Origin of the sequence: Kosakonia oryziphila (assembly GCF_900094795.1) — a bacterium.
Classification (GTDB): Bacteria; Pseudomonadota; Gammaproteobacteria; order Enterobacterales; family Enterobacteriaceae; genus Kosakonia; species Kosakonia oryziphila.
The window spans coordinates 57302-104287 of record NZ_FMBC01000011.1; the positions used below are offsets into that span (position 1 = coordinate 57302).

The 46986-nt window shown below is 52.1% G+C and carries 47 protein-coding genes, 1 other RNA gene and 5 pseudogenes (1 of these 53 running past the window's edge); 24 read left to right on the forward strand and 29 right to left on the reverse strand.

Annotated features, from left to right (window positions below; all coding sequences use genetic code 11):
• The 5 genes from GA0061070_RS07320 to rnpB form a co-directional block, all read left to right on the forward strand.
• Nucleotides 1-1077, forward strand: the 3' portion of a protein-coding gene (locus GA0061070_RS07320) for an MFS transporter (protein WP_090134910.1). Its footprint begins 261 nt before the window's first position; only the last 1077 of its 1338 coding nucleotides appear in the window; the start codon falls outside the window, past its left edge; the stop codon is at nucleotides 1075-1077.
• 26 nt (nucleotides 1078-1103) lie between these two features.
• Nucleotides 1104-1874 (forward strand): 2-dehydro-3-deoxyglucarate aldolase, encoded by a 771-nt coding sequence (gene garL, locus GA0061070_RS07325; RefSeq protein WP_090134912.1) that lies wholly within the window; start codon nucleotides 1104-1106, stop codon nucleotides 1872-1874.
• Between the two features lie 31 nt (nucleotides 1875-1905).
• On the forward strand, nucleotides 1906-2796 hold the full coding sequence (gene garR / locus GA0061070_RS07330) for a 2-hydroxy-3-oxopropionate reductase (RefSeq protein WP_064563447.1): 891 nt from the start codon (nucleotides 1906-1908) through the stop codon (nucleotides 2794-2796).
• Between the two features lie 103 nt (nucleotides 2797-2899).
• Nucleotides 2900-4045, forward strand: a complete 1146-nt coding sequence (gene garK, locus GA0061070_RS07335; protein WP_090134914.1) for a glycerate 2-kinase — start codon at nucleotides 2900-2902, stop codon at nucleotides 4043-4045.
• A gap of 32 nt (nucleotides 4046-4077) precedes the next feature.
• Nucleotides 4078-4454: RNase P RNA component class A (gene rnpB, locus GA0061070_RS07340), an RNA gene on the forward strand.
• Between the two features lie 358 nt (nucleotides 4455-4812).
• Here the strand turns inward: rnpB and GA0061070_RS07350 are convergent.
• A pseudogene (locus GA0061070_RS07350) lies at nucleotides 4813-5112 on the reverse strand (hypothetical protein); the annotation flags it as partial.
• A gap of 136 nt (nucleotides 5113-5248) precedes the next feature.
• Between GA0061070_RS07350 and GA0061070_RS07355 the strand changes: the two are divergent.
• Nucleotides 5249-5731, forward strand: a pseudogene (locus GA0061070_RS07355) (glutamine amidotransferase-related protein); the annotation flags it as partial.
• Between the two features lie 142 nt (nucleotides 5732-5873).
• Here the strand turns inward: GA0061070_RS07355 and GA0061070_RS25130 are convergent.
• On the reverse strand, nucleotides 5874-6029 hold the full coding sequence (locus tag GA0061070_RS25130) for a hypothetical protein (RefSeq protein ID WP_167353548.1): 156 nt from the start codon (nucleotides 6027-6029) through the stop codon (nucleotides 5874-5876).
• A gap of 25 nt (nucleotides 6030-6054) precedes the next feature.
• On the reverse strand, nucleotides 6055-6756 hold the full coding sequence (locus GA0061070_RS07360) for a pirin family protein (RefSeq protein ID WP_090134916.1): 702 nt from the start codon (nucleotides 6754-6756) through the stop codon (nucleotides 6055-6057).
• Nucleotides 6757-6862: 106 nt separating this feature from the next.
• Here GA0061070_RS07360 and GA0061070_RS07365 point away from each other — a divergent pair, with 106 nt between their 5' ends.
• Nucleotides 6863-7759: a LysR family transcriptional regulator gene (locus GA0061070_RS07365; protein WP_064563459.1), complete on the forward strand. Its 897-nt coding sequence runs from the start codon at nucleotides 6863-6865 to the stop codon at nucleotides 7757-7759.
• Nucleotides 7760-7765: 6 nt separating this feature from the next.
• On the opposite strand, the gene GA0061070_RS07370 is transcribed toward GA0061070_RS07365, so the two are convergent.
• The 11 genes from GA0061070_RS07370 to GA0061070_RS07420 form a co-directional block, all read right to left on the reverse strand.
• Nucleotides 7766-8131 (reverse strand): DUF805 domain-containing protein, encoded by a 366-nt coding sequence (locus GA0061070_RS07370; RefSeq protein ID WP_090134918.1) that lies wholly within the window; start codon nucleotides 8129-8131, stop codon nucleotides 7766-7768.
• A gap of 124 nt (nucleotides 8132-8255) precedes the next feature.
• The gene (locus tag GA0061070_RS07375; protein WP_090134919.1) at nucleotides 8256-9242 is read right to left on the reverse strand and encodes a glutathione S-transferase family protein; all 987 of its coding nucleotides are present in this window, start codon (nucleotides 9240-9242) and stop codon (nucleotides 8256-8258) included.
• Between the two features lie 77 nt (nucleotides 9243-9319).
• Entirely contained in the window at nucleotides 9320-9712 is a 393-nt protein-coding gene (locus GA0061070_RS07380; protein ID WP_090134921.1) for a DoxX family protein, read from the reverse strand.
• A 194-nt stretch (nucleotides 9713-9906) separates the two neighbouring features.
• Nucleotides 9907-10197, reverse strand: a complete 291-nt coding sequence (locus GA0061070_RS07385) for a YqjK-like family protein (protein WP_090134922.1) — start codon at nucleotides 10195-10197, stop codon at nucleotides 9907-9909.
• A complete protein-coding gene (locus GA0061070_RS07390; protein WP_090134924.1) occupies nucleotides 10194-10592 on the reverse strand; it encodes a phage holin family protein in 399 nt (132 codons plus the stop codon). Before GA0061070_RS07390 ends, GA0061070_RS07385 begins: the two co-directional genes overlap by 4 nt.
• Nucleotide 10593: 1 nt before the next feature.
• Nucleotides 10594-10896, reverse strand: coding sequence for an ElaB/YgaM/YqjD family protein (locus tag GA0061070_RS07395; RefSeq protein WP_090134926.1), 303 nt, complete (start codon nucleotides 10894-10896; stop codon nucleotides 10594-10596).
• A 39-nt stretch (nucleotides 10897-10935) separates the two neighbouring features.
• Nucleotides 10936-11304, reverse strand: coding sequence for a DUF1090 domain-containing protein (locus GA0061070_RS07400; RefSeq protein ID WP_090134994.1), 369 nt, complete (start codon nucleotides 11302-11304; stop codon nucleotides 10936-10938).
• Between the two features lie 147 nt (nucleotides 11305-11451).
• Nucleotides 11452-11838 carry an EnvZ/OmpR regulon moderator MzrA gene (mzrA, locus tag GA0061070_RS07405; protein ID WP_090134927.1) on the reverse strand — a complete coding sequence of 129 codons (387 nt, stop codon included), beginning with the start codon at nucleotides 11836-11838 and terminating at the stop codon, nucleotides 11452-11454.
• 4 nt (nucleotides 11839-11842) lie between these two features.
• Nucleotides 11843-12505, reverse strand: a complete 663-nt coding sequence (yqjA, locus tag GA0061070_RS07410; protein WP_090134928.1) for a DedA family general envelope maintenance protein YqjA — start codon at nucleotides 12503-12505, stop codon at nucleotides 11843-11845.
• A gap of 336 nt (nucleotides 12506-12841) precedes the next feature.
• Entirely contained in the window at nucleotides 12842-13618 is a 777-nt protein-coding gene (gene exuR, locus GA0061070_RS07415) for a transcriptional regulator ExuR (RefSeq protein ID WP_090134930.1), read from the reverse strand.
• Nucleotides 13619-13906: 288 nt separating this feature from the next.
• Nucleotides 13907-15205 carry an MFS transporter gene (locus tag GA0061070_RS07420; RefSeq protein ID WP_090134931.1) on the reverse strand — a complete coding sequence of 433 codons (1299 nt, stop codon included), beginning with the start codon at nucleotides 15203-15205 and terminating at the stop codon, nucleotides 13907-13909.
• Nucleotides 15206-15670: 465 nt separating this feature from the next.
• On the opposite strand from GA0061070_RS07420, the gene uxaC reads away from it, so the two are divergent.
• The 3 genes from uxaC (at nucleotide 15671) to GA0061070_RS07435 (ending at nucleotide 19263) form a co-directional block, all read left to right on the forward strand.
• The gene (uxaC, locus tag GA0061070_RS07425) at nucleotides 15671-17083 is read left to right on the forward strand and encodes a glucuronate isomerase (protein ID WP_090134933.1); all 1413 of its coding nucleotides are present in this window, start codon (nucleotides 15671-15673) and stop codon (nucleotides 17081-17083) included.
• A 17-nt stretch (nucleotides 17084-17100) separates the two neighbouring features.
• Nucleotides 17101-18588 (forward strand): UxaA family hydrolase, encoded by a 1488-nt coding sequence (locus tag GA0061070_RS07430; protein WP_090134935.1) that lies wholly within the window; start codon nucleotides 17101-17103, stop codon nucleotides 18586-18588.
• Between the two features lie 120 nt (nucleotides 18589-18708).
• The gene (locus GA0061070_RS07435) at nucleotides 18709-19263 is read left to right on the forward strand and encodes a YgjV family protein (protein ID WP_090134937.1); all 555 of its coding nucleotides are present in this window, start codon (nucleotides 18709-18711) and stop codon (nucleotides 19261-19263) included.
• 14 nt (nucleotides 19264-19277) lie between these two features.
• On the opposite strand, the gene GA0061070_RS07440 is transcribed toward GA0061070_RS07435, so the two are convergent.
• The 3 genes from GA0061070_RS07440 to GA0061070_RS07450 form a co-directional block, all read right to left on the reverse strand.
• Nucleotides 19278-20246 carry a TerC family protein gene (locus GA0061070_RS07440; RefSeq protein WP_090134939.1) on the reverse strand — a complete coding sequence of 323 codons (969 nt, stop codon included), beginning with the start codon at nucleotides 20244-20246 and terminating at the stop codon, nucleotides 19278-19280.
• A gap of 245 nt (nucleotides 20247-20491) precedes the next feature.
• Nucleotides 20492-21490 carry a Gfo/Idh/MocA family protein gene (locus tag GA0061070_RS07445; protein WP_090134940.1) on the reverse strand — a complete coding sequence of 333 codons (999 nt, stop codon included), beginning with the start codon at nucleotides 21488-21490 and terminating at the stop codon, nucleotides 20492-20494.
• Nucleotides 21491-21639: 149 nt separating this feature from the next.
• The gene (locus GA0061070_RS07450; protein WP_090134942.1) at nucleotides 21640-22140 is read right to left on the reverse strand and encodes a M48 metallopeptidase family protein; all 501 of its coding nucleotides are present in this window, start codon (nucleotides 22138-22140) and stop codon (nucleotides 21640-21642) included.
• 70 nt (nucleotides 22141-22210) lie between these two features.
• Between GA0061070_RS07450 and rlmG the strand changes: the two genes are divergently transcribed.
• Nucleotides 22211-23338: a 23S rRNA (guanine(1835)-N(2))-methyltransferase RlmG gene (gene rlmG / locus GA0061070_RS07455; RefSeq protein ID WP_090134944.1), complete on the forward strand. Its 1128-nt coding sequence runs from the start codon at nucleotides 22211-22213 to the stop codon at nucleotides 23336-23338.
• Nucleotides 23339-23442: 104 nt separating this feature from the next.
• Here rlmG and GA0061070_RS07460 read toward each other — a convergent pair whose 3' ends face one another.
• Both GA0061070_RS07460 and lsrK read right to left on the reverse strand, forming a co-directional pair.
• Complete coding sequence (locus tag GA0061070_RS07460; protein WP_090134945.1) at nucleotides 23443-25464, reverse strand: NADPH-dependent 2,4-dienoyl-CoA reductase; 2022 nt, start codon at nucleotides 25462-25464, stop codon at nucleotides 23443-23445.
• Nucleotides 25465-25620: 156 nt separating this feature from the next.
• Entirely contained in the window at nucleotides 25621-27195 is a 1575-nt protein-coding gene (gene lsrK / locus GA0061070_RS07465) for an autoinducer-2 kinase (protein ID WP_090134947.1), read from the reverse strand.
• 140 nt (nucleotides 27196-27335) lie between these two features.
• Here lsrK and lsrF point away from each other — a divergent pair, with 140 nt between their 5' ends.
• Together lsrF and lsrG are read left to right on the forward strand one after the other, a co-directional pair.
• Complete coding sequence (gene lsrF / locus GA0061070_RS07470) at nucleotides 27336-28223, forward strand: 3-hydroxy-5-phosphonooxypentane-2,4-dione thiolase (RefSeq protein WP_090134949.1); 888 nt, start codon at nucleotides 27336-27338, stop codon at nucleotides 28221-28223.
• Nucleotides 28220-28513: a (4S)-4-hydroxy-5-phosphonooxypentane-2,3-dione isomerase gene (lsrG, locus tag GA0061070_RS07475; RefSeq protein WP_090134952.1), complete on the forward strand. Its 294-nt coding sequence runs from the start codon at nucleotides 28220-28222 to the stop codon at nucleotides 28511-28513. Before lsrF ends, lsrG begins: the two co-directional genes overlap by 4 nt.
• A gap of 81 nt (nucleotides 28514-28594) precedes the next feature.
• Here lsrG and ygjG read toward each other — a convergent pair whose 3' ends face one another.
• Nucleotides 28595-29974 (reverse strand): putrescine aminotransferase, encoded by a 1380-nt coding sequence (gene ygjG, locus GA0061070_RS07480; RefSeq protein WP_167353549.1) that lies wholly within the window; start codon nucleotides 29972-29974, stop codon nucleotides 28595-28597.
• 431 nt (nucleotides 29975-30405) lie between these two features.
• Here ygjG and GA0061070_RS07485 point away from each other — a divergent pair, with 431 nt between their 5' ends.
• Nucleotides 30406-31926, forward strand: a complete 1521-nt coding sequence (locus GA0061070_RS07485; protein ID WP_090134953.1) for a methyl-accepting chemotaxis protein — start codon at nucleotides 30406-30408, stop codon at nucleotides 31924-31926.
• A gap of 445 nt (nucleotides 31927-32371) precedes the next feature.
• Nucleotides 32372-33934 (forward strand): methyl-accepting chemotaxis protein, encoded by a 1563-nt coding sequence (locus GA0061070_RS07490; RefSeq protein WP_090134955.1) that lies wholly within the window; start codon nucleotides 32372-32374, stop codon nucleotides 33932-33934.
• On the opposite strand, the pseudogene GA0061070_RS07495 reads toward GA0061070_RS07490, so the two are convergent.
• The 3 genes and pseudogenes from GA0061070_RS07495 to GA0061070_RS07505 all read right to left on the reverse strand — a co-directional run.
• A pseudogene (locus GA0061070_RS07495) lies at nucleotides 33931-34053 on the reverse strand (PadR family transcriptional regulator); the annotation flags it as partial. The gene GA0061070_RS07490 and the pseudogene GA0061070_RS07495 overlap by 4 nt on opposite strands.
• A 46-nt stretch (nucleotides 34054-34099) precedes the next feature.
• Nucleotides 34100-35269, reverse strand: coding sequence for a DNA repair protein (locus GA0061070_RS07500; RefSeq protein WP_090134956.1), 1170 nt, complete (start codon nucleotides 35267-35269; stop codon nucleotides 34100-34102).
• Between the two features lie 237 nt (nucleotides 35270-35506).
• A complete protein-coding gene (locus GA0061070_RS07505; RefSeq protein ID WP_090134958.1) occupies nucleotides 35507-36226 on the reverse strand; it encodes an SDR family NAD(P)-dependent oxidoreductase in 720 nt (239 codons plus the stop codon).
• Nucleotides 36227-36324: 98 nt separating this feature from the next.
• Here GA0061070_RS07505 and GA0061070_RS07510 point away from each other — a divergent pair, with 98 nt between their 5' ends.
• Nucleotides 36325-36717, forward strand: a complete 393-nt coding sequence (locus GA0061070_RS07510) for a winged helix-turn-helix transcriptional regulator (RefSeq protein WP_090134960.1) — start codon at nucleotides 36325-36327, stop codon at nucleotides 36715-36717.
• A 16-nt stretch (nucleotides 36718-36733) separates the two neighbouring features.
• Here the strand turns inward: GA0061070_RS07510 and GA0061070_RS25135 are convergent, their stop codons facing one another.
• Nucleotides 36734-36961 (reverse strand): hypothetical protein, encoded by a 228-nt coding sequence (locus tag GA0061070_RS25135; protein ID WP_090134962.1) that lies wholly within the window; start codon nucleotides 36959-36961, stop codon nucleotides 36734-36736.
• A gap of 112 nt (nucleotides 36962-37073) precedes the next feature.
• On the opposite strand from GA0061070_RS25135, the gene GA0061070_RS07520 reads away from it, so the two are divergent.
• Nucleotides 37074-39008: a methyl-accepting chemotaxis protein gene (locus GA0061070_RS07520; protein WP_244153056.1), complete on the forward strand. Its 1935-nt coding sequence runs from the start codon at nucleotides 37074-37076 to the stop codon at nucleotides 39006-39008.
• Nucleotides 39009-39535: 527 nt separating this feature from the next.
• On the opposite strand, the gene GA0061070_RS07525 is transcribed toward GA0061070_RS07520, so the two are convergent.
• Nucleotides 39536-40567, reverse strand: coding sequence for a LacI family DNA-binding transcriptional regulator (locus GA0061070_RS07525; RefSeq protein ID WP_425256041.1), 1032 nt, complete (start codon nucleotides 40565-40567; stop codon nucleotides 39536-39538).
• Between the two features lie 201 nt (nucleotides 40568-40768).
• On the opposite strand from GA0061070_RS07525, the gene GA0061070_RS07530 reads away from it, so the two are divergent.
• Complete coding sequence (locus tag GA0061070_RS07530) at nucleotides 40769-41839, forward strand: cellulase family glycosylhydrolase (protein WP_090134968.1); 1071 nt, start codon at nucleotides 40769-40771, stop codon at nucleotides 41837-41839.
• Nucleotides 41840-41909: 70 nt separating this feature from the next.
• Complete coding sequence (locus GA0061070_RS07535) at nucleotides 41910-43298, forward strand: MFS transporter (RefSeq protein ID WP_090134970.1); 1389 nt, start codon at nucleotides 41910-41912, stop codon at nucleotides 43296-43298.
• 24 nt (nucleotides 43299-43322) lie between these two features.
• Here GA0061070_RS07535 and GA0061070_RS25795 read toward each other — a convergent pair whose 3' ends face one another.
• The 4 genes and pseudogenes from GA0061070_RS25795 to GA0061070_RS25490 all read right to left on the reverse strand — a co-directional run bounded on the left by GA0061070_RS25795 (nucleotide 43323) and on the right by GA0061070_RS25490 (nucleotide 44657).
• Nucleotides 43323-43580, reverse strand: a complete 258-nt coding sequence (locus GA0061070_RS25795) for an integrase core domain-containing protein (RefSeq protein ID WP_279616066.1) — start codon at nucleotides 43578-43580, stop codon at nucleotides 43323-43325.
• A 5-nt stretch (nucleotides 43581-43585) separates the two neighbouring features.
• Nucleotides 43586-43846: pseudogene (locus tag GA0061070_RS25485) on the reverse strand (transposase); the annotation flags it as partial.
• A 107-nt stretch (nucleotides 43847-43953) separates the two neighbouring features.
• Nucleotides 43954-44355 (reverse strand): putative T6SS immunity periplasmic lipoprotein, encoded by a 402-nt coding sequence (locus GA0061070_RS07550; protein WP_090134976.1) that lies wholly within the window; start codon nucleotides 44353-44355, stop codon nucleotides 43954-43956.
• Complete coding sequence (locus GA0061070_RS25490; protein ID WP_244153057.1) at nucleotides 44352-44657, reverse strand: hypothetical protein; 306 nt, start codon at nucleotides 44655-44657, stop codon at nucleotides 44352-44354. Before GA0061070_RS25490 ends, GA0061070_RS07550 begins: the two co-directional genes overlap by 4 nt.
• 334 nt (nucleotides 44658-44991) lie before the next feature.
• On the opposite strand from GA0061070_RS25490, the pseudogene GA0061070_RS07560 reads away from it, so the two are divergent.
• The 5 genes and pseudogenes from GA0061070_RS07560 to GA0061070_RS07580 form a co-directional block, all read left to right on the forward strand.
• A pseudogene (locus GA0061070_RS07560) lies at nucleotides 44992-45264 on the forward strand (phage major capsid protein); the annotation flags it as partial.
• Nucleotides 45265-45483: 219 nt separating this feature from the next.
• Nucleotides 45484-45858: a DUF1441 family protein gene (locus GA0061070_RS07565; RefSeq protein ID WP_090134978.1), complete on the forward strand. Its 375-nt coding sequence runs from the start codon at nucleotides 45484-45486 to the stop codon at nucleotides 45856-45858.
• Entirely contained in the window at nucleotides 45855-46205 is a 351-nt protein-coding gene (locus GA0061070_RS07570; RefSeq protein WP_090134980.1) for a hypothetical protein, read from the forward strand. The genes GA0061070_RS07565 and GA0061070_RS07570 overlap by 4 nt, the downstream gene beginning before the upstream one ends.
• 94 nt (nucleotides 46206-46299) lie before the next feature.
• Nucleotides 46300-46599, forward strand: a complete 300-nt coding sequence (locus GA0061070_RS07575; RefSeq protein ID WP_090134982.1) for a DUF1889 family protein — start codon at nucleotides 46300-46302, stop codon at nucleotides 46597-46599.
• A gap of 91 nt (nucleotides 46600-46690) precedes the next feature.
• The coding region (locus GA0061070_RS07580; RefSeq protein ID WP_208598159.1) for a transposase at nucleotides 46691-46986 on the forward strand (296 nt) is incomplete at its 3' end.

Below are 46986 nucleotides of genomic sequence, written 5' to 3' on the forward strand. Positions count from 1 at the left end.
ACATGGAGCCTCTTTTTCTGGTCGCTCTTTACGTTCCTGCAAGGTTTTGTCGACATTTTTCCGATTGCCTGGGCCGGTATTTCCATGTTTTTCATGCGTTTTATGTTGGGCTTCTCTGAAGCGCCTTCATTCCCGGCGAATGCCCGCATCGTGGCGGCCTGGTTTCCGGCGAAAGAGCGCGGTACGGCATCAGCAATTTTTAACTCTGCACAGTATTTCTCGCTGGCGCTGTTCTCTCCGCTGCTGGGCTGGCTGACCTTTGCCTGGGGCTGGGAACATGTGTTCACTGTGATGGGCGTGATCGGTTTTGTGCTGACCTTCGCCTGGGTGAAATTTGTCCACAACCCGACCGATCACCCGCGTATGAGCCGCGAAGAGCTGGAGTATATCGAGAAAAACGGCGCGGTTGTCGATATGGACCACAAAAAAGCCGACGATGGCAAAAATGCGGGTCCAAAAATGGATTATATCAAGCAGTTACTGTGCAACCGCATGATGCTCGGCGTGTTCTTCGGGCAATACTTCCTCAACACTATTACCTGGTTCTTCCTGACATGGTTCCCGATTTACCTGGTGCAGGAAAAAGGTATGTCGATACTGAAAGTGGGGTTTGTCGCGTCCATTCCGGCACTGTGTGGTTTTGCTGGTGGTGTGCTGGGTGGGCTGTTCTCTGATTATCTGATCAAGCGCGGCTCCACCCTGACGATGGCGCGTAAGTTCCCTATTGTGGTCGGGATGTTACTGGCTTCCAGCATCATTCTGTGTAACTACACCGATAACACGGCGATGGTGGTCGCACTGATGGCGCTCGCCTTCTTTGGTAAAGGTTTTGGCGCGCTGGGTTGGCCGGTAATCTCCGACGTAGCGCCGAAAGAGATCGTTGGTCTGTGCGGTGGCGTATTCAACGTATTTGGTAACGTGGCTTCTATCGTGACGCCGCTGGTCATCGGATACATGGTTAAAGAGTTGCATTCTTTCAACGGTGCGTTGGTGTTCGTAGGTTGTTCAGCGCTGATGATGATGGTCTGCTATCTGTTCGTGGTCGGCGACATCAAACGTATGGAATTGAAGAAATAAGCAACGACACATTTAAGGTACAAAAGATGAATAACGATATCTTCCCAAATAAATTCAAGGCCGCGCTGGCGGCCCAACAGATTCAAATCGGTTGTTGGTCTGCGCTGGGTAGTCATATCAGCACTGAAGTTCTGGGCCTGGCAGGCTTTGACTGGCTGCTTCTGGACGGCGAACACGCCCCAAACGACGTGCTCACTTTTGTACCGCAATTAATGGCGTTGAAAGGCAGCGTTAGCGCGCCGGTAGTACGCGTACCGACTAACGATTCGGTGGTCATCAAACGCCTGCTGGATATCGGCTTCTACAACTTCCTGATCCCGTTCGTGGAAACCGAAGAAGAAGCGGCAAAGGCGGTAGCGGCAACCCGTTATCCGCCGGAAGGCATTCGCGGAGTGTCGGTTTCGCATCGCGCTAACATGTTCGGCACCGTGCCGGATTACTTCCGTCAGTCCAACGCTAACATCACCATCCTGGTACAAATCGAAAGCCAGGCCGGTGTGGATAATCTTGATGCAATCCTTGCCACCGACGGCGTGGATGGTGTGTTTGTCGGCCCAAGCGATTTGGCGGCGGTGCTGGGTTACATCGGTAATGCGGCGCACCCGGAAGTCCAGCGCACCATTCAGCACATTTTTACCCGCGCTAAAGCGCACAACAAACCGAGCGGTATTCTGGCACCAGTGGAAGCTGATGCTCGCCGTTACCTGGAATGGGGCGCGACCGTGGTTGCGGTTGGCAGCGATTTGGGCGTGTTCCGTTCGGCGACGCAGAAACTGGCCGACACCTTTAAAAAATAACCAAACCACCCTTTAAAAGAGAGACGCAATTATGACGATGAAAGTTGGTTTCATTGGCCTTGGCATCATGGGTAAACCAATGAGTAAAAACCTCATTAAAGCAGGTTACTCACTGGTGGTCGTAGACCGTAACCAGGAAGCGGTGGCTGAACTTATCGCTGCAGGCGCGGAAACGGCAGCGAACGGGAAAGCGGTTGCTGAGAAGTGCGATGTCATCATCACCATGCTGCCGAACTCCCCGCACGTGAAAGAAGTGGCACTGGGCGAAGGCGGCATTATTGAAGGCGCTAAAGCCGGTACCGTGCTGATAGACATGAGTTCCATCGCTCCGCTGGCCAGCCGTGAAATCAGTGATGCGCTGAAAGCGAAAGGCGTGCAAATGCTTGATGCGCCGGTAAGCGGCGGCGAACCGAAGGCGATCGACGGTACACTGTCTGTAATGGTTGGCGGCGACAAAGCCGTCTTTGACAAATACTACGACCTGCTGAAATCCATGGCCGGTTCTGTCGTGCACACCGGTGATATCGGTGCGGGCAACGTCACCAAACTGGCAAACCAGGTGATTGTGGCGCTGAACATCGCTGCGATGTCTGAAGCGCTGACGCTGGCAACCAAAGCTGGTGTTAACCCGGATCTGGTGTATCAGGCTATCCGTGGTGGTCTGGCGGGCAGCACCGTGCTGGACGCGAAAGCGCCAATGGTGATGGATCGTAACTTCAAACCGGGTTTCCGTATCGATCTGCATATCAAAGATCTTTCCAACGCGCTGGATACGTCGCATGGCGTGGGCGCTCAACTGCCGCTGACCGCCGCAGTGATGGAAATGATGCAGGCGCTGCGTGCTGATGGTCTGGGGAATGCCGACCACAGCGCCATTGCTTGCTACTATGAGAAACTGGCGAAAATCGAAGTTACTCGTTAATAAGAAGGGCGCAGTTCTGCGCTCTTGATTTCTTGTACATCCACATCTTCAGGCCGCAGTGGGCCTGAAGGGTGAAGTGCGCGGCACTATCAGGCTCACAATTATGAAAATCGTAATCGCCCCAGACTCTTATAAAGAAAGCCTTTCTGCGACTGAAGTAGCTCAGGCGATAGAAAAAGGATTTCGGGAAATTTTCCCTGATGCTCACTATGTGTCAGTTCCGGTTGCCGACGGCGGTGAGGGAACGGTTGAAGCCATGATTGCCGCCACTAAAGGTACAGTGCACACCGCGCACGTTACAGGCCCGCTGGGGAATGATGTTGATGCCCGCTGGGGGATGTCCTGCGACGGGAAAACCGCTTTTATTGAAATGGCGGCAGCCAGCGGTCTGGCGCTGGTGCCACCGGAATTACGTAACCCTTTGATTACCACTTCGCGCGGCACCGGGGAACTTATTTTGCATGCGCTGGAACATGGGGCGACCAACATAATTATCGGCATTGGCGGCAGCGCGACCAACGATGGCGGTGCGGGCATGGTGCAGGCGCTGGGCGCCAAACTGACTGATGCGAACGGTACCGAGATTGGTTACGGCGGCGGCAGCCTTATCAGCCTGAATGCGATTGATATTTCCGGGCTGGATCCGCGTCTGAGTAATTGTACGATTCACGTGGCCTGCGATGTAACTAACCCACTGACCGGCGAACAGGGTGCATCGCGTATTTTTGGGCCGCAAAAAGGGGCCACTGAAGCGCTGATCGTTGAGTTGGATCGAAATCTTGGTCACTTCGCCGACGTCATCAAAAAATCGCTGCGAGTGGATGTGAAAGAGGTTCCTGGTTCCGGTGCGGCAGGCGGTATGGGGGCGGCGCTGATGGCTTTTCTCGGCGCGGAACTGCGCAGCGGTATTGAGATTGTAACCCAGGCGTTGAATCTCGAAGAGCATATTCATGACTGTACGTTAGTGGTGACCGGCGAAGGGCGTATTGATAGTCAGAGCATTCACGGCAAAGTGCCGGTCGGCGTGGCGCACGTTGCTAAAAAATACCATAAACCCGTAATCGGTATTGCCGGCAGTCTGACCAGCGATGTCGGCGTGGTTCATCAGTACGGTATCGATGCGGTGTTCAGCGTGTTGACCGGCATTACCTCGCTGGAAGAGGCGTTCCGCGGTGCATTTGATAATATTTACCGCGCGTCACGCAATATTGCGGCCACATTACAGGTTGGAATGTTGACGGAAGGGTGACAGGTGCGTGCAAACCCACTATACTGCGCGCCGAAGCTGACCAGACAGTCGCCGCTGTGTCGTCGTCCTTTCGGGGAGACAGGCGCAGGGGAGGAAAGTCCGGGCTCCATAGGGCAGGGTGCCAGGTAACGCCTGGGGGGCGCAAGCCCACGACCAGTGCAACAGAGAGCAAACCGCCGATGGCCCGCGCAAGTGGGATCAGGTAAGGGTGAAAGGGTGCGGTAAGAGCGCACCGCGCGTCTGGCAACAGTACGCGGCACGGTAAACTCCACCCGGAGCAAGGCCAAATAGGGGTTCACAAGGTACGGCCCGTACTGAACCCGGGTAGGCTGCTTGAGCCAGTGAGCGATTGCTGGCCTAGATGAATGACTGTCCACGACAGAACCCGGCTTATCGGTCAGTTTCAATTTTTCAGGCAAAAACCCGCTTCGGCGGGTTTTTGCTTTTCAGCGGCTCAGCGGCGAAAGATGAATGACTGTCCACTCCGTTTTCTATGAAAGAACGCGGCTTATCGGTCAGTTTCAATTTTTCAGGCAAAAACCCGCTTCGGCGGGTTTTTGCTTTTCAGCAGCTCAGCGGCGAAAGATGAATGACTGTCCACTCCGTTTTCTATGAAAGAACGCGGCTTATCGGTCAGTTTCAATTTTTCAGGCAAAAAACCGCTTCGGCGGGTTTTTGCTTTTCAGCGGCTCAGCGGCGAAAGATGAATGACTGTCCACTCCGCTTTCTATGAAAGAACGCGGCTTACCGGTCAGTTTCAATTTATTTTTTCGGTAACGCCAGGATTTATAGGAAATTACCGGCGGCTGTGCGAAGGACATAATGGCAACCGCAAAGATCATCGCCAGCCCCCATGCAACTGCTCTATCAGGTGAGCTGAAGACGATAAGTAGCAGTAGGATAAAGGCACACACAGCCACCACTCCCGCCAGGGTAACAAATCGCCTGGCGAGGTCATTTATGGCCTCTCCAGGCGTTCCCCCATATTTTTCAATATTGCTTTTTATCTTCTGCAATTCGGGCTGCGTAAACCCTGAACGTAACAAAGCCTCATCAGTCACTTTCATATTGTCTCGTCCCTTATCTCCCAGAAGTGTTTTCTCAATCGCTGATTGTGCAAATAATCATACTGATGAACTTTACAGCGTTCCAGCCGAAACTGTTTCTCTAATTCTGGAAAACTACCGTTTCCCAAAAAAGTGCTTAGCGATCATCACGGGGTCGTGGGCAGTGGTTTCGGACAGACTGCCATGGAGTGAAAAGACAGCCGAATGGATCCGCGATGCAATGGCGATACAAATGCCGCTATTTGGCGTTTGTTATGGCCATCAGTTAATGGCATGGGCGCTGGGTGGTGACGTGGAATATCATCCGAAAGGCCGGGAAGCGGGAACGCAAACGGTCACCCGCTTGCCGGAAGGGGCATCGGTGCTGGCCTCGTCAGCACATGATAACCATCAAATCGTCCGCTATGGCCCGTTTGCCGTTTCCGTACAGTTCCACCCGGAAATTGCCACGGATCTGTTGCGCCTTAACCGCGCTAACATCGAAAAAGAGGGCATCGATGCCAATCGCTTAGTCGCTGGCGTGCTTCCGGCTCCGGATGCCGCGGAGATCCTGCGCCGCTTCGTGCAGGGAGTTGCCGGTTACAGCAGGGCACGGCTCTCAATTCACACTGCCCGGTGAACGATCTTCTGCTGAAGAGAATACGCGAAGTAAATCTCTTGCGCTTCTGGCTTACCCGTTTCCGGGAAAACGGCTTTATTGCCGTAGAGGCTTATCGCTGGGGAAAAGCAAAAAATGCCCCGGCATAAACCGGGGATGGAGATTAGGCGGCATTTTCTTCGGCCAGCCGGATTTCGGCTTCGGCGACGATAGCTTCCAGTTCGGTCAGCATTTCTTCAAACCCAAAGACCGGAAGCGGTTCAGGGAGCACAGGCTGTGTGTGGGCGCTCTCAAAAGATATTTTAGTTACACTATTCATATACTCACCTGCTAAAACATAACTGTCACACCGGTAAATCTATCAGCAAAGCGCGTAACAGCGTGTCGGCAACTAACGTTATGTTAGCCTCATCACGAATAAAAGCGCCGTCGCCGCAGGTCAGGGCTTCCTTCGCTTCGCAATGCGTGACCGCATGTACCGTACCGTGGATCGATTGCAGATAGGCGCGCGGGCCATGTAACTGAATTGTCAGCTCTTCGCCTTTTTTCAACTCGATATGATGCAACCACACTTGCTGACGTAGTTGCAAACTTCCCTGGCTGCCATCCGGCGAAGCCAGCAGTTGCTGCGATACATCGGCGATCGTCATTTTCTGCACCGGTGGGTTTTCGCGCTCCGGGCAGGCATCAAGCCACAACTGCATTCGCGTTAACGACCTGTCTTTGCTCAGGTTATGTTCGCTATAGCTGATGCCCGGCTGTGTAGCGATAAGCAGCGCTTCACCCGTTTTCGCCTGGACATGGTTCCCCTCGCTGTCGCGGTATTCCGCTTCACCTTCAAGGATCAGGTTCAGAATATCCACTTTTGGGTAGGTCCGTGGCTGGAAGGAGGCGCCTGGGGCAAGAACCTCCTGGTTTAGTACGCGCAGGGAGGCATAACCTAACAGTTTCGGGTCAAAGTAATGTCCAAAAGAAAAAGTGTAGCGGGCCTGAAGCCAGCCGAAGTCAGCTTGTCCGCATTGTTTTGCAGTACGGGTAGTAATCATAGTTATTGACCTCTCTTTACTTAAAACAATGTTAAAGGTATGGACGATGCATTGTTAGCCAGATATTCTGCCTGGTATGTTCAAATTTACTGAATGAGAACAATAAATGGCGAAAGAAAGGGCACTTACGCTGGAAGCGTTGCGCGTAATGGATGCGATTGATCGGCGCGGAAGCTTTGCGGCGGCGGCGGATGAGTTGGGGCGCGTTCCTTCCGCACTTAGCTACACCATGCAAAAACTGGAAGAAGAACTGGATGTGGTGCTGTTTGACCGCTCCGGCCACCGGACCAAATTCACTAACGTCGGGCGTATGCTGCTGGAGCGCGGGCGCGTACTGCTGGAAGCGGCAGATAAACTAACGACCGATGCCGAGGCGCTGGCGCGGGGTTGGGAAACGCACTTAACGCTGGTCACCGAAGCGCTGGTGCCAACGGTTGAACTCTTTCCGCTAGTAGAGAGGCTGGCGGCGAAAGCCAATACGCAATTATCGATTATTACCGAAGTGCTGGCCGGGGCATGGGAGCGTCTGGAGCAGGGGCGTGCGGATATCGTTGTCGCGCCAGATATGCACTTTCGTTCCTCCTCTGAAATTAACTCCCGCAAGCTCTACTCGGTAATGAATGTGTATGTTGCCGCGCCGGATCACCCGATTCATCAGGAGCCGGAACCGCTATCGGAAGTCACTCGCGTGAAATATCGCGGCGTGGCAGTGGCGGATACCGCCCGTGAACGTCCTGTGTTAACAGTACAACTGCTGGACAAACAGCCGCGTCTGACGGTCAGTACCATTGAAGATAAACGCCAGGCGTTGCTGGCAGGGCTCGGCGTGGCGACAATGCCTTACCCACTGGTGGAACAGGATATCGCCGAAGGCCGATTGCGGGTCGTGAGCCCGGAATATACCAGCCAGGTGGATATCATTATGGCGTGGCGTCGTGACAGCATGGGTGAAGGTAAAGCCTGGTGCCTGCGTGAAATCCCCAAGCTGTTTGCTGGTAAATAATCGCTTTCAGGGAAACACTTTTGGCTGCGGTCCAAAACGGTTCTCCCCCGGCGTGCTGCGCTGGCTGTAAAAGGCCAGCAACATTAACCAGCCCAGCACCGGAAGCAGGAGCAATAACAACCAGCGACCGCGGCGATTGGTATCGTGCAGACGTCGAACCTGCACCGCCAGCGAAGGCACCAGTACCAGTAACGTGTAAATCAGGCTCAGTGGGCCAAACCCGCCGTCAAAGTGCCAGCCAAGAATGTGGTCCACCACCATTAGTACGCCGGAAAGGATGATGTTGACCAGCACGAACATCCAAAACTCGCGCTTGTGCGCCCGTCCGTGGAAGGTGGCATAGTTACCCAGCACTTTAAAATACCAGTCCATTTTTAACCTCGATCAACGGTCAATCCGTTGTTTTCTAAACGATCAAAGTAAGAATAGACGGCAAAATACAAAGCGATAAATCCGGTGGGAAATAATTTGGGCGCGCGGTAACGCGCCCGAAAGATCAGGCGAAACGGATGTCTCGTCCGTGAGGTTCATCCAGATTCTGCCATGGTCCGGCAGAGATGATCCCGGTTGGGTTGATGGTCTTGTGGCTGCGGAAATAGTGATTGCGGATATGCGCAAAATCGACGGTTTCCGCAACGCCCGGCATTTGGTAAATATCGCGCATAAAACCGTGCAGATTTAGATAGTCGCTGATGCGGTGTTTATCACATTTAAAATGGGTGACATATACCGGATCGAAGCGGATAAGCGTAGTCCACAGGCGAATATCTGCTTCTGTCAGCCGATCGCCGGTCAAATAACGGTGCTGCCCCAGGATCTGCTCCAGCCGTTCCAGTGAAGTAAAGATATTCACCACAGCTTCGTCGTATGCCTGCTGGCTGGTGGCGAAACCTGCTTTATAGACGCCATTATTGACGTTGTCGTAGATCCAGCTATTGAGCTCATCGATTTGCGAACGCAGTTCTGGCGGGTAGTAATCCCCGGCTCTGGCGCCCAGCCCGTCAAAAGCGGTATTGAACATGCGGATGATTTCCGCTGATTCATTACTGACAATGGTGTGATTTTTTTTATCCCACAGCACCGGCACGGTAACGCGGCCGCTGTAGTGCGGATCGGCATGCAGATAAAGCTGATAGAGAAATTCGTGCTGATAGAGAGTGTCACCGGTCGCTGCCGGGAAATCGTCATCAAACGTCCAGCCATTTTCCAGCATCAACGGATGAACTACGGAAACAGAGATAAACGGCTCCAGGCCTTTCAATTTACGCAGGATCAGAGTGCGGTGTGCCCACGGGCAAGCCAGCGAAACATAGAGATGATAGCGATCTTTCTCTGCGGCGAAGCCCCCTTCGCCGGAAGGACCTGGTGCGCCGTCTGCGGTGAGCCAGTTGCGAAATGCGGAAACAGAGCGCTTAAACTTCCCACCGGTGGATTTTGTGTCATACCAGGTGTCGTGCCAGACGCCGTCAATCAGTTGTCCCATTTTGCTTCCTCCTTCTGATAGCAAAAAAAGCGAGGAGTTAACTCCTCGCTTTGATCTCTTTACTCAGTATAGAGCGCTTACCATTTTTTATTCAGTACGCGGTCGATGCTGATGGTGCCCGGACCGGTGATACCCAGCAGCAGATAGCCGCCAGCGATGGTCAGGTTTTTCATAAACATCAGCGAGTTCACGCCTTCCGCAAAGTTGCTGTGGAAGATGAATGCGGTCAGCAGGGTGAAACCCGCAGTGAACAGCGCGGTGGTACGGGTCAGGAAACCGAACAGAATTGCCAGACCGCCGCCGAACTCAAGCAGGATGGTCAGCGGCAGCAGGAACCCCGGCACGCCCATTGCTTCCATATACTGTTGTGTACCTGCATAACCGGTAATTTTCCCCCAACCAGCCACGATAAACAGAATCGGCATCAGGATACGTGCGACCAGAAAACCAACATCTTCTAATTTTTTCATCTTTTTCTCCAGGGGGCCACTACCGCGGCTATCAGTAAATAGTGTGCAATTACGGGCGGATGCCGCGTGTTTGCTGTCGATGGAGAGGATAGTAATCGTGGCGGGAAAAGATTGTTAGCAAGGAAAACTGTCGAATTTTTTCAAAAAAACTGAGTAAGAAGAGAAGGGCGATCATCGCGACCGCCCTTAACACATTAACGTGGTGGGTTGAACGTGGTTTTAACCAGGCGCCAAAGACTCCAGATACCGAGGCCGCGTTTCCCCCAGCGCACCAGCATATTCGGATGGCGAACCGACCAGACAGCGATCGCGCTACTGCCAATTACTGCCCATGAACGAAGGCTGAGTAAGATATTCCAGCCACGATCGTAAGGGATGGTCGCTTCAAGCCAGTCGCGACGCCCGGCGGTGAGATCCAGCCGTTGCTGCTGGATCTCGCTGAGCAGGCGCGCTTTACGTTCCAGACGCTCTGCTTTGCTGCTCACGATTTATCGTCCTTTAGCAGGGCTCGGTCATTTTCAAGCTCCTGCCGGGTATGGCGCAGCAGTGTGGATGCGCGCGCTTTACGTAGCGTCCAGATGCCGCCAATCAGCGCCAGCACCAGTAACACTACCGTGGTGGCAATCATCGCGTTCAGGCGATATTGCGGATCAATGGCCCAAATAATCAGCACCATCAGACTCATCAGGCCAAATGCAGCAAAAAGCATGGTCAGACCCAGCATCATCAACAACTGGAACAGATTGGATTTCTCTTCTTCCAGCTCTACAACCGCCAGCCGCAGGCGGGTCTCAACCATCTCTACAAGGATCGTCAGAATTCGCTGACCAATCCCTAGTGCGCTTTTGCCTGGCCCCTGCGCGTGTCGTGGCTCCGTCATATCAGCGACGCGTCAGCAGCACGCCCAGCACCACCCCAATAGCGGCACCGATGCCTACACTGGCCCATGGGTTTTCGCGGACGTATTCATCAGTACGGGCAGCGGCTTCACGCGTTTGTTTGGCGATTACATCGCTTGTTTCGCCGAGGCGATGACGGCTGTCACGCAAAACCTGCTCGGCTTTTCCGCGCAATTTACTCAGCTCTTCTTTCGATTTTTCACCAGAATTACTCAGCACTTCTTCCAGTGTATCCGCAAGGGATTTCAGTTCAGCGCGCAAATCATCGGCATTATCTTTTGACATAATTTTCTCCAGGTGAGTGAGTGGTAACGTCCTTAAAAATCAGTAATCGCGAGCCTCCAGCTCTTTCAACTCAAGCTGTGCTTCTTTCAGCTTGTGTTCGCGTTTGCTTATTTTCTCCATATCGCCTTTCTGCTTTGCTTCCACCAGGTCGCGACGGCGCTCGGCAATCTCTTCTTTCTGTTTAGCTATTTTTTTCTGGTGGGCGGCGCGGAGTTGGGTATCTGAACAGTTAGTGTGCATTTCATGCAACGCCTTTTTCAGTCCCTCAATTCGGCTCTGGTTGTTATGCTTTTCGGCATAACTGATTTCGCGCTGGATATCATGTTCTTTCTCCTGACAGGGTGTTGCAGCTTGTGCAACAGCACTCAGAGAAAGAAGAGCCAGTGCCAATACGATGCGGTTTTTCATCATCGAAACTTTCCATTGTTGACCAGCGAAACGGTCGTTGCGCCAGCATCCAGTTGTACACAGTGAACCCTGGTTCCGTTTACTCAAGCATAGTAAGTAAACCGCTAAACACCAAAGTGAGTGAAAAGGTTCAGAATCCTGGAGGGATTAACCGAATCGGTGAGTGGTATTGCGTAGAAGCGTCATCCATGCGGAGGGTTGGCTGTTGTCGTCATCCTGTGCTGCGATGATATAACCACGGGGCAAGGTACGATCGAGGACCGCTTTCGCCGCTGCACTTTGGTCGCTGGATTCGAAAGTAATCAATAACGTATCATTTTTCGGCGTAATACTTTTGAATTGTATGCCGTTAGCGTCCAGATGGTGCCAGACGGAGAAACCATCTGGCACAGTGACGTTCTGCATCGCCGGGCGAATTGCTAGTGTGGATTCGCGGTTGTGCAGCGTCGCACAGGCAATAAATATGACGCTAAAAATCGTCATCGTCATTAAGCCCATTAATAACCGACGCAGGAAAGGACGTTGCAATTCCATGTTCTTAGCCTCGATCACGATATTTTTTCTTCCACAGCACCACCAGCGAGCCGATCAGGCCAATCACCAGCAGTAAGACCGGAAGCAACATCAGGCAGGACATCAGCGCCTCTTCATACTTACGAAATACCGGCGTCTTACCCAGCAGGTAACCGAGCGATGTCAGAATCAACACCCACAGCAGGCCGCTCATCCAGTTGAAGAACTGAAAGCGTGCATTACTCAAACCAGAAATACCGGCAATCGTTGGCAACAATGTGCGAACAAATGCAATAAAACGCCCGATTAACAGTGCGGAAAGCCCATGCTTATGGAACAGGTGGTGCGCGCGCTGGTGATAATGTGAGGGCAGATGTGACAGCCAGTTTTGCACGATGCGCGTATTGCCAAGCCATCGCCCCTGGATGTAGCTCAGCCAGCAACCAAGGCTGGCCGCAACGGTCAGAAGGATGATGGTCTGCGGGTAACCCAGCGCACCTTTGGCAATTAACACGCCGACCAGCACCAGAAGACTATCACCAGGCAGAAACGCCGCCGGAAGCAGACCATTTTCCAGAAATAAGATGACAAATAAAACAAAATAGAGCATGCCGATCATGCCGGGATGGGAAAGCGTTTCGAAATCCTGGCTCCAGAGAGCATGAAGTAATTGGCTTAAAAGTTCCATTCGGTGTTCCTGGTACATCGGTTTACGTCAGGTCTGTTACTGGCACAGAACAACACGGCGGCAGGATCTAATATATTATGACCGCGTATGGCACATCCGGGTGCAATTGTTATCCAGCTAAAAGACACTGTGAGTAAGCGCTAGCTCATTCAATGGCGAAATGCATCTAATTGTAACAAAAACTGACCTTGTGCGTCAGTCAGAATAACACTCGCAAGGGATTTTGCTTGCCAGGAGAGCGGGTGGCGAGGGTATTTACAAAGGCTGACACTCTATACCGTTCACTGACCCCCAAAGGGGAAGGCGCAGCGTAAATGTGCGCCTGAATAGCGGTTTTTATTTCGTGCCGGTAGTGGCAGCGTCAAGATGGACCACCGGGTTTTCGGCAAACAGGTAGCGGTCGGCGTTGAACTCAAAATCATCGCTGGTTTCGTTAAACAGCATCTGCTTGGTGTTTTCCAGATGTTGCCACATCGCCACTTTTGCCGCGTGTGGATCTTTACGGATCAGCGCCTTCAGAATTTGGTCATGATCGTCACACCAGTTATCGACAGTGCGTGAATCAATATGGTCGTGCAGTTTTTTCCAGTACGGGTTATGTACGCGCTGCGTCCACATCTTCTCGACAATCGCCGCCAGTGCGCTATTTTGCGTTGCCAGTGCGACCTGAACATGGAATTGCAAATCCCATTCTGAATCGCGGAAGCACTTCTCTTTACGGGCGTTATCCTGGATTTCCATCAGCTTCATAATGTCCTGTTTCGTCACCTGAGTGGCGGCGAATTCAGCGATATTACTCTCTATAAGCTGACGTGCCTGCAACAGCTCAAACGGGCCGTAATTGGCAAACTCCAGGTTTTCATCCGGCGCTTGCGTATGGCGCGCCTGGTTGGAAATAACATGGATGCCGGAGCCTTTGCGAACTTCAACGTACCCTTCCACTTCCAGCATAATAATAGCTTCGCGAACCACGGTCCGGCTGACGCTTTTCTCATCGGCAATAAAGCGCTCAGCGGGCAGTTTGTCTCCCACAAGATACACGCCTTGCTCGATACGGCTCTTAAGCTCGGCGGCAAGTTGTTGGTACAAACGACGTGACTCGGAAATTTCCATATAGTCTCCAGGGAATAGAAAGGCGAGAGTAGATTTGTTATACCACTTTTACAGCACTCTCACCATCGTCTCTGACGAAAAAGCCGCCCTGAGGCTAACACCGATCGGTTAAGCAAAATGATCGGTTGAACGATCCGGTGGGTATCCTGCCAGAAAAGAGAAAACGGCCCAAAGAAAGGACCGTTCGAATCTCAAAAACCCAGTATCCCGTTCACTCAAAACATCTTAAGTGAACGGTGTTAGCCATGAGGCGGCTTTTACATCGTACTGTCATACTTCTGTGAATCGCTAATTTTGCGCAGCGGTTCCGACAACCGTATGATTCACCACCTCATCGGCGGTCTGGTTTTTCAGCACCGTCCAAATCACCACGGCACCCATCAGGTCAAACAGAGCCAGCACAGCGAACAGCGGGCTGAAACCAATGGTATCCGCGAGTGCGCCGACTACCAGAGCGAACAGCGTACTTGCGGTCCAGGCTGCCATACCGGTCAGACCGTTTGCTGTCGCCACTTCATTACGACCAAAAACGTCGGAAGAGAGCGTAATCAGCGCGCCGGACAGAGACTGGTGAGCAAAACCACCGATACACAGCAGGCCGATTGCAACGTACGGACTGGTGAACAAGCCGATCATGCCTGGGCCGATCATCAGCAGCGCACCCATGGTCACTACCATTTTACGGGAAACGATCAGGTTGACACCAAACACGCGCTGGAACAGCGGCGGCAGGTAACCACCCACGATACATCCCAGGTCAGCGAACAGCATCGGCATCCAGGCGAACATGGCGATTTCTTTCAGGTTGAAACCGTACACTTTAAACATGAACAGCGGGATCCAGGCGTTGAAGGTACCCCAGGCTGGTTCCGCCAGGAAGCGCGGCAGTGCGATACCCCAGAACTGACGGGTGCCCAGAATCTGCCAGACGGACATTTTCTTGCCATTATTAGTCTGGTGCTGTGCTTCCTGACCGCTAATGATGTATTCACGTTCTTCTTCGCTCAGTTTTTTCTGGTCGCGCGGGTGTTTATAGAAGAACAACCAGGCCATGGCCCATGCGAAGCTCAGCACACCAGAGATGATAAATGCCATTTCCCAGCTATGCATCACAATTGCCCACACCACCAACGGCGGAGCGATCATGGCGCCGATAGAAGAACCAACGTTGAAGTAGCCGACGGCGATAGAGCGTTCTTTCGCAGGGAACCATTCAGACGCGGCTTTCAGGCCTGCCGGAATCATTGCCGCTTCAGCCGCACCTACCGCACCACGCGCCAGCGCCAGGCCACCCCAACTACCTGCCAGCGCGGTTGCACCGCAGAATACAGCCCAGGTAATAGCGAAGAAAGCGTAACCAATTTTGGTACCCAAAACATCCAGCACATAGCCGGCAACAGGCTGCATAACAGTATAAGCCGCAGAATACGCTGCAATGATGTAAGAATATTGCTGGGTGGAAATGTGCAGTTCTTCCATTAATGTTGGAGCCGCGGCTGCCACTGTGTTACGTGTCAGATAGCCCAATACGGTGCCGACCGTCACCAGTGCTATCATGTACCAACGTAATCCTTTGATTTTACGCATGTAAACCTCATCGTTATGTTATTACCGCTTGCGCGGTCACCTTTCGATCATGTTCGGAAGATGAAAACGGGAGGACGTAACCGGGAGAGTCCCCAGGTACGGCCCAAACCTTGCCACAAGTAAGCGTTTTTTAATCCGGCATCCGTACCGTCAAGACCGATTTAATGAGTTATCGGGAATGCATTCCGTCGGCTATGTGTTCGACGGCTGAAAGATAACTTGTCATACAACTTGAAAAGGTGAGTGATATCACAAAAGCGTTTTTCTTTGTGTGGTCTTTAACTTTGCCGGGAGAAGCCAGATTTGGCGCGGTCTGGCGGGGTTTTTATCGCGTAAAAGGGCGGGTTTTTGTTTGCTTTTATTGATCCAACTCACGAAAATATCTTCGGTCTATAGAAATTGGTGTGATAACTTTGTCAGCATTAAAGGTAAACATCAGACGCACTCGTTGAGAGGAAGACGATAATGACCCCGTTTATGACTGAAGATTTTCTATTAGATACTGAATATGCGCGCCGCCTGTACCACGACTACGCCAAAGACCAACCGATTTTCGACTACCACTGTCATTTACCGCCGCAACAGATTGCTGAAAACTACCGTTTTAAAAACCTGTATGACATCTGGCTGAAAGGTGACCATTACAAGTGGCGTGCGATGCGTACCAATGGTGTGCCTGAGCGTCTGTGTACTGGCGATGCATCCGATCGTGAGAAGTTTGACGCCTGGGCGGCAACGGTGCCGCACACGATTGGTAACCCGTTATACCACTGGACACATCTTGAGCTGCGTCGGCCATTTGGTATTACAGGTAAGCTGCTTTCTCCGGCGACTGCGGATGAAATCTGGGAGCAGGGCAATGCACTGCTGGCGCAGGATAAATTTTCCGCGCGCGGCATCATGCAGCAGATGAATGTGAAAATGGTCGGCACCACTGATGATCCGATCGATTCTCTGGAGCATCATGCTTCTGTCGCCAAAGACAAAACGTTCAGTGTCAAAGTGCTGCCGAGCTGGCGCCCGGATAAAGCGTTCAACATTGAACAAGCGACTTTTAACGATTACATGGCGAAACTGGGTGAAGTGTCCGATACCGACATTCGCCGTTTTGTCGATCTGCAAACTGCGCTGGCCAAACGTCTGGATCACTTTGCTGCGCACGGTTGCAAAGTTTCCGACCACGCGCTGGATGTTGTGTTGTTCGCCGAAGCCAGCGAAGCAGAGCTGGATAGTATCCTGGCCCGCCGCCTGGCCGGTGAAAGCCTGAGCGAAAAAGAGGTCGCGCAGTTCAAAACGGCAGTACTGGTTTGGCTGGGCGCGGAATATGCACGTCGCGGTTGGGTGCAGCAGTACCACATTGGCGCATTGCGTAACAACAACCTGCGTCAGTTCAAACTACTGGGGCCGGATGTCGGCTTTGACTCCATCAATGACCGTCCGCTGGCGGAAGAACTCTCCAGATTGCTGAGCAAGCAGAATGAAGAAAATCTGCTGCCGAAAACGATCCTGTACTGCCTGAACCCGCGTGATAACGAAGTGCTGGGTACCATGGTCGGCAATTTCCAGGGGGAAGGTATGCCGGGCAAAATGCAGTTCGGTTCCGGCTGGTGGTTTAACGACCAGAAAGATGGCATGGAACGTCAGATGACCCAGCTCGCGCAGCTCGGTCTGCTGAGCCGTTTCGTCGGCATGCTGACCGACAGCCGCAGCTTCTTGTCTTACACCCGCCACGAATACTTCCGCCGTATTCTGTGCCAGATGATTGGCCGTTGGGTGGAAGCTGGCGAAGCGCCGGCAGATATCCAGTTGTTGGGCGAGATGGTGAAAAATATCTGCTTTAACAATGCGCGTGATTACTTCGCGATTGAACTGAACTAAGGCCGTTTGAGGTTGATATGCAATACATCAAGATCCATTCGCTGGATAACGTTGCGGTAGCACTGGCGGATCTCGCCGAAGGAACGGAAGTCGTTGTCGACAACCAGACCGTTCGGCTGCGTCAGGCACTGGTGCGTGGGCACAAGTTTGCTCTGCAAGCCATTGCTGAAGGTGAAAATGTTGTCAAGTATGGTCTGCCAATTGGTCATGCGACATCAGATATCGCGCCGGGCGAGCACATTCATTCCCATAACGCACGTACCAATCTGAGCGATCTGGACGAGTATAGTTATCAACCTGATTTTCAGGATGAAGGCGCACAAGCGGTGGATCGGAACATTCAGATCTACCGTCGCGCAAACGGTGAAGTCGGGATCCGCAACGAATTGTGGATCCTGCCGACCGTAGGCTGTGTTAACGGCATCGCCCGCCAGATCCAGAACCGTTTCCTGAAAGAGACCCAGGATGCTGAAGGTATCGACGGTGTTTACCTGTTCAGCCATACCTATGGCTGTTCTCAATTAGGCGACGACCACATCAACACCCGCACCATGCTGCAAAACATGGTGCGTCACCCAAATGCAGGGGCGGTGCTGGTGATTGGTCTGGGTTGTGAGAACAACCAGGTCGAAGCTTTCCGTCAGACGCTGGGTGAGTTCGACCCGGAACGCGTTCACTTTATGATTTGCCAACACCAGGACGACGAAGTGGAAGCCGGGCTTGAACATCTGCATGCGCTCTATCAGGCAATGCGTAACGACAAACGCGAGCCGGGTAAACTGAGCGAGCTGAAATTCGGTCTGGAATGCGGCGGCTCAGACGGCCTGTCCGGTATTACCGCGAACCCGATGCTCGGTCGTTTCTCTGATTATGTTATCGGTAACGGCGGCACAACTGTGCTGACAGAAGTACCGGAAATGTTCGGGGCTGAGCGTATTCTGATGAGCCATTGCCGCGATGAAAGCACTTTTGAGAAGACCGTCACCATGGTGAATGACTTCAAACAGTACTTTATCGCCCACAATCAGCCGATTTATGAGAACCCATCGCCGGGTAACAAAGCAGGCGGCATCACCACGCTGGAAGAGAAGTCCCTCGGCTGTACGCAGAAAGCAGGGGCCAGCCAGGTAGTGGACGTGCTGCGCTACGGTGAGCGTCTGAAAACCCACGGCCTGAATCTGCTGAGTGCGCCAGGTAACGATGCCGTTGCTACCAGCGCACTGGCAGGTGCTGGCTGCCATATGGTGCTGTTCAGTACCGGTCGCGGTACGCCGTACGGCGGTTTTGTGCCGACGGTGAAAATCGCCACCAACAGCGAACTGGCCGGGAAGAAAAAACATTGGATCGACTTCGACGCAGGTCAACTGATTCACGGCAAAGCGATGCCGCAACTGCTGAACGAGTTTGTTGATGTGATTGTTGATATCGCCAATGGTAAGCAAACCTGTAACGAGAAGAACGACTTCCGCGAGTTAGCCATTTTCAAAAGCGGCGTTACGCTCTGATTGACCTTTACCTTACGCACCAGGGTCGCCAACGCAACTCTGGTGCGAATTGTTTTTGGTAAATACGTTAGCGCAGGCATGTTGTAACATCTTCTATTCTGGACCCGACAAGGATTTTTCATGACCACGTATTGGCTTGCCCAGGGCGTTGGTGTCATTGCCTTTCTGATTGGTATTACAACCTTCATCAATCGTGATGAGCGCCGCTTCAAAAAGCAGCTCTCTCTCTACAGCGCCATCATCGGCGTACACTTCTTTTTAATGGGCGCATTTCCTGCCGGATCGAGCGCTATGCTCAACGCGATACGAACCCTGATCACGCTGCGCACCCGCAATGTGTGGGTGATGGTGCTGTTCATTGTGCTGACGGGCGGGCTGGGACTGGCAAAATTCCACAATCCGATCGAGCTGTTGCCGGTGGCGGGAACGATTGTCAGTACCTGGGCGCTGTTCCGCTTTAAAGGTTTGCCAATGCGCTGTGTTATCTGGTGTTCGACCGGATGTTGGGTGATCCACAACTTCTGGCTCGGATCGATTGGCGGTACGCTGATCGAAAGCAGCTTTCTGGTGATGAACGGGCTGAACATTATTCGTTTCTGGCGCATGCAGCGGCGCGGCATTGATCCGTTTAAAGTCGAAACCGCGGTGCATGAAGAGCGTCCTGCCGCCCGCTGACGGCAGGTTTGGGTTCATTCCGGTACTTTTTTCTTGTCGTTATGGTAGTTAACCCAGGCGTTGATCAGCAGCGTCAGCGCCAGGATCCCGCCGACCACACCCAGCGAAATAGCGATCGGGATATGGAAGAAATCCACGATCAGCATCTTGATGCCAATAAACACCAGGATCACCGAAAGCCCGTACTTCAGCATTGAGAAGCGCTCCGCGACGCCCGCCAGCAGGAAGTACATGGCGCGCAGGCCCAGAATCGCGAACAGATTTGATGTCAGTACGATAAAGGGATCAGTGGTCACCGCAAAGATGGCCGGAATACTGTCGACAGCGAAAATCACATCGCTCAATTCCACCAGAATCAGCACCAGTAAAAGCGGCGTGGCGAACAACAGACCCTTTTTACGCACGAAAAAATGCTCATTTTCGATGCGATCGGTCATGCGCAAATGCCCGCGTAGCCAGCGCACCAGCGGCTTATCGCCGATCCCGGTTTCATCTTCTTTCGCCAGCGCCATCTTCACGCCAGTGAACAACAGGAAAGCGCCAAACACGTACAGTAACCATGAAAATTGCTCGATCAGCCAGCTCCCGGCGAAGATCATGACGGTACGCAGCACAATCGCGCCGAGTACGCCGTAAACCAGCACCCGTCGCTGGAGCGCAGCCGGAACCGCAAAGTAGCTGAACAGCATCAGCCAGACAAAGACGTTATCCACCGCCAGCGCTTTTTCAATCAGGTAACCGGTGAGAAATGCCAGCGCCTGCGTATCTGCCACCGCACGCCCTTCGGTTCGCGTCAGATACCACCAGAACGCGGCATTGAAGAGTAACGAGAGGCTAACCCAGACGATCGACCATACGGCCGCTTGCTTCATGGACATGGTATGCGCACCGCGTCGTCCCTGAAGCAAGAGATCGATGGCCAGCATAATCGCGACCACGACAGCGAACCCGCCCCATAACATTGGTGTGCCGACTGTATTCATAGTGAATTCCTTACCTAAAACAAAAAACGGCTAACGTCGAAAGACGTCAGCCGCTTGCTTTAGATGCAGGGAGTCTCGCCTTCCGGCAAGGTCTCACTTACGTCTGTGAAGACGCCCGGCGACCGGATGCGGTAACGCATCGTAATGACGATCCACCGGCAATGAAGTTACTCCCCTTTGCGAGTAACAAAATATGTCAGTCCATTGGTGCCGTCAATGATCCGGCTTCCCTGGTTTACGAACCTTTACGCAGTGAGCCCGACGCCAACATCATCTGCCGGGAATTTCACGCCGGTCTGACGGCGGATTTCCGTTTGCAGTTTGGCAGTGGTACGACTGATGGCCAGCCCCGGATGGTTGATCTCATTCTCTTCCACCAGCCGTGCAAAGGTTTCCGCTTCATAGAGCATAGTGTTGATATGCTGTGGCTGCGTCAGTTCCTGCGTTTTACTGCCGCGCGGTACAAACGACACTTTCTGGCATTCGGAGATCTTTTCCACCACCAGCGAACCGGCTTCACCCTGGATTTCGCTTGGCAAAACGGAGTCGCTTACTTTCGAGTGTTGCAGTGTGACGCTGAAATCGCCGTAATCCATCACCACTACACCGTGCGCATCAACGCCGCTGTCGAGCAGGCTGGCGGTGGCCTGCAAGCTGTGCGGCTCGCCCCACAGCGCTACCGCAGATGCCAGACAGTAGAAGCCGATATCCATAATCGAACCGTTAGAAAACGCCGGATTAAAAGTATTCGGATTTTCGCCATCCAGATAACGCTGGTAACGCGAAGAGTACTGGCAGTAGTTGATAAAGGCTTTTCGCATTTTGCCCACTTTTGTCAACGACTGTTTCAGCAGGATGAAGTTCGGCAGGCTGGCAGTTTTGAAGGCTTCAAACAGTACCACCTGATTTTCCCGCGCGCAGGCAATCGCCGCTTCGACTTCCTGTAAGTTCGAAGCCAGCGGTTTTTCACAGATCACATGTTTTTTGTGGCTCAGAAACAGCCGGGTCTGCGGGAAATGAAGAGAATTAGGGCTGGCAATGTACACCGCGTCAATGGCATCGCTTTTTGCCATCTCTTCCAGTGAGGTAAACAGATGTTCTACCGGGTAGTCGTTGGCGAACGTTTGCGCCTGTTCAAGGGTGCGGGAAAAAACGGCAGTGAGCTTATATTTGCCCGTTTCATGGGCGGCATCGACAAACTGGCGGGTGATCCAGTTTGTACCTATGACAGCGAAACGTATCATAAGGGCGCAATTTCTCCGTAAATGGGGTCTTCGTGCACTCTACCACGTCAAAATGACAAAACCAGTGCACTGCTACGCAGAAGCACAAATGGCCTCAACCGGGAAAGAGGCGCAGCACGGCAATACGCGAAAACGCGGTTTCAAGCGCTTCATCGCTTCCATTTCAGTGCCAGATGCGTCAGCCATAGGCGGGTATCAAACTCAAGCTGGTGGTATTGCGGCTCCATATGGCAGCAGAGTTGATAGAAAGCTTTGTTGTGATCCTTCTCTTTCAGATGCGCCAGCTCGTGCACCACAATCATCCGCAGGAACGCTTCGGGCGCTTCGCGAAACACCGTCGCCACACGGATTTCCGCTTTCGCCTTTAGTTTGCCGCCCTGCACGCGGGAGACCGCCGTATGCAGGCCGAGCGCATTATTCAGCACATGAATTTTGCTGTCATACATCACTTTATTGACCGGCGCGGCATTACGCAGATATTGGTTTTTCATCTCCTGCGTGTACTGATACAGCGCCTTATCGGTGGTGATGTCATGGCTGAGCGGATAGCGTTTTTGCAACACTTCGCCCAGTCTGTTCTGCTCAATAAGCGTGGTGACCTGCGCCAGCAGGGATTCAGGATAGCCCTGAAGGTAGGTAAGCGTATTCATGGCGAAATGTGTTTACATCTCCGGATAATTAAGCGATAAAACGCGCGAATTTTAGCACTTCGGAGGGGCGATGAGCCAGGTTGAGTTAAACGGACAATCATTTACTTTAGACCGCTTTCCTGTCGGCGTGATCGATGCGTCATTACAGGCGTGGGACGCGGCGGACGAATATCTGCTGCAACAGGTGAATGAGGTCGAAGGCCCGGTTCTGATCTTTAACGACAGTTTCGGTGCTCTGGCCTGCGCACTGGCGGAGCATCGCCCGGTTTGCATTAATGATTCGCACATTGCCGAATTAGCGACGCAGCATAACCTGCGCATCAATGCGATAGATGAAAGCGCCGTCACGCTGCAAGACAGCCTTAGCCCGCTGCCGGCCAACCCGGCGCTGGTGCTGATCAAAGTTCCGAAACAACTGGCGTTGCTGGAGCAACAACTGCACGCGCTACGCGACGTGGTAACGCCACAAACGCGGATTATCGCCGGGGCGAAAGCGCACGATATTCATCGTTCGACGCTGGCGCTGTTTGAGAAAATTCTTGGTCCAACGACGACCACGCTGGCATGGAAAAAAGCGCGTTTGATCAACTGCACCTTTACTGCGCCTGCGCTCGCCAACGGTTTGCAGCTCGCTAGCTGGAAGCTGGATGGCACCGACTGGACCATTCATAATCATGCCAATGTCTTTTCGCGCAGCGGGCTGGATATTGGCGCACGCTTCTTCCTGCAACATCTGCCGGAAGGGATAGAAGGCGAGATGGTGGATCTCGGCTGCGGCAACGGAGTGATTGGCCTGCAACTGCTGGCGCAAAACCCTGGCCGCGTGCTGTTTGCCGATGAGTCGGCAATGGCTGTGGCATCCGCGCGGCTGAATGTGGAAAGCAATCTCCCGGAAGCGAGCGCGCGCAGCGACTTTATGATCAACAACTCGCTCGCCGGGCTTGAGCCGGATCGCTTTGATGCTGTGCTCTGTAACCCACCGTTTCATCAGCAAAGCGCCATCACCGATCACATCGCCTGGCAGATGTTTAACGATGCGCGTTTTTGCCTGAAATATGGCGGCGAGCTGCGGATTGTTGGCAATCGCCACCTGGATTACTTCCGCAAGCTGAAGCGTGTATTTGGCAACTGCGAAACGATCGCGACGAACAACAAATTCGTGATCCTAAAAGCGGTGAAAGTGCGTAAGAAGCGTTAACGGTTGAATGAACGTCGTGCCTGATGGCGCTTCGCTTATCAGGCACACGATATTTGCCGCTGTTGCTGGCCGGAGAAAGTGAAGCCGCCCTCCGGCACTCCGCGTTAAATCTCCAGCGCCAACGTGGTGCCCTGGGCAATCGCCCGACGAGCGTCCAGCTCCAGCGCTACATCGCAGCCGCCAATCAGATGCACCGTTTTGCCCGCGTCACGCAACGGTCTTGCCAACTCCCGCTTTGGCTCCTGACCAGCGCAGATCACGATATTATCCACTGCCAGCAGTTGTGGTTCGCCGCCTACCAACAGGTGCAGACCGGCATCATCGATTTTCTGGTAACTGACCGATGGGATCATTTTCACCCCGCGTGACAACAGCGTAGCGCGATGGATCCAGCCGGTCGTTTTACCCAGATTTTCTCCCGGCTTACCGGCTTTACGTTGCAGCATCACAATGCGTCGCGGGCTTTTCGCCAGTTGCGGTCCTTCCGGGCGTAACCCGCCGACTTCCCTCAGACTGGTGTCGATCCCCCATTCCACGCAAAACTCGGCAATATTCTGGCTGGTCGGTTCGCCTGGCTGGCTTAAATACATCGCGGTATCAAAACCGATCCCACCACAGCCGATGATCGCCACACTTTCGCCGACCGGCGCTTTGTCGCGCAGCACGTCGAGGTAGCTCAGCACATTAGGATGATCGATGCCTTCGATCGGCGGAATACGCGGTTCGATACCACAGGCGAGGATCACCTCATCGAATAGCATCAGCATCGAAGGATCGACGCGCTGGTTCAGGCACAGCGCCACGTCTGCCAGTTCGAGCATGCGCCGGTAGTAGCGCAGAGTTTCGTAAAACTCCTCTTTGCCGGGGATCTGTTTGGCAATGTTAAACTGCCCGCCGATCTCCGCCTGTGCGTCAAACAGTGTCACACTGTGCCCGCGTGCTGCGGCATTCACCGCAAACGCCAGTCCGGCGGGGCCAGCGCCAACAACCGCAAGGTTTTTCTTGCGTAACGCCGGAAGTATCGACATTTGCGTCTCATGGCAGGCGCGCGGGTTGACCAGGCAGGAGGTCACTTTGCCGACGAAGATCTGATCGAGGCACGCCTGGTTACACCCGATGCAGGTATTGATCTCATCTGCCCGACCACTTTGCGCTTTAGAAAGCAGCTCGGCATCGGCAAGGAACGGACGCGCCATCGATACCATATCAGCATCGCCATTACTCAGGATCGTTTCGGCAACCTGCGGATCGTTGATGCGGTTAGTGGTGATCAGCGGAATACTCACATTCCCTTTCAGCTTGCGCGTCACCCAGCTAAAAGCGCCGCGTGGAACCGGCGTGGCGATCGTCGGGATCCGCGCTTCATGCCAGCCGATGCCGGTATTAATGAGGTTCGCGCCTGCCGCTTCGACAGCCTGCGCCAGCGTGATGGTTTGTTCCAGCGTGCCGCCGCCTTCGACCAGATCCAGCATCGACAGACGGTAGATAATAATAAACTCGCGGCCAACCCGTTCGCGCACAGCCCGCACCACATCCAGCGCAAAACGGCGGCGGCGGGCTTCATCGCCTCCCCACTCGTCTTCCCGCTGGTTGGTGTGGGCAGCGAGAAATTCATTAATCAGATAGCCTTCGGAGCCCATAATTTCCACGCCGTCATAACCGGCCTGCTGTGCCAGTTGTGCACAACGGGCGAAGTCATTGATCAGCGCGAGGATCTCGTCATGGCTCAGAGCATGCGGCATAAAGCGGTTAATCGGTGCCTGTAGCGCGGACGGTGCCACCAGATGTGGCTGATAACTGTAACGACCGGTATGCAGAATTTGCAGTGTGATTTTGCCGCCTTCCTGATGCACGGCATCGGTGATCAGCCGATGATGCGGAAGCTGACTGGAATCATGCAATACGGCGCCGCCCTCCATCGTAACGCCGGAGAGCGCAGGCGCGACTCCACCAGTCACAATCAGCGCTACGCCGTGGCGTGCGCGTTCCGCGTAGAAAGCCGCCAGACGTTCAGCGCCATCCGGGCGCTCCTCCAGACCGGTGTGCATCGATCCCATCAGCACACGGTTTTTTAACGTGGTAAAGCCCAGATCGAGTGGGGCGAATAACGACGGGTAATGGCTCATGCGCGCTTCCAGTGTAAAATTATTGTTATGTGGTCGGATGAGTTCTACTTTAGCCCTCGCCGTCAAAAAGGGAAAAGCGGGAGGTAATGATTGTGATGGAATTCAAAATAGCGACCCCACTTCCCGCAGGGAAAAGGGGCCGTGTGAGAAGGGAAGTCAGGCTTTTTTCGCAAGGCCGGGCGCGCGCCACATTGACGTCGTCAGCCCGCTATCGACCAGGCCTAGCTGATCGGCATAGATTTTTTGCCACTTCAGCATCATGTCGTCGTACAGTTCACGATGCGCCTGGTTTGGCATATAGGTCTGACTCCAGCGAACCAGCCGCTCGCCGGTTGCCGCCATGTCGTCATACAGCCCGGCACCGCAACCAGCCGCAATCGCGCAGCCCAGAGCGGTCGCTTCTTTCACTTCCGGTACGCGTACCGGCAAACCGGTAACGTCGCTTAAAATCTGGCTCCACAGTGCCCCTTTTGCGCCGCCGCCGGCAAACACCAGACTGTCGAATTGCACGCCCGAGAAGCGAGATATCTGCGCAAGGTTACAGGCCGAGACGATGGCGGCGTTCTCTTCCAGCGCACGAAACAGCGTGGCTTTATTGCATTTTTCCGCATCAATGGAGAGGTTAATAAACGACGGTGCGGCGTGATACCACTGCTTAAAGTGCATCGCGTCGGAGAAGATTGGCATCACGCCCCACGAACCGGCGGGCACACGGCTGGCCATCTCTTCCAGCAGGTTATATGCGTCGATGCCGAGACGTTCGGCGATCAGCTTCTCTTCCGCGCAGAACGCATCGCGGAACCAGCGCATGGTCAGCCCGGTAAAAAAGCTGATAGATTCCGCCTGTACCATGCCGGGAATCACATGCGGATTCACGCGAATGTTCATCTCTGGATCGGTGCGCACCTGTGGCAGATTAACCACCTGTTGCCAGAATGTGCCGCCGAGCACCGCAGTTTGCCCGGCGCGAACTACACCAAGCCCGAGGCAGCCAAGCTGCACATCGCCGCCGCCCATCACCACGGGCGTTCCTTCGCGTAGCCCGCACTCTTGCGCCGCCTGCTGCGTTACTTCGCCGAGCAGGCTACCGGTCTCTTTCACTGGTGACAGAAGATCCGCGCGCAGCCCGGCCATATCCAGCAGCTCGGCTCGCCAGTCGCGAGTGAACAGATCCAGCATGCCGGTAGTTCCGGCGTTGGAAGGATCAACCGCCAGCCAGCCGGAGAGGCGAGACGCCAGCCAGTCGCTGATCATGGTCATGGTAGCGGTGTCACGGTAGATATCGGGACGATGGTGCGCCAGCCACAGCAGGCGGGGCATCGCGCTGAGCGCCAACGTCTGCCCGGAAACGCTGTAGACTTCGGATTCAAAATGCCAGTCGTGGATCTCTTTGAGTTCCGCCACTTCGTGGCTGGCGCGGGAGTCGACATTGGCGCAGGCCCAGATGGCATCGCCATTGCGATCATAGAGCACAATGCCTTCACGCATTGAGCAGCAGGCGACGGACTGAATATCCGCACCGCGCAGGCCGGCGTTCTCCAGTGCCTTGTGGATGCACTGGCAGGCGAGCTGCCAGTTACTGTCGAGATCGAACTCCATTGATCCCGGAACGTTTTCGACGCTCAGATGTTTCCATTCGGCCTGGCCTGCGGCGATTTGCCGCCCGGATAAGTCGAAGATCACTGCGCGAATGCTGCCGGTTCCTGCATCTAGTGCCATCAGGTAACTCATGGGATTGGCCCCCTCGACCAGCGTCAAAGATAAAACTGTGATCCTCGTATGGTCGAAAATATAGTTCAGCGCCTACGCTTTTGAACAATCTTCAATCACAAAATCAACAGTTCAATCACAGCCTCGCGCGGGAGGGAGAGATGGCGGACCTGGATGATCATAAAGAAGGGAAAGATTTTGGCCTTGGCACACCACAACGGAATGTGCCCTTTACCCTGAAAGGTTGCGGCGCGCTGGACTGGGGCATGCAGTCGCGACTGGCAAGGATCTTTAACCCGAAGAGTAATCGTACGGTAATGCTGGCCTTCGATCACGGATACTTTCAGGGGCCAACCACCGGACTTGAACGTATCGATCTCACCCTTGCGCCTCTGTTTGGTGAAACCGATGTGCTGATGTGCACGCGGGGGATCTTGCGCAGCGTGGTGCCTCCGGCCACTAACAAACCGGTAGTGCTGCGTGCTTCCGGTGGGAATTCGATGCTGACGGAGCTTTCTCATGAATGCGTCGCGGTCGCGATAGAAGATGCGCTGCGCCTGAATGTATCAGCGGTAGCGGCACAGGTGTATATCGGCAGTGAATATGAACATCAGTCAATCGGTAATGTTATCAAGCTTGTCGATGCGGGGAGCCGCTATGGTATTCCAGTGCTTGCGGTAACCGGCGTTGGCAAAGAGATGACGCGCGATGCCCGTTATTTCGCGCTCGCCAGCCGTATCGCCGCTGAAATGGGCGCGCAGTTTGTGAAAACCTATTTTGTGGAGCAGGGGTTTGAAAAAGTCACCGCCAGTTGTCCGGTGCCAATAGTGATTGCTGGCGGCAAGAAATTGCCGGAGCAGGAGGCGCTGGAGATGTGTTTCCGTGCCATTGATCAGGGCGCATCTGGCGTGGATATGGGGCGCAACATCTTCCAGTCCAGCGCGCCATTGGCCATGCTGAAAGCGGTGAAAAAAGTGGTTCACGACAACATGAGCGCCCATGAGGCTTATCAGTTCTGGCGGGAAGAAAAACAAGGAGAAAAATCATGAATGTGACGCTGGTGGAAATCAATATTAAACCTGGTTGTGTGGAGGATTTTTTACAAGTGTTTCGCGCCAATCATGAAGGCGCAATCCGCGAGCCGGGCAACCTACGTTTTGATGTGTTGCAGGATCCGAAAGTGAAAACCCGCTTTTTTATTTACGAAGCCTATCAGGATGATGCGGCCGTTGAGGCGCATAAAAAGACGCCGCATTACCTGGCGTGCGTGGAGAAGCTGGAGGCGCTAATGTCCGAGCCGCGCAAAAAACGCAGTTTTATTGGTTTGCTGCCGGAGTAGCGTCAAAAAAGCCGGATGGCGCAGCGCCTCTCCGGCACAAGTGATCAGGCCCAGTAAGCGTGGGTGCTACCGGGCGCAAGGTTACTCGGCGTTAACCGCAACCCGCAGTGCTGCCAGCGCAGTGCGGGCGGCTTTCAGCACTTGCTCACACTGTTCAATGGTCAGTGTCAGCGGCGGTTCGATACGAATGGTTTTCGCGTTGTTGAGCGTTCCGGCAACCAGCACGCGCTGGCGGAACATTTCGCTGGCGAAGTTGTAGCCCGTTTCGTTATCGACAAATTCGATAGCCATCAGCATGCCACGGCCCCGCGCGGTGTGTACTAAATCCGGGTACTCACGCGCCAGCGCCAGGAAGCCATCCAGCAACATATCGCCTTTCTGCTCCGCCTGCGCCGGGAGGTTCTCCTCCAGCAATACATTGATGGTTGCCAGCGCCGCCGCACAGGCCAGCGGGTTGCCGCCAAAGGTGGTGGTATGCAGGAACGGGTTATCAAACAACACAGAGAAAACCTCTTCCGTGGCGATCGTCGCGCCAATCGGCATCACGCCGCCGCCCAGTGCTTTGGCAAGGCACAGAATGTCCGGCTGCACGTTTTCATGTTCACAAGCAAACATTTTACCGGTGCGGCCCATGCCGGTTTGAACTTCGTCAAGGATCAGCAATGCGCCAAACTCATCGCACAGCTTGCGAACCGCAGGCAGGTAACCGACCGGCGGCAGGATCACGCCGCCTTCACCCTGAATAGGTTCCAGGATCACTGCCGCTACATCGTCGCCGGTTTTACGGCATTCGCTAAGCAGTGTGCGCATCGCCTCAATATCGCCGAACGGTACGTGGCGAAAGCCTGGCAGCAGCGGCATAAAGGGTTTACGGAAGGTGGATTTTGCGGTCGCTGACAGCGCGCCTAATGATTTGCCATGGAACGCGCCGCTGGCCGCGACAAAGGTGAATTTGCCACGCGGCGACTGGTACGCTTTGGCGAGTTTCAGGGCGGCTTCGACGGATTCCGTCCCGCTATTACTAAAGAAGCTATATTTCAGTTTGCCTGGCGCAAGGGCCGCCAGCGTTTTTGCCAGCATCGCCCGTAGTGGGTCGAGTAGTTCCTGGCTATGAAGAGGTTGTTTGGCGAGTTGATTCTGTACGGCGGAAACCACAACTGGATTACGGTGCCCCACATTAAATATTCCAAAACCACCCAGGCAATCTAAAAACTCCTGTCCCTGGGTGTCGACAAGCGTATTGAGGCTGCTCGCTTGCCATTCTACGGCTCCGTAATCCCCGCCGGCGGTAACAGATTTGCGGTACTCCAAAAAACCCGGATTGACATGCTCTTTAAAGTAATCCACTACCTCTCGGTTTAATGCTTTCATCTCCTCATGATCAAGCGTTCGCTTCTCAATGAGATTCAGGGCGTGAGCGCTGCACGCTAATGCCGATGCGCTGGAAGGTAACCTGTTCAAAATGGACTCCAGGGGCTGGCGTATCACATGATACCGATTTAAGTATTGCAGGGATTGCGCCACATCGGCGTGGGCGGGTGAAATCGGGATAAACACCAGGGGGAAACGTTGGCGTACAAAATTTAATCGCGACGGCACGGTAATATTTTGTATCTTTTGTGATTAAAATTTGTACGTCTTTGGCGAGGTTATTGTAATATCGCTCCAATATTGTGCAATTAATGCACGATGATGGAGCAATTATGTTAATACTGTTTAGTGGTAACGTCGTGAAACTATTAAAAACAGAGAGTTAACGAGCACATGAAAATCAGGGATTTATTGCGAATTGCGATCTAAATCAAATTTAACAACTAAAGATAAATTCATTATCGCCGAAATAACATTCGCATTAATTTTTAACAGCAATATAACCCGCACAGGACGCAACCATGTCTTCTCCTCCTTATGTCAGCCAGCAGCGTTTTATGCTGGATGCTGATACGACTCTGATGTCAACGACTGACCAGCAAAGCTACATTACTCACGCGAACGATGCTTTTATTCATGCCAGCGGTTATACCCTGGCTGAACTGCTCGACCAGCCGCATAACGTGGTGCGTCATCCTGATATGCCCAAGGCAGCATTTGCCGATATGTGGTACACCCTCAAACAGGGCGAGCCGTGGAGCGGTGTAGTGAAAAACCGTCGCAAGAATGGCGATCACTACTGGGTTCGTGCTAACGCCGTACCGATGGTGCGCAACGGTAAAACTATCGGCTATATGTCGATTCGTACCCAGGCGACCGATGAAGAGATTGCTGCGGTTGAACCATTGTACAAAGCCCTAAATGAAGGACGCTGTAATAAACGGGTGCATAAAGGGTTGGTGATCAGCAAAGGCTGGTGGGGGAAACTCGCTTCTTTATCGCTGCGCTGGCGTACGCGCAGTGTAATGTCGCTGCTGTGGCTTGCGCAGATGGTCGGGCTGTGGCTGAGTGGCGCAGGCGGAATGGCACTGGCGATCGGTACGCTGGCGATGCTGGTGGGATGTATGGCCGTTGAGTGGCAGATTGTCCGCCCGGCGGAAAATGTCGCCCGGCAGGCGCTCTGCGTGGCTACCGGTGAGAGCAACAGCATACAGCCGCTGAATCGCAGCGATGAACTTGGGCTAACCTTACGCGCTATCGGCCAACTTGGGCTGATGTGCCGTTGGTTGATCAATGATGTTTCTGGCCAGGTTAACAGTGTACTTAGCGGCAGTGAGACGTTGGCAAAAGGCAATGATGATTTGAATGAACGCACCCGCCAAACCGTGGTTAATGTGCAGCAGACGGTGGCGACCATGAGCCAGATGGCGGCGTCACTGCAAACTAACTCGGAAACTGCCTCTGCCGCCGATCAGCTCTCCAGTTCCGCCAGTAACGCGGCAACCGATGGCGGTAAAGCGATGGAGACAGTGGTGAAAACCATGGATGAAATTGCCAACAGTACGCAACGTATCGGCTCTATTACAACGCTGATTAACGACATTGCTTTCCAGACCAATATCCTCGCACTGAACGCAGCGGTGGAAGCGGCACGGGCCGGGGAGCAGGGCAAGGGCTTTGCTGTCGTGGCGGGTGAAGTTCGCCATCTCGCCAGCCGTAGTGCCAGCGCGGCAAACGACATCCGTAAGCTTATTGATGCCAGTGCCAGTAAAGTGCAGTCTGGTTACGATCAGGTGCATGCTGCTGGTCGTACGATGGAAGATATTGTCAGCCAGGTGCAGAACGTGACGTCGCTGATTGGGCAGATTAGCCGTTCCACTACCGAGCAGGTTAACGGGCTTTCCGATCTGACGCGCGCGGTCGCTGAACTGGATGCCATCACCCAGAAGAATGCCGGTTTAGTCGAGGAAAGCGCTACTGTCTCGGCGATGGTGAAACATCGTGCTGGCCGCCTGCAGGATGCTGTATCCGTCTTGCATTAATGTTTTAACGCCCTATTAAAAACCGCCATGCAATGCAGTGGCGGTTTTTTTATCTATTTATTATAAAAATAATATATATATGTGATGATATATTTGTTTTTTTGTTAAAGCAGTATTAATTATCGTTGGCAATGTGAAGTGTTAATATATTTTCCGCTCTTCCAGTTAACCATGAATTAAATATATTTAAGCAATATTAATATATGTTGCGCAAACCATTCTTCTTCCGAATATAATGATCGATAAGCAATAATTAATAGTTCTTAACTATCATGCACTTCGATAAATAATTAAAAAAACGATCAAACTCATAAAGTTAGCGCTTTGGTTACCGATAACGTGTTGTGGCTGCATATGTTTAATTTGCGCCAGGGACTTAAGCGGGCCTTTAGGGTTAAGCGCCCGACACTTTCGTCGGTAAAATAATCAAACCCATGGAGAATATATGTTTTTACATAATGTAAAAATAGGCGCGAAATTATTTCTGGCGTTCGGCTTTTTTATTGTGTTGATGGTGGTGAGTTCCTCAATGTCACTCTCCAGCCTGGATCGCGCAAATAATGGAATGCAAGAAATCGTGCGTGAAGACTATCCAACCACTGTTAAAGCCAATCAGCTAATCGATAACTTCAACTCTTTTGTCAGCATTCAGCAACTGATGCTACTTGATAGCGAAGGGAAGTGGACCGGCGAGTCGGAGAAGCGGCTTTCTGAGATCAGCAGCCACATTGCCGCGTTGCTCGAAGATCTGGCGAAAAACCTGCATGATGACCAATCACAGAAAATCCTTGCTGAAATTCGCACCGTACGCCAGCAGTACCTTGACTCTCGCTTTCGCATCCTCGACGCCGTGAAAAATAACAATCGTGCGGCTGCGATACAGGAGATGATGAGCAACACGGTGAATATCCAGAACGCCTACAAAGAAAAGGTGCATGAACTGATTTCTATCCAGGATGCGCAGATGAAAAGTGCGGGTGAGGTCGTACAGCACGATTTTGCCGAGAGCCGCTTGATCCTCATTCTGCTCGCAGTCTTTAGCATTGGCTTCGGCAGCCTGATCGGCTGGATCATTGTACGTATGATTACGCGCCCATTGAGTGAGGCCGTCACCTTCGCAGAAGCCATTGCTAATGGCGATTTGACCCGTACGATTGACTCCCGCTACCGCGACGAAACGGGTGTGCTGCTGCGGGCATTAATGGAGATGAAAGAGCGCCTTGTAGAGATTGTTCATCAGGTGCAGAACGGTTCGGAGAACATCTCCAGCGCAGCGGCACAGATTGTTGCCGGTAACCAGGATTTGGCGGCGAGAACGGAAGAACAGGCAAGCTCGGTGGAACAGACCGCAGCATCAATGGAGCAAATCACCGCCACGGTAAAAAATACCGCCGACCATACGGCAGAAGCCACACAGCTTTCCGCAGGGGCGGCGACGGTGGTGAAAAATAACGGCGAGATGATGAAACAGGTCACGGAGAAGATGCGCGTCATTAACGACACCTCAAACCGGATGTCTGACATTATCAACCTGATTGATTCCATTGCGTTCCAGACCAACATCCTCGCGCTGAACGCAGCCGTTGAAGCTGCGCGTGCAGGGGAACATGGGCGTGGTTTTGCAGTGGTTGCGGGCGAAGTTCGTCAGCTAGCGCAGAAAAGCGCCTCGTCGGCGAATGAGATCCGCCATCTGATCGAAAGTTCAACCAGCCAGACCAGTGAAGGGATGGCACTGGTGGAAAAAGCCAGTGGGTTGATTAACGGTATGGTGAGCAATGTGCAAGAGATGGATGTGATCCTGCGTGAGATCGGTCAGGCGAGCCGCGAACAAACCGATGGCATTTCGCAGATTAATAGCGCCATTGGACTGATTGACTCAACCACCCAGCAGAACTCCAGTCTGGTGGAGGAGTCGGTTGCGGCGGCAGCAGCACTGAACGAGCAGGCGCTGCACTTGCGCGAACTGGTTCAGGTTTTCCGTCTGCGCGATACGCCAGAAATGGCTTAATTGAGTTGTGAAATATCCAGTGCCGCGCGATCGATAATGCCAATTATCTGCTTAGGCTGTGCGGCGCTGAGTTCCCCCTGACTCACTCGTAAATCCAGCACTGCTTTAAAGTTACCGAGCGTGGGATAAATAACAACAAAGCCCGGTTTATCGGGCTTGATATTTTCAGGCTACTTCGTCGTATTCGGCTTCGCTGACTTGCTGCTCCAGCGTCTGGCGAATTTCGCCCAGCGCTTTTTCCTGCTGGCGGAAGTAGGTTTCCCGATCGCCCAGTGATGACACGAGCTGCCAGGACTCCTCTTTCTCGAGGGTTGCCAGCTCTTCGATCAGGCTGGTGATATGCTGTTTCACTTCAGCAATACGCTGACGCAGGCGCTGCAGATCGTTCAAACGATCGCTTGCCATCAACGGCTCCAGCCCTTTTTGCAGGCGGGTCAGAATGGCGCGGATAGCGCTGAGATCGCCGCGCTGGCGCGCCTGGTTGAGCTGCACCATTATGCTGTGCGCTTCATTTTTTAAATCGTTGTCCACCAGATCCGGGTGGCAGAGTTTGCTGGCCTGGCGCCACAGACGCTTCAGTTCGTGACGTTCATCTTCTGACATCTTCTGCTCGCAGCTAAAGCGTTTTTCGGCATCGTGCTGCTGCTCCTGATAGCTCTCGTATTCCTGACGCGCTTCGTCACGCGCCTGGCGTGCCGGTTCTTCTTCGCGCGTAAGGCCTCGTTCCAGCTCCTGCGCTTCGGCCAGCAACGAGGCGATCAGCTCGCTTTGCTGCTGCAAATGTTTGCGTGCTTCGGCAGCTTGCAATGAGTGCGGCGGCATGCTTTGCCAGCGCTGCGTCAAGGTAACCAGCACCTCCACCGCCTGAGACAGATACTTCTGGCAACGCAAATAATCGGCTTCGCGACGGCGAGCTTCCGCTTCCTGGCGGCGAACGGCGGCTTCCGCCAGGGTTTTGCGCAGGCGCAGGATTTGTGACATCAGCGGGCCGAGGCGGGTTAAGTAGAGATCATTGAACTCGTCGAGCAGTTGGATACGCGCGTTGCGTTTATCAATCAGTTCGCGCAGTCGTTCTTCCAGCGCTTTCAGTTCCAGCTTGCTGGCGGCCACCAGTGGATCCTGCCAGCTCACGAGGGAACGCTGGTTTTGCAGCCAGCTTGTTATAGCGCGTATCGCTTCGCTGTAGTTCTTCTCTTCAAGTGCATGAACGATAAACGCTAACTCCGGATCCGTAACTTCATTTTTCAACAAAGGAAGCTGACTAAGGATGATGCCGTCATCCTCCAGTTCGATGGCGTATTTGATGATTTCAAGCCGTTTTATAGGTTTGTTCATGGCGTTTCGTCAAAGCGCTTAAGAGTTATTAAGGTGTGTGATTATTCATCAAATCTGGACTATAGCTGTGAATCTCGCAATAGTCTGCATCCATATTACATGGGACATATTTCAATGCGTTAGTGTTTCTGTGAAAATTCCGCTTATGGGGCTTAAATCGGCGAAATACGCGAAAAAGTGCGCGCATTGCGGCTTTCAGGCCACTTTGCTGACATGCTTTGCGGCCTGAAAGATCACTCACACTTGCGTTAATCCGCCATCTACACAAATCTCGGCACCGGCAATGTAACCGCTTTCGTCACTCGCAAGAAACAACGCGACGTTGGCCACTTCTTCCGGCTGGCCCATGCGACCCAGCGGAATCGCCTGCATTAACCCTTGACGAACATTTTCCGATGCCGCAGCCATCATTTCCGTATCAATAGGGCCGGGAGCGACGACATTAACGCGAATGCCTCTGGGCGCCAGTTCACGCGTCCAGGTTCGGGCAAAAGAGCGCAGTGCGGCTTTGCTGGCACCATAAACACCATAACCTTCCGTCCCGATAACATCGGCAATCGATCCTATCAGTACCACGCTGGAGCCGGGTTTAAGCAGCGGCAGCGCAGCTTGCAGGGCAAATAGCGGCGAGCGGACATTCAACCCAAAGGTGTTTTCAAAATGCGTTTCTGAAACCTGTTCCAGGGTAGCGTACTCTGACATACCGGCATTAATCACCAGCACATCCAGTTGCTGAATACTTTCCATTATGCGTGCCAGTTCGCTGCGCTGGCTGACATCAGCACGCAGCGGTAGTGCATTTCCTTCGATTTTAGCGGCAGCGTTTTGTAACTCTTCCTCACGGCGGGAGGTAAACCAGGTCGTGGCGCCTTCATGGGCAAAACGTTGGGTTATCGCCAGGCCAATTCCTTTTGCGCCGCCCAGTATGAGGGCCGTTTTGTTGTGCAGTCTATTCATGATGGTTCTCCTGTTGAGTGGAAAACCGATGATATAAGTTTTATATTTAGTATCAATTACGCACTTTGTTTATATCAGATATCAATGAGTATACCGCTATGACAAAAATTGATGACTGCGATTTAGGAAATGTGGGCAAAACGCGCCCGATACTTGAGCACATCACCAATAAATGGTCGATTTTGATCCTTACCGTATTGTGTACAAAACCTTCTCGTTTCAATGAGATCCGACGCAGGCTGGATGGTATAACCCATAAAGCACTGGCCGATGCCCTGAAACGGCTGGAGCGCAATGGGCTGGTGCATCGGGAAGTACTGCCGACAATGCCAGTGGGTGTTGAATACCGTATTACGCCGCTTGGTGAATCACTTCGGCAGCCATTTGAAGCGCTGTATCGCTGGTCGCTGGAATATGGCCCGCAGCTTACGGCGGCGCAGGAAGAGTATGATCAAAAATTTGCAGGTGCTGAAAGAGCATTAGCGTCCTGAAAGATGAGTTTTCCTGTTATTCCTTTTCTTTTTGCTGCTGACGATGCTTCTTGCTCGACAACAGCAAAAGACGTTGGTTTAAAAGAATCAGTGCCGACAAGACTATGTTGCAGGATGTCCTCGTCAAAAAGTGCAGGCACTGGCACGACTGCGTGCCGGTTTGCCTGGCTTCTTTCACCATACCCGTAATAACTTTTTTGGCCGTTGGCAGCGCCTGGCTATCGGATATGCCACCACGATTCATCACCTGTTCGTGCAGCCCCTCACTCCCCCCGAGGTAAAAAATAAACTCAATCCATTTCTACGCAGGCCGATATATAACATACCCCCTGTGTTACGCGTTGTTGGAGAAGAATATGGGCATAGCGAAGTCTGCCGGGAAAAAGCTCACAGCCAGAACACTAATGCTGGCGTCTATTTTTGTCACTATCACCATTGGGTTTCTGGTCACCATTGGCCTGCTGCTCTGGCAATCCATGGGCCAGCAGGAAGCGGTTGCCAAAAAACATCTACAGCAAATTGCACTTACTGAATCTTTACGCGTTCAACAGCAGCTTGACTCGGCGCTGAACGCTGCGCGTGATTTGGGTAACAGCGCCTGGGCGTTGCATCAGGCAGGGATGGCAGAACGACGTGGCCTCGATCAGTTGCTGACTGATTATTTGCATCATCATCCTGATTTCCTGTCGATGTCACTAGCCTTCGAAGCCAATTCATTCGATGGCAAAGATGCAGAGTTCGCGGGTAAAGCGGATCAGGATCCGGCAGGTCGTTATGCGCGCTACGTTGATCGCGATAACGGCGGTAATCCAGCGCTGCACAACCTGGTGGATTATGAAACGCCGGGTAGCGGCGACTACTATCTGCTACCGCGTCAGCGCCAGAAAGAAGTCATTATCGAGCCTTATATTTACCCCTATAACGGCGTGGACGTGATGCTGACCTCTATTGCGGCACCGATTATCCGCGACGGCAAGTTTCAGGGCTCGGTGACATCGGATTTCTCGCTGGAAACGCTGCAAAAAATGATTGGCGCGATCAAGCCGTGGAAAGGCACGGGTTATGCGGTATTACTCTCGGCGGACAATAAAGTGGTCTCCAGTCCGGATAAGGCAGCAGCGGGCAAACCCTGGACGGGGGCCATCGGCGGGGAAGCTGTGATTCGCGCAGACGATGCGATATTAAAAGAACCGGCGTTTGTCACCTGGCGCACCATCGCGATTGGTAATAGCCAGACGCCGTGGAAGCTGGCGATTGTGACCCCGGTGAGCGTGGTGATGGCCGAAGCGTGGAACTACCTGCGTAACGCTATCGTTCTGATGATCCTGAGCATTATCATTGTCAGTGTGGTGGTGGCGATGGTGTTCACCCGTAAGGTTGCACGCCCGGTGGGCGGTGAACCAACGGAGGCGTCAGAGATTGCGCTATCCGTGGCGCAGGGTGATTTGAGTAATGAGATACCGGTGCGCGCGGGCGATAACAGTAGCATCTTCTATGCCCTGCATACCATGCAGGACCAGCTCCGGCGCATTGTTGGCAGCATCAGTGATGCCAGTAGTTCTGTGCGCTCCGGCAGCAGCGAAATTGCCGCCGGAAACCTCGATCTGGCCTCGCGTACCGAGGAGCAAGCGGCGGCGATTGTGCAGACTGCAGCGAGCATGGAGCAGATCTCCGTGACCGTAAAAAACAATGCCGGGAACGCGCACAAGGCGACGTCGCTGACGCAGAACGCAGCACAGATTGCCGGGCAGGGCGAAGCGTTGGTGAGTGAGGTGGTGGATATCATCGGTAAGATTGATGAGAGTGCCGACAAGATTGGCGATATCAACAGCATCATCGACAGCATTGCTTTCCAGACCAATATCCTGGCACTGAACGCGGCGGTTGAAGCAGCCCGCGCAGGTGAGCAGGGTAGAGGTTTCGCGGTGGTGGCAGGTGAAGTGCGTAACCTGGCACAGCGTAGCGCCAACGCGGCCAAGGAAATTTCGGCGCTGATTGCGGAGTCATCCGGGCGTGTCTCGAAAGGTGTGGCGCTGGTGAATGAGACGGGGACGATGATGAAGCAAATTATCGAATCGGTCTCCAGCGTGCATATGGTGATTGCCGAGATTGTACAGGCGCTTGATGAGCAGGCGAAAGGCGTAAGTCAGGTGAGCGAGGCGGTAAATCAGATGGATAGCGCCACTCAGCAGAATGCCTCACTGGTGCAACAAATTTCCGCCGCGGCCATGTCACTTGAGGAACAGGCTAAGAATCTGGAGGAGACGCTCGCGTTCTTTGCCGCGCGCTAAGCTGTGTGATCGTGAACCGGAGGGCGTGTCTTTTGCCGGGATAATCGCCCTCCGGATAAACTTAGTGATCGGGTAAGGAAGATATACGTACCAGAGTTAACGGATGATTTGATGGCGAAAATTCGTAGCCATCAATACAACTGCTTAATAGATATTGCACGTTAGCTAACTGAATTGGAGAACGTTGCTTGCGGCAGGACTTAATCTGATGTCAGCAAGGTTGAGCAACGAGTCTTACGAGGCGATAGAAAGTAATTATCAATGGATTGGTAATCCTGAGGCTACCTATTATTTTTTTACATAAAAGTATGTAACGAGAATGATCCATGTGAAAGTAAGGGTGCCGAAATAGTCAGGTTTGAAGCACGAAAATATAGAATATGTATTAGTCGTGAATAATACATATAACGATTAGCGTTGTGTTCTAATTCATAGCACTTTTTCCAATTGCCGCTTACCTTTGATCTTGCAGAGGCAGCTTTGCTGCAATTTGAATGACTTTATGGGAGATGGAGGCGGGCTACATGCTACATGTCCACCTTTTTTGTTTTTGTCGAAGAAGTACGAACGATGAGTTCCCCCTCCACTTTGCGTTTGTTTGCAAGCAAAGGTTGACCTTCAATCAATGCCATCAACGATTCGACAGCGAGCTTACCCATATCTGAATAGGGGAGTTCGACCGATGTCAATGCCGGGAAACTCTCAGACGCAATTTGCTGGTTATCGTAACCGACCACGGCGACATCTTGTGGAATCTTCAACCCTAACTCTGCTATCGCTTGGTAGCACCCCATCGCCATATAGTCGCTGCCACAGAAAATCGCTTCCGGTGGTTGCTCCATGCTCAGTAGTGCTAGCGTTTGCTGGTGCGCTTCTTTTAACGACCAGTTTGCTTCGACTAAATAACCTGAGTCAGGAATGATGTCGGCATCAATTAGCGCCTGACGGTAACCATTGGCTCGTTGCTGACTGGCTAGCATCCAACTTTCACCAGACAACATGGCAATGCGGCGATAACCTTGTGCTGTCAGGTGCGAAACCGCTTTGTAAGCTCCAATCATATCGGCCGGCAAAATACTTGGTATTTCAGTACGTTCTTCGTTGGTGCAGTTCAGCAATACTGTGGGTAGAGAGGTCGCAACACGTTGTTGTTTCAACTCACGTGTCATGCTGGATGAGTAAATCAAACCTGCGTATTCACCACTATTGATCTCAGACTCTATCTTACTTGCCAATACTTCATCGTGACTATAATTGAATGTCACCAAAATATAGTCGTTTGACCAAGCTTCTTCCCTCGCGGCATTGATCGCATCAATAAAGGGATCATAGCTGGTTAACCCATTGATCACTAATGCGATCTTTTTGGGTCTTCCCAAAGCATGCGCAACCTTTTTATTTTTGTATCCTAGCGATTCTGCGGTTTCGAGCACTTTGCGCTTGGTTGTTTCCGCGATTTTTACGGAAGTTGATCCATTTAACACCAGCGATACGGTGGACTGAGATACGCCAGCCGCCGCTGCGATATCGCTCATGGTTATTTTCTTCGCCATTGTGATCTTTAACTTAGTTTCTTTAGCTAAAGATATTAGCTAAAGATTAAGTTCGAATCATCCTTTAACGATTAAGATCACAAAAATAAGTTAGAGTGACTCAAAAGTTGTGATGCCTACCACGTTTATTCTTTGAGTATCTGGCTATTGAAAGATTAACTAATACATTAGCTAATATTATTAGTTAATGATTTAAGGATGAGCAAGATGCAAAGATGGTCAGAAGAAAAAGCGTGGCAATGGCAAAAAGAACATTGCTGGCTACGTGGCTTTAATTATCTGCCGCGCACGGCGGTGAACTGGAATGAGATGTGGATGGCGGAATCTTTTGCGCCAGAAGTGATGGAGCAAGAGTTAGCGTGGGCGCATGACGTGGGTTACAACACCTTGCGTACCAACCTGCCATTCATTGTATGGCAAGCGGACCATGATGGTTTACATACACGAATTGATCGTTTTCTCGATATCTGCGAACGCAACCAAATCAAAGTGATGCTTACGCCAATGGATGACTGTGGTTTCTCTGGCGATCATCCTTACCTTGGTGAACAAAAAGCGCCAGTGCCTGATTTGCACAACAGTCAAGCTGCGGCGAGTCCTGGTCGCAATGTGGTGATGGACAAATCTATGTGGGGTGAAGTCGAAGCGTATATCCGCGACATCATCTCTACATATAAAAATGACCCGCGGATTGTTATTTGGGACCTCTACAACGAACCAACCAACCGCATGATTTTCACCACTACGGGTGAGCTCGCTTATAACGAAGAAATGGAAACGTTTAGCCATGAGCTGATGGAAAAAGCGTTTAAATGGGCACGTGAAGAGAACCCGACTCAGCCACTCACAGTCGGCGCATGGCATGCTCCAGGCATCCTTGATCGAAACCTACCAATTTATGAACACCCAACCGATCGCAAAGCGATGGAACTGTCGGACATCATCACTTTCCATGCTTACCTACCGCTCGATCTACTCCATAAAGCCGTTGAGATTGCTGAAAGCTACAACCGACCAATCATGTGTACTGAGTGGCTTGCTCGTCATGCGCAATCGTACATGCATGAGCAACTCCCAGTCTTTAAACAGAAAAACATTGGTTGTTACCAGTGGGGACTGGTGAAAGGGAAAACGCAAACACACCTGCCCTGGCCGGAGATAAAACGTAACGATGCAAATTATGCGAGTCAATGGTTCCACGATCTGCTTGATGAGCAAGGACAGCCATATGACCCAAGCGAAGTGCAATTAATCAAAACACTCGCAGAAGTGGATTAATCGCCTGTGAGCCGGCCTTGATAATTGGGTCGGCGGTAAACCAATAATTAATGCAATTGAGATGTGAACTATGACTACTCTACAAAACAAATTAACCAATAAGGAGCTGATGTCTTACTTCGGCTACGGGGTAGGGCAGTGTTTTAGCTTTGGCCTGGTCGGCTCTTTTATTCTTTATTTCTATACCGATATCCTGGGTATTTCACCTATTGCAGCAAGTACGATATTTTTGATCGCCCGTGTATGGGATGCGGCCAACGATCCGCTCATCGCGGGATATATGGACACGTTAGAATCTCGTTTCGGCAAATTCCGGCCATACATGTTGTTTACTCCGATTTTGATTGTTCTGGTAACGGTTGCCACGTTCTACAACATTAATGCTGATACTTCGACAAAAGTGATGTACGCCGGTATCACTTACATTCTTTGGGGTACGCTTTACACTATTTCTGATGTGCCGTTTTGGTCTATGTCTTCTGTTATGACAGATGAACCGCAAGAGCGAGCAAAAGCAGCAACATGTGCCATGTTAGGCGTTAATGCGGGTATTGGTGCGGCTTTGGTTGTATTCCCTAAACTGAGTGCTTACTTCGCTGATGGCCGCACAGATCAGGGGTATTTACCAGCAGTGATTGTGCTCATGATTGCAGGTTTGTTCTTTATGCTGAACGGTTTTTACAACACCAAAGAACGAATCTCAACGAAAAACTGCGAAAAAGTCACGCTAAAACAAACTTTTCAAGCCGTCCGTAAAAATAGGCCACTGTTTTTTATTCTGGCTGCTTTCTTTATGAATGTGTTCTTTAACCTGGTCAACGGCCTGTACATTTTCTTCTTCACATACAACATGGGGGATGCGGGTTTAGTGTCCTTGATTGGTACTATCACTTTGGTTAGTGCGATTGCGTGTTTAGCCACGCCAGTGCTGACGAAGCGTTTCAAAAAGCGCGACATTTTTATTGCACTGTGTATTTTAGAGGTTATCGCTCGTGTCGGGTTCTACTTTACCGGCTACGATAATCCAACGGTTGTGATGGCGTGGTTAGCGGTGATCACGGGTATCTTTATGATGACCAACCCTTTGATCTCGGCCATGATTGCAGACACTGTAGAATACTCGTATTTCCACAGCGGAAAACGCACGGCTGCGATTACGTTCTCAGGGCAGACTTTTACTGGCAAACTTTCTGTGGCAGTGGCGGGTGGTTTAACGGGTGTTATTTTGACAATGATCGGCTATGTGCCAAATGCAGAACAACCTGAAACGGCGCTCAATGGTATGTTCTTCTGTATTGCACTGTTGCCGGCATTAGGGGCACTGGTGCGCATCTTCATTATGTCTCGCTACACGTTTACCGAAGATCAACATGCGATTTTACGAAAAAAATTACAGCGCGGTGAGTTTGCTGAAGGCGTTGACATTAAATCTGTAAAACCACATGAATCCTTGAGCTAGACCGAAGCTCGTCTCTATAAGTCCCTAAATAAAAAGCCCGTGAATTGCCACGGGTAATTTAAATAGCTGGTTATTTAATGATGAATGGGGATGTTGCTGGTTATATTTCAGCCGCCAGCCCTCGATCTTCTCCTGAGCACCTTTCAGTGGCAGGAACCAGTACACATTCAGACATTCATCACGGAGGCTACTGGAGTTGCCCCCGCAAAAACAGACCTGCCTTTCGCTGGCCCCGTAACGCGCCTGCAAGTCCCTGACCCATTCGCGCAGCCGTGCCAGCATCAGGTCTTTTTTGCCAGCACGTCCTGCCACATCGCCTTGTCGAGGCTCCGATCGGCCACCAGTTTCTTCAGCCGCAGGTTTTCCTCTTCGGGCTACCGCATGTGCTTCAGCTCAGAGGGCGAAATGCCATCGTATTTCTTGCACCACGTATACAACGTGGCATCAGAAATGCCCGGCTTACGGTAGACCTCAGGCACCGGCGTACCCAGTTCAGCTAGCTTCAGGGCAAAGACAATCGGCTCTTCAGTGAATCGTGATTTTTTTATCGGCACCACCTCCGTTCTGGGAGTGTAGATCATGCCGGAATTCTGTTTCTGAATGGCGCAGGATTTCGGGTCAGGGTCAAGAACACGTCACCTTGAAACATTTATGATCAGCGTTTTAGGGCTAAATTCTCCAGGTTGAAACCTACAGACCATATACGTTTAGTCCCCACTTCACTTGCTGAAAAGGCAGTGATTGCTGTGACGCTGTACTCTTTACCTTCCTCAAAGTGGTAATCAACGGGCAGACATTTATCAGGTATCACAGTCAGCGTTGGGTTACTCATATCATCACGTTCCCAGACCTGTTTCATATTGTTGTCCGGAGCTCGTTCAGATACTCTGAGAACCAGCAATTTTGATTTTCCGTCACTGGTCAGTGAATCTTTCGATACCGTAACGCAAGGTTGTCCATTTGCAGATAATGAAATATTAGCAGCCCGGTAGGGTGAGTTATCTACCATGCAACCACTCAGTAAAAGCGACCACGCAATTAGCATTAATTTTTTCATTTCCACAGACTCCTTTTATTAGCGGGTGATGCAAGGAAGTATTTAAGAGTATTGTTGTATTTATCTCGTAAATCAGGTCCGATGATGCCTTTAAAAGTAGATTGCTGAATAAAAACATTCACACCAAAGTTAGCTAGCACATAATAATCAGCAATAATGGAAGCCTGTTGTTCAAGGCTGTAATCTGCTAAATCCTTTTCACCTGGCAAAGAGTATTCATAGCTTGAAGCCCAGCTTACTAAACCACGAGTCCGGACATTGACACCCATCTGGTGCTGCCATACATGCCCTATTTCATGCATAAACAGCGCCTTATCGGTGATGTCACCAAAGGAAAATCTTCTCGGAAGAGCGCTTCAGGATAGTACATATTACCGTCTGGAGTCATAGCGACACGGCTATTTTGCAAACCAAACGGCAAATAATCACCGTTATAAACTTTTACGGCGCTATAATTAATGGCGTTCTGAAACAGAGCCCTCGCCATTCTTATTTCGCCTGCTGTCATTGGCCTGTAGTTGTTTTTTAGCGTCGACATCCTTTCCTCTTTTTTATTGTCTGAGCCACTGAATTTTTTTCTACCCGCAGTTGTTTCATCTGTCAATAAAACAGCATGTTTTGCTGTTTGAACTGTATAACCAGAACCCCGGCATTATCAACGTGGTGAAGGATATGGCGCAGGTCATTGTTGAGCCACGTCTGGACAAGGCCAATAACAACCAGTGGTATGTAGCCGCCGCGCAGGGCACTGACACTATCGAGGTGGCTTATCTCGATGGTATGGACGTGCCATATCTGGAGCAGATGGACGGCTTCACGGTCGATGGTGTGGCCTGGAAGGTGCGAATTGATGCGGGTGTGGCCGCGCTGGACTATCGCGGGCTGGTCAAATCGAATGGCGCGGCGTGACGGGAAAAAGGGCGGCTTCGGTCGCCTTTTATCATTTGAGAATCAGTCTCATTTGAAAAGGTACTCCTGGGCATACGACCTGCCACGGGGCGGCGGGTTCGCGGGAAACGGCTGGTTTTCTGCATTTTATCCGTGCAGCAGCACTGGTTTAACTTACTGATAATAAATGATTCAGGTTGCGTTTGCTGAAAAAGTGAGCGTGCAGTGAGGTGTAATTTAATGCTGAGTAAAACACTGGTTAATGTTACCCAACTGTCTGATCTGGTGGGGATGAACCGGAACATGGTGGCGCGACGGTTGCGTGAAACTGAAATGGACGGCGGTAACGGCGAAAACCTCAAACAGTACGAACTGGGTAAAGCCCTGCGGGTACTTATCATGCCCTCGGTACAGGAAAATGGTGAAATGACCCCGCAGGACAGAAAGGCCTGGTACCAGTCAGAAAATGAGCGCCTGAAATTTGAGAAAGAAGAACGGGAACTTATTCCGACTGATGAGGTTGCGCGCGAATACCCGGTGCCGCTTTGTTATGGTAAACGCAGGATTGGCGGTGCCATTATTTCAGCCGGTATTTACGTGGAGGATCAGCAGTGACAAATCAGGCGCAGATATGGCCAGAGGGCGAGACATTCACCCGGGAAGTGCTCATTCCGACAAAATACGAGCCGCTACCGGTAGAAATCACTTACACCGTTCCAGCATTCGATGTGGTTGTGGATACATGGCAGAACAAAGACCCGGCTAAGGGTTACGGGTTGTTCCGTCAGTTTATCGTTGACTGGGATCAGCAGGATAAGCTGACAGATGATGTGCTGATGTCGTTTCTGGTGGCTTATCCCGGTACTGATGAAGCTATTTTTGCCGGATGGTGTGAGCACATGAAAGAGGTTTTGGTAGAAAAAAATCATTCATTCGTACATAGCTCACATTTGATCAATTAAAAAGGGATTGAATGGATAAACCCTTTGATAGCTAAGCAAAATATAGTCCATATTATAAGCTTGTACATCTCGTGGATATTTTAAGGATAAGAATATGTCAGCGGTAATTGATAAAGCACTGGATTTTATTAATGGGATGAACACATCATCTTCAGCACCACACCCGATGGATGAAAGCACGGCTAAGGGTATTTTCAAGTATCTTAACGAGTTAGGCGCTCCGGCTAGTGCGGCTGATGTTTACGCCCGAGGCACTCAAGAAGGCTGGAATCCCGGGTTTACTAAAACATTAGCTGGATGGGCTGAACGAATTGGGTCGGGTGGGCGTGTAGTTATTAAACATCCTGAGTACTTTTCATCATATATGAAGGATGAGCTGCGAGCATTGGTGTGAGGCCGCTACTCATTTAACCGGATGCTCTCACCTTGGGAGTGTTAGAAATTCTGTGTCATTCCAGTAATATACAATCAAAAAGGAATGACACATGTCCCAGCCCTTCGATTTTGACAAAGCACTTAAGGCTCTCCAGTCCGGTCAGGCATTAACCGGAAAGGATGGTATCTTAACGCCATTAATCAAACAGTTAACTGAAGCCGCTCTTGCTGCTGAGCTTGATTCACATCTGGCTCAGGATGTGGAAGCCAACCGTAAAAATGGTTCCGGTAAGAAGACCATCAAAGCGCCGACCGGCAGCTTCGAACTGGCAACTCCGCGCGATCGTAACGGCACCTTTGAGCCGCAGCTGGTTAAGAAGCATCAGACCACGCTTTCTGACGAGAT

Excerpts from the sequence above, each read along its gene's own strand:
- GA0061070_RS07575 (WP_090134982.1), top strand. The coding sequence starts at position 46,300 with ATGTCAGCGGTAATTGATAAAGCACTGGATTTTATTAATGGGATGAAC.
- GA0061070_RS07550 (WP_090134976.1), bottom strand. The coding sequence starts at position 44,355 with ATGAAAAAATTAATGCTAATTGCGTGGTCGCTTTTACTGAGTGGTTGC.
- lsrG (WP_090134952.1), top strand. The coding sequence starts at position 28,220 with ATGAATGTGACGCTGGTGGAAATCAATATTAAACCTGGTTGTGTGGAG.
- GA0061070_RS07395 (WP_090134926.1), bottom strand. The coding sequence starts at position 10,896 with ATGTCAAAAGATAATGCCGATGATTTGCGCGCTGAACTGAAATCCCTT.
- GA0061070_RS25490 (WP_244153057.1), bottom strand. The coding sequence starts at position 44,657 with ATGCATGAAATAGGGCATGTATGGCAGCACCAGATGGGTGTCAATGTC.
- GA0061070_RS07365 (WP_064563459.1), top strand. The coding sequence starts at position 6,863 with ATGGCGAAAGAAAGGGCACTTACGCTGGAAGCGTTGCGCGTAATGGAT.
- GA0061070_RS07565 (WP_090134978.1), top strand. The coding sequence starts at position 45,484 with ATGCTGAGTAAAACACTGGTTAATGTTACCCAACTGTCTGATCTGGTG.
- GA0061070_RS07450 (WP_090134942.1), bottom strand. The coding sequence starts at position 22,140 with ATGAATACGCTTACCTACCTTCAGGGCTATCCTGAATCCCTGCTGGCG.
- GA0061070_RS07375 (WP_090134919.1), bottom strand. The coding sequence starts at position 9,242 with ATGGGACAACTGATTGACGGCGTCTGGCACGACACCTGGTATGACACA.
- GA0061070_RS07500 (WP_090134956.1), bottom strand. The coding sequence starts at position 35,269 with ATGAACAAACCTATAAAACGGCTTGAAATCATCAAATACGCCATCGAA.
- GA0061070_RS25795 (WP_279616066.1), bottom strand. The coding sequence starts at position 43,580 with ATGCTGGCACGGCTGCGCGAATGGGTCAGGGACTTGCAGGCGCGTTAC.
- GA0061070_RS07460 (WP_090134945.1), bottom strand. The coding sequence starts at position 25,464 with ATGAGCCATTACCCGTCGTTATTCGCCCCACTCGATCTGGGCTTTACC.
- lsrF (WP_090134949.1), top strand. The coding sequence starts at position 27,336 with ATGGCGGACCTGGATGATCATAAAGAAGGGAAAGATTTTGGCCTTGGC.
- GA0061070_RS07400 (WP_090134994.1), bottom strand. The coding sequence starts at position 11,304 with ATGAAAAACCGCATCGTATTGGCACTGGCTCTTCTTTCTCTGAGTGCT.
- lsrK (WP_090134947.1), bottom strand. The coding sequence starts at position 27,195 with ATGAGTTACCTGATGGCACTAGATGCAGGAACCGGCAGCATTCGCGCA.
- exuR (WP_090134930.1), bottom strand. The coding sequence starts at position 13,618 with ATGGAAATTTCCGAGTCACGTCGTTTGTACCAACAACTTGCCGCCGAG.
- GA0061070_RS25135 (WP_090134962.1), bottom strand. The coding sequence starts at position 36,961 with ATGAATCGTGGTGGCATATCCGATAGCCAGGCGCTGCCAACGGCCAAA.
- GA0061070_RS07530 (WP_090134968.1), top strand. The coding sequence starts at position 40,769 with ATGCAAAGATGGTCAGAAGAAAAAGCGTGGCAATGGCAAAAAGAACAT.
- garL (WP_090134912.1), top strand. The coding sequence starts at position 1,104 with ATGAATAACGATATCTTCCCAAATAAATTCAAGGCCGCGCTGGCGGCC.
- garK (WP_090134914.1), top strand. The coding sequence starts at position 2,900 with ATGAAAATCGTAATCGCCCCAGACTCTTATAAAGAAAGCCTTTCTGCG.
- GA0061070_RS07440 (WP_090134939.1), bottom strand. The coding sequence starts at position 20,246 with ATGAATACAGTCGGCACACCAATGTTATGGGGCGGGTTCGCTGTCGTG.
- GA0061070_RS07390 (WP_090134924.1), bottom strand. The coding sequence starts at position 10,592 with ATGACGGAGCCACGACACGCGCAGGGGCCAGGCAAAAGCGCACTAGGG.
- GA0061070_RS25130 (WP_167353548.1), bottom strand. The coding sequence starts at position 6,029 with ATGAATAGTGTAACTAAAATATCTTTTGAGAGCGCCCACACACAGCCT.
- uxaC (WP_090134933.1), top strand. The coding sequence starts at position 15,671 with ATGACCCCGTTTATGACTGAAGATTTTCTATTAGATACTGAATATGCG.
- GA0061070_RS07535 (WP_090134970.1), top strand. The coding sequence starts at position 41,910 with ATGACTACTCTACAAAACAAATTAACCAATAAGGAGCTGATGTCTTAC.
- yqjA (WP_090134928.1), bottom strand. The coding sequence starts at position 12,505 with ATGGAACTTTTAAGCCAATTACTTCATGCTCTCTGGAGCCAGGATTTC.
- GA0061070_RS07420 (WP_090134931.1), bottom strand. The coding sequence starts at position 15,205 with ATGCGTAAAATCAAAGGATTACGTTGGTACATGATAGCACTGGTGACG.
- rlmG (WP_090134944.1), top strand. The coding sequence starts at position 22,211 with ATGAGCCAGGTTGAGTTAAACGGACAATCATTTACTTTAGACCGCTTT.
- GA0061070_RS07435 (WP_090134937.1), top strand. The coding sequence starts at position 18,709 with ATGACCACGTATTGGCTTGCCCAGGGCGTTGGTGTCATTGCCTTTCTG.
- GA0061070_RS07430 (WP_090134935.1), top strand. The coding sequence starts at position 17,101 with ATGCAATACATCAAGATCCATTCGCTGGATAACGTTGCGGTAGCACTG.
- GA0061070_RS07485 (WP_090134953.1), top strand. The coding sequence starts at position 30,406 with ATGTCTTCTCCTCCTTATGTCAGCCAGCAGCGTTTTATGCTGGATGCT.
- GA0061070_RS07445 (WP_090134940.1), bottom strand. The coding sequence starts at position 21,490 with ATGATACGTTTCGCTGTCATAGGTACAAACTGGATCACCCGCCAGTTT.
- GA0061070_RS07505 (WP_090134958.1), bottom strand. The coding sequence starts at position 36,226 with ATGAATAGACTGCACAACAAAACGGCCCTCATACTGGGCGGCGCAAAA.
- garR (WP_064563447.1), top strand. The coding sequence starts at position 1,906 with ATGACGATGAAAGTTGGTTTCATTGGCCTTGGCATCATGGGTAAACCA.
- GA0061070_RS07520 (WP_244153056.1), top strand. The coding sequence starts at position 37,074 with ATGGGCATAGCGAAGTCTGCCGGGAAAAAGCTCACAGCCAGAACACTA.
- GA0061070_RS07510 (WP_090134960.1), top strand. The coding sequence starts at position 36,325 with ATGACAAAAATTGATGACTGCGATTTAGGAAATGTGGGCAAAACGCGC.
- GA0061070_RS07370 (WP_090134918.1), bottom strand. The coding sequence starts at position 8,131 with ATGGACTGGTATTTTAAAGTGCTGGGTAACTATGCCACCTTCCACGGA.
- mzrA (WP_090134927.1), bottom strand. The coding sequence starts at position 11,838 with ATGGAATTGCAACGTCCTTTCCTGCGTCGGTTATTAATGGGCTTAATG.
- GA0061070_RS07490 (WP_090134955.1), top strand. The coding sequence starts at position 32,372 with ATGTTTTTACATAATGTAAAAATAGGCGCGAAATTATTTCTGGCGTTC.
- GA0061070_RS07380 (WP_090134921.1), bottom strand. The coding sequence starts at position 9,712 with ATGAAAAAATTAGAAGATGTTGGTTTTCTGGTCGCACGTATCCTGATG.
- GA0061070_RS07360 (WP_090134916.1), bottom strand. The coding sequence starts at position 6,756 with ATGATTACTACCCGTACTGCAAAACAATGCGGACAAGCTGACTTCGGC.